We start from the raw sequence: 57,671 nt of genomic DNA on the forward strand, positions 1-57,671 counted from the left end.
GATCGAAGAGCCGGTGCCGCAGGAAAATCTGTTGGGCCATGCCAAGGTGCGTGAAACGTCGCCGACGCCGATCCAGGCCGGCGAGAACTGGTGGTTCCCGCGCGGCTTTGCCGAGGCCATCGCAGCCGGTGCCAGCGACTTCATCATGCCCGACCTGATGAAATGCGGCGGCGTCACAGGCTGGCTTCAGGTCGCAGCCCAAGCGGAAGCCGCCAACATTCCGGTGTCGAGCCATCTGTTCGCCGAGGCCAGCGCCCACATGCTGGCGGTGACGCCCTCAGCGCATTGGCTCGAATTCCTCGATTTCGCCCGCGTCATTCTCGTCCATCCCGCCGAGATCATCGACGGCACGCTCACCGCGCGAGGTCCCGGCCTGGGCCTGGAATGGAACGAGGCGGCGGTGGCGAAATATCAGATGTGACGAAGTCGTAGGATGGGTGGAGCGAAGCGATACCCATCAATGCCTGCAACCGCGAAGACGATGGGTATCGCTTCGCTCCACCCATCCTACCAACTAATACTCAATACCGAACTCGTCATAGAGCCGCCGGAACACCGCGGGCAGCACTTCGGTCAAATCTTCCGCGATCAGGCCGGGTCCCGCCTCGCGGGCGCCCTCGCCGTGCATCCAGACGCCGATGCTGGCGGCCTCGAAGGCCGGCACGCCCTGGGCCAACAGCCCTGCGATGATCCCCGCCAGCACGTCGCCGGCGCCGGCGGTCGCGAGCCAGGGCGGCGCGTTGGCGGCGATACTGGCGCGACCATCGGGCGACGCCACCACCGTATCCGGCCCCTTCAGCAGCACCACCGCGCCGGAGCGTAAGGCGGCGTCCCGCACCCGTTCGAGTTTGGAGCGGCCCGGATGCTTGTTGCTGATGTCGCTGAACAGCCGCGGAAACTCGCCCTCGTGCGGGGTCAGCACGACCTGCGGATCATTGGACGCCTTGATCGATTCAAACAGACGCTCCGGTTCTTGCGCAAAGCTCGTCAGCGCGTCGGCATCGAGCACGAGGTGACGTTTTGCAGACAAGGCGGTGTGGACGAGATCGCGCGTGCGCGCGCTGATTCCGGCGCCCGGCCCGATCACGCAGGCATTGAGCCGCTTGTCGTTTAGCATATCAGCGAATTCGACCGCGCTATCGACCGCGCGGATCATCACCGCGGTCAGGGCCGAAGCATTGACCGCCAGCGCCTCGCGCGGTGAGGCCAGCGTGACCAGGCCGGCGCCGGCCCGCAGCGCGGCGCGCGCCGCCAGCCGCGCCGCACCCGTCGAGGCCATGTCGCCCGACACGACGACGGCGTGACCGCGCGCATATTTGTGGCCATCGATACGCGGCACCGGAAAGCATCCCTGCCAGGCCTGCGGGACGTTTTCCGTTGTCTGCGGCTGGATTTCGCCCAGCACATGCGCATCGATGCCGATGTCGGCGACGCGGACGCGGCCGCAATGCATCCGCCCGGGCAGCAACAGATGCGCCGGCTTCTTGCGGAAGAAGGTCACGGTCTCGACGGCGTTGATCGCAACGTCCATCACGGCGCCGGTGGTGCCGTTGATACCGCTCGGCAGATCGACGGCGAGGACGGGCGCGCTGTTGGCGTTGATCGCCTCGATCATCTCAAGCGGATCGCCTTTCACGGGACGGTTGAGACCGGCGCCGAGCAGCGCATCGATGATCAGCGCAGGCTTCCCGATCGCCTGCGGATTGAACGGAAGCACCGGGTATTTCCACCCCTTCGCCGCGAGTGCCGCGTCGCCCGTCAGACTGTCCCGCTCGCAGAGCAGGATCACCGAAACCTCGCGGCCGCGCGCGGCAAGTTCGGCCGCAGCAACAAACCCGTCGCCGCCATTGTTGCCGCGGCCGGCAACCACCACGATTGGACCCTCCTCGACCAGTTCCATGGCGGCTTCGGCAACGGCCTGGCCCGCGCTCATCATCAGCGCGAAGCCGGGCGTGCCGGAGGCAATGGTCATTCGGTCGGCACGCTCCATCTCAGTGGTGGTCAGAACTTCCATGCCGAATCCTCGATCTATCAGCCTTTTCCGGAGGCATTTCCGATACCGGCCGCAGCCAATTTTCCAATAGCTGCATACCAATTGATCGGTTTGCCTATTTGGTAGGCTTGGGTATCATGCAGTGTCCGGTTCGACCTCTGCCGATTGCCCGTTAAAAGTCTGATAACATTCCAAAATCAGGCGCATTAACAACTTGGCATAGACCCTGCTTTTGGGGAAGCCGGTTCAGGGCCGTCGTCGTTCGCGGCAATTGCGAGCGTTTCGGGCCCTGATCAGGGGATCGACGACCAGACAGCGCCACGCGCGACATCGAAACTATCTGCTGCAATTTGTAATGCCCGGGAGGCGCTCAGTGAAAAAAATCGAAGCCATCATCAAGCCGTTCAAGCTCGACGAGGTGAAAGAGGCGCTTCAGGAGGTCGGACTGCAGGGCATCACCGTGACCGAGGCCAAGGGTTTCGGCCGGCAAAAAGGTCACGCCGAACTGTATCGCGGTGCGGAATACATCGTGGACTTCCTGCCCAAGGTCAAAATCGAGATCGTGATATCAGACGAACTGGTCGAGAAAGCCATCGACGCGATCCGCCGCGCCGCCCAGACCGGCCGCATCGGCGATGGCAAAATCTTCGTCTCCAACATCGAAGAAGCGATCCGGATCAGAACCGGAGAATCCGGGCTGGACGCTATCTAAGCCGGGTGCTATCCCGCATTTTGCGACTGAAAAACAAGAAAAGGGCTGCTTCGGCGGCCTGATTTCGTTTGCGATATCTCACCACTTTTGTGTGCGTGCGTGTTGTTGGCGAAAATGTCGTTGTCGCAGAGTCCTGGAAACCAAAAGGGGTATTCATGAAGACCGCCAAAGACGTCCTGAAATCGATCAAGGACAACGACGTGAAATACGTCGACCTGCGCTTCACCGACCCGCGCGGCAAGTGGCAGCACGTGACTTTCGACATCGGCATGATCGACGAGGAAATCTTTGCCGAAGGCACCATGTTCGACGGCTCGTCGATTGCCGGCTGGAAGGCGATCAACGAATCCGACATGTGCCTGATGCCCGATCCGGTCACCGCGACGATCGATCCGTTCTTCGCCGAAACCACCATGGTCATCACCTGCGACGTGCTCGAGCCGACCACCGGCGAGCCTTACAACCGCGACCCGCGCGGCATGGCCAAGAAGGCCGAGGCGATGGTCAAGTCGATGGGCGTCGGCGACACCGTGTTCGTCGGACCGGAAGCCGAGTTCTTCGTATTCGACGACGTGCGCTTTTCGTCCACGCCCTACAACACCGGCTTCAAGCTCGACTCCTCCGAACTGCCGACCAATTCGGACACCGAATATGAAGGCGGCAATCTCGGTCACCGCATCCGCACCAAGGGCGGCTACTTCCCGGTCCCGCCGCAGGATTCGGTGCAGGACATGCGCTCGGAAATGCTCGGCGCGATGGCCAAGATGGGCGTCAAGGTCGAGAAGCATCACCACGAAGTCGCTTCCGCCCAGCACGAGCTCGGCATGAAGTTCGACACGCTGACGCTGATGGCCGACCAGATGCAGATCTACAAATATTGCATCCATCAGGTCGCGCACATCTACGGCAAGACCGCTACCTTCATGCCGAAGCCGATCTATGGCGACAACGGTTCGGGCATGCATGTCCACCAGTCGATCTGGAAGGGCGGCAAGCCGGTGTTCGCCGGCAACAAATACGCCGACCTCTCGGAGACCTGCCTCCACTACATCGGCGGCATCATCAAGCACGCCAAGGCGATCAACGCCTTCACCAACCCGTCGACCAACTCCTACAAGCGTCTGGTCCCCGGTTATGAAGCGCCCGTGCTGCTCGCCTACTCCGCGCGCAACCGTTCGGCCTCCTGCCGTATCCCCTACACCGCCAACCCGAAGGCCAAGCGCGTCGAGGTGCGTTTCCCCGACCCGATGGCCAATCCGTATCTCGGCTTCGCCGCGATGCTGATGGCCGGCCTCGACGGCATCAAGAACAAGCTCGATCCGGGTCCGGCGATGGACAAGGACCTCTACGACCTGCCGAAGGAAGAGCTGAAGCAGATCCCGACGGTGTGCGGTTCGCTCCGCGAGGCGCTGGAAAACCTCGACAAGGACCGCGCGTTCCTCAAGAACGGCGGCGTGTTCGACGACGACTTCATCGACAGCTACATCGAGCTGAAGATGACCGAAGTCGAGCGCTTCGAGATGACCCCGCATCCGGTCGAATTCGACATGTATTATTCGCTGTGATTTTTCGCGGCGTTCGCGCCGCTGATATCACGGTCCACAAATGCGAAAGGCGCCCCCAACGGGGCGCCTTTTGTTTTTGAACACATATGAACACCAGTGCACAGAACGCAGGATCATCCCTCCCTCGTCACGGCGGTGAGATTCATCGTCAGCAACGCGCCGGGCTTGGGAAGTTCCTGCACTGCAATCACTGTGCGCGCGGGTCTGAGGTCCCCCATGATCTCGACATAGGCCCCGTTCATCGCCTCGAAGTCGGACATCTGCTGCAGGAAGATATTGATGTGCGTGACATGGCTGAGGTCGGACCCGACAGCTTCAAGCATAACCACGAACGACTTCAGGATTTGCCGTGTCTGGGCGCCGACATCGGCACCGGCCAATTGTCCTGTCGCCGGATCGACACCGGCCGTACCCCCAATCGAGATGTGTTGGCCGACCTTGGCGATATGATTGTAAGGGCCGATCGGCTTCGGCGTGTTCGGTGGCGTGAGCGTCTCGACGCGGGATTTCATGTGGCTACCTGCTGCAGCTGGCTCGGGACAGGCCGGAAAAGGCGTTTCACCCCAGGTGCGGATGGGGTAGCCGGCGCGCTCCACGATCATGGCGATCTGATCGACCGTCTCGGTGTGCCATTGCTTGCCGTCCAGCAGCTTCTGGATCGCGAGCAGAATTTCTTTGTCGTTCATCGACATGATCTCCGACAGGACCGACAGAGCGGACGACGAGACCGCCGCCTCGCCCCACCCTATCCCTCCTTCGGCGGATACTTGCGCAGGAAACGCTCGAGCTCCGGCTGCACGGAATAAGGCGTCGGTATCGGATCGCCGGCCGGATCGACCGCAATATCAAGACAACGGCGCAACGTTCGCGCCAGCTCCGCGCGCCGATAAGGCTTGGTCAAAAGCGGAATCCCGTGGCCTGCGCGGTTTTTCAGCGGCAGCGCGCCGTCGCTGTAGCCGGAGGTGAAGAGCACCCGGAGCGACGGCCGGCGGGCCATCAGCGTTTCGGCCAGTTGCCTGCCGTTCATGCTGCCGGGCATCACGACGTCGGTGAAGAGCAGATCGAACGCCGCGCCCCGATTGACGATGGCGAGGGCCTCGTCGGCATTCGAGGCCACGATCACCTTGTAGCCGAGGCTCTCGAGTTGCATCGTCACATAGTCGCGGATCTTGCGGTCGTCCTCGACGCACAGGAGCGTTTCGCTGCCGCCCTGCACAGGCGAATCCTCGTCCTGTGCCGATGGCTGGAGCGCACTGGTGTCGGCTTTCGGGAGATAGATCGTGAACGTCGTGCCGCTTCCCTCCTCGCTGCGCACGTCGACGCTTCCGCCCGACTGCTTGGCGAAGCCGAACACCATGCTGAGGCCGAGCCCGGTTCCCTGGCCAACCTCCTTGGTGGAAAAGAACGGTTCAAATATCTTGTCGAGAATACGCTGCGGAATCCCGGTGCCGGTGTCGCTTACTTCGACGGCGACATAATCGCCGGCGCGTTCGACGCCGCGGACCACGGCCTCGGGCACGCCCAACCTGATATTGCCGGTCGCAATGGTCAGCTTTCCACCGTTTGGCATTGCGTCCCGGGCGTTGATGGCGAGGTTGACGACCGCGGAGGAAAGCTGGCTGCGGTCGACGAATGCCGGCCACGCTTCGTCGCTCAAGGCGGCCTCGATTTCGATATCCTTGCCGAGGGTTGGCGCGAGCAATCGAACGGCTTCGCGAACGAGATCATTGACGTCGATCTCGGCCGGCTGCAGCGGCTGCTTGCGGGCGAACGCCAGCAGGCTGGCGGTGAGGTTTGCACCGCGGTCGGCGGCGTCGCTGATCAGCTTGGTAATCGATGCCAGGTGCGGAACGTCCTTGACGCCATCGGCCAGAATTTCGATCGTGCCCGTGATCACCGTGAGCATGTTGTTGAAGTCATGGGCAATGCCTCCGGTCAGTTGCCCGACCGTCTCCATCTTTTGCGCCCGGATCAGTTGCTCCTCGGCGAGGCGCCGCTGGGTGACGTCCCTGACAAAAGAGTTGATGATGTAACCGTCGCCGCGACGCAGCGCCGTGAGCGACACTTCAACAAAAAACTCGTGCCCGTCCCGATGCAGCGCCGGCGCCTCATAGCGCATGCCCATGGCGCCACCGGCGGTCTCACGCAGGAATTGGGCGATCCGCTGCCGGTGCGCCGCGCGAAGGTGTTCGGGAAACACCAGTTCGACCAGCTTCACACCAACCGTCTCCGCCCGCGTCCACCCGGTCAAGGCTTCGGCCTGCGGACTCCATTCGAGAACGAAGCCGTTTTCGTCGGTCTGGACGAAGGCGTCGAGCGCGGTGCTCACGATGGTCTGCGCCATCTGTTCGCTGTCGACCAGGGCCTGCAGGGCGCGCTTTTGTTCGGTGACGTCGCGGAGCACGGTCACCGCCCCGCAAAGCCTGCCGCGTTCGTCGCGCAACGGCCGGGCGTTGGCGACGATGTACGCTTTTGCGCGGGACCCTTCGGGCTGCACCATGAGTTCGAAATCATCGACATGTTCGCCGCGCAGCGCCCGCGCCAGCGGCGAATCCGGGATCGGCAGTGGCGTGGTGCCGTCCGAAAGGAAACAGGCGAATTTTCTTACCCCCGCCAGGCTGTCGAAGCCGCGGTCCACACCCAGCAGCTGGCGGGCTGCGCCGTTGGCAACGACGACCACCGCATTCTCGTCGGCCACGACAACGCAATCGCGGATGCTTTCGACCGTGTTTTCCAGCAGGTTTGGCCTGGCGCCGAGCTGGCCCGACAATTCGGCGAACGCCGCTGATAGCGGGGCCATCTCCCGGCTACCTTCGGCAGGCATCGCAACCGGCTTGCCGCGCGACAGCCCTTCGACCGCCCGGGTCATTTGGGTCAGCTGCCGGGACAGCGAGCCCGCGATGGCGGCCGCAAGCACCAGCGCGAGCAAAATCGCGATCGCCCCGACGACCAGCGTCGCGCGGCCGAAACCATCACCGAACACAGCAAGTGCGCAAATGGTGCCCACGACCAGGAACACCATCGCGAACGCAAGGCGGCTCCTCAAAGTCATGACGACCAACTGCCCAATAAAATCGCTAAGAAAACCGCCAGAGAAACCGCCCAGGAAATGATAACGACAATGGTGTGAGTATGAATGCGGGTCCGGCGCCTTGCGCCGATTGTTCGGCGCCCTCAGCTACCCCAATGCATAGCCGAGTTCTGGGCCGCGCTCCCGCGTTTTCGGTTCCGTAGAATTACGGAGAGCACCCCGGAGAAATGGATATTTCGAATCAAATTATACCCCGAATATCCTGGCGTAGCGCGCCTTGATCTCCTCGCTTTGCGCTTGCACGGCGGCGGGATCGGCCTTTAGCAATTTCAGATTCGCCAGCGGGATGTGCTCGCCCTTCTCCTTCACCTGCGCGTGAAACGAGCGGTGGGCGAACACGTCGACCAGCATCTGCTGGGTCTCGGCGCTGAAAAAGAAGTTCTGAAATAATCTTGCCGCGTTCGGATTGGGGGCGCCGCGGAAGATTCCGGAGGGAACGATGATCGCCCCCTCGGTCGGGTAGACCACCTCGACCGGTTTGCCCTGGTCCTTGGCGAGCACCAGATTGTAGTCGTTGCCGTCGGCCATGATGGCACGCTCGCCGAGCAGGATCTTCTTCGGTGGATCGGCGGCCGACTGCACCTGCATGACCTTCTGCTGCGCGAGTTTCTCCAGATAGACCCAACCGAGATCGCGCGTCAGCACGAAGGTCGCGGTCAGAATCGCGCCGCTGTAGCCGGGATGGCCCTTGACGATCTTGCCTTGCCATTTCGGGTCGAGCAAATCGGCATAGCTCTTTGGCGCTTCCTCGCGCTTGACGAGATTGGTGTTGTAGCCGATCGCCTCTAGCCAGGCGCAGGACGTCGCGTGCATGCCATCAGGGTCGATCTGATCGGCGGGGAAATGTTTGGCGACCTCCGCCGGCAGGTAGGCCGCGAGCCAGTTGTTCTTTTTCCAGTCGAGATAATGCGCCGGGTCGGTCGAGTTGGCGACGTCGACGGCGTTGATGCCGCTGCCCTGCTCCTGCGCGATGCGCTGGAAGATCCGCTCCGCGCCGGAGCGCTCCACCCGGACGCTAATGCCCGGATATTTGGCCTCGAACGTCCGCGCCACCCGCTCGGCGGTGTTGAGCTCAAGCGCCGTATAGAACGACACCTTGCCCTCTTTCCTGGCAGCCTCGATCAAGGCGGGCGTCACTTCGGATGGCGGCGGCGCCGCGGCGCGCAACGGTTCGGCGAATAAAAGGCCGGCAACGGAAGCCGTCGACGCCTTCAACAGGTCGCGTCTCGACCATCGGCGGTCCCGCATCGCACCCTCCCCCTTTGTAGCCCGACCGTTGTTCGGCCGCCTGTTCGTTCGAAACCGCCTTCTAGCTCGCCCGCTGATGCGCCTTGAGCGCCTCGCCGAACGCCTCAAACAGCGCACGGTTGATCGGATTGCGCTGCGGGTCGTACTCCGCATGCCACTGCACGCCGAGCGCAAAGCTAGGTGCATCGGCAATGCGAATTGCCTCGATGGTGCCGTCTTCCGCCACGCCCTCGATGACGACGCGCTCGCCGGGATCGAGAATGCCTTGCCCATGCAGCGAGTTCACGCGAATGGTTTCGCAGCCGAGCAGCTTTGCAAAAGCGCCGTCCGGGGTGAGATGGACGTCGTGCCGGTCGGCAAAGATCACCAACGGATCGGGGTGGATTTCGCCGTTCTCCAGCCGCGGCATGCGGTGATTCATGCGGCCGGGGATTTCGCGAATCTCCGGGTGCAGCGAGCCGCCAAAGGCGACGTTCATTTCCTGCAAGCCGCGGCAGATGCCGAAGATCGGTACGCCGCGGGCGACGCAGGCTTCCGCCAGCGCAAGGGCGACGTCGTCACGATGAATATCGTAGGGCTCGTGCCTCTCATGCGGCTCGGTCTTGAAGCGGGTCGGATGGACATTGGCTCGGGCGCCTGTCAGCACCACCCCGTCGACCGCTTCGAGCAAGGCGCCGATATCGGTAATCTCCGGCGATCCCGCAAACATCAGCGGCAGTGCGCCCGACACGTCGGCTACAGCGCGGAGATTGCGCTCTCCGACCATCTGGGTTGTGAAACGATTTTCGATGCGATGGGCGTTCCCGATCACACCGACCACGGGCCGTCTCATCGCCAAATTTCTGCTTTCATCGTCCTGCGCAAGGATCTTCTAGGTTGAGCCATGATTGTGGCCGATCATGCCTGCGAGATCGTGCCGGATCAACATGATATGCTGCCCAGTTCTGCTTTACAGCTCCGCGCAAATCCCAGGCCGTGCCGGCACGATTGGCGTCAGAATGGCCGCAAGGCACACGTTTTGGCGCGCGGAACGGCCTGACGCGCGGCAAAGGCAAGCTACTTCCGCGTAAAGGCTTCCCTGGCATCAACAGCCTCGACGCCGGGCAAACCGGCCGCCCGAAGCGCCGTCGCGGCGGAATTGTCGGCGCTGTTCAGCCAGGGCAATTTTGTCTGGACGGCGCGGGTCACCGGCTCGCCCAGCACGCCGCCGAAATCGAGCGGCCAGAATCCGTTCGGCACCGCCTCGGCCGATATCCCGTGGAGGCGATATCCCTTCCCCAGTACAGCCTCCGCTTGGTCAGGCTGTACGTTGCGCGCGGTCCCGGGATTGGCCGGATCGGCAAACGTCACGAGCACAGGGGTCAGCGCGCCCGTTATCGGCACGATGCCGGTCTGGCGGTTCATTTCGTTGAACGACACGCGCTTGCCGTCGCCGGCGGCGGCCGTATAGGCGCGCAGGGCTACGTAATTGATGCCCTCGAGTTCGAGTTTCTTGTCGATATGCGCCAGGAGCGCGACCAGATTTTTGCCGGCGCCGAGGTCGACGTAAACGGCATCACCCACGGTGCGGGTTGGGCCGATACCGCTGTAGCCGCGATACGGGTGGACCGCCACGACTCCGCTCGCCGATTTGCGTCCATCGGGGGTCTCGACTTCGACGGTCAAGCGATATTTGTGGCCGGGACGATTGATCCTGATCTGGTCGCCGATATAGATCGCCGCCAGCAGCGCAACCGGCCCCAACCATTTGAAATTCATCTCATCCTCGCCGAAGCGCCCGTCGCTGGAGCCCTTTCCGTTCCGATGGAATCGGAACGGAGCTCCAGATTCTTGATTTGACGCGTTTTCTTGACGCGAACCGGCGTCCACTTCGCTGGAAAACGCTTTAGTTACCCTGCACCGCTTGGCACACCGGGCATGGCAGCGTCAAACCGGCGCGTGCCTCGCCGCTTGATCCCGGGCGAATTTTCGCGAAAGACTGGTGCGGGATATTCTGCAGGAAGGAATCAACGTGACAGGTCCGGCTGACGGTCGTCTTTTGGCCCGCAACGATCTGGCGTGGGCGATCTCTGTCGGAGGCATCGGCGTCGTGCTGTTCACGGCACTCTTGCTGTTCACCTGGTTTTTTGCTGCGACCCTGTTCCTGATCTTTGCCGGCGTGCTGCTCGGCGTCGCGCTCACCGCGATGGCCAATATGCTCGGCCGCGTGGTCAAACTCCCGCATTCGCTGCGGCTCACCGTCGTGGGCCTGGTGTTGGCCGGGCTCCTGTCGGGTATTCTTTTTCTCGGCGGCGCCACTATCGCGCAACAGACCAAGGTGTTGAGCGACACGATCAAGTCGCAGTTGGTCGACCTCAAAGCCTTCCTGGACAGGAATGGAGTCGACACCAGCTTTTTCGACTTCGGCAGCCTCAATGCGGCTTCGGATGCGTCTGCGCCGGCGGCGCCAACAACGCCGCATAGCCTTCCCAGCGCCAGCACCATCGCATCCAGCGGCGGCGCCATTTTCAGCCAGAGCCTGAAGCTGATCCTGGGCACCGTGAGCGCGGTCGGAAACTTCTTTATCGTGCTGTTTCTGGGCCTCGCCTTTGCCGTGCAACCGAGCGTTTACCGCAACGGGCTGTTGTTCATGGCCCCGGCCAGGCACCGCGCCCGTGCCACCATCATTATCGACCGCATCGGCTGGACGCTGGAGCGCTGGCTGATCGCGCAGATCATCACCATGGCCGCGGTGTTCTTTGTCACCTGGGTCGGACTTGCCATCATCGGCATTCCCAGCTCGTTCATCCTGGGCATCCAGGCCGGGCTGCTCGCCTTCATTCCGACGGTGGGCGCGATCCTCGGCGGGCTGATCGTGGTGCTGGCGAGCCTCGCCTCCGGATGGGTCGCGGCGCTCAGCGCGTTCATCCTGTTCCTCGGCGTGCACGCGCTGGAAAGCTACGTGCTGACGCCGATCATCCAGCGCCAGGCGCTGGATATTCCGCCCGCCACGTTGTTCGCGTTCCAGATCCTGCTCGGCGTCGTGTTCGGCATCTGGGGGCTGGCGCTGGCGCTCCCCCTGATGGCGATCGCCAAGGTCATGATCGACCATTTCAAGGCCGAAAAGACGCTGGCCTAAACCTAGCCCGCCGACGTCAGCACCGTCTCGGTGTGCTCGACCTCGGGCGGCGCCGCAAAATACTGCCCGACCAGGCCGCGCCACGCCGTGAAATCTTCGGAGCCGCGGAAATCGACGGTGTGATTTTCCAGCGTTTCCCATTGCGCCATCAGGCGATAGCGCTGCGGCTTCTCAATCGACTTGTGGAGCTCAAACCCCTTGCCGCCCTTGGCGCGCAGGAACAGCGGACGCGCCTTGGCTACCGCGGCCTCAAAATCCTTCTCGGTGCCGGGCTTGACGTCGATCTGTGCGATTTCGGTGATCATTGATGAAGGCCTTCTGCTGGGAATAACCGTCTCTAGAGCCTTTTCCGTTCCGATGGAATCGGAACGGGGCTCTAGATTCTTGTTTTGACGCGTTTTCTTGCCGCGAACCGGTATCCACTTCGCTGGAAAACGCTCTAACCCAGCCGGGCACAAAGAAAAAGGCGCCTCGCGGCGCCCTTACATCAGCATCTCGAAAGCTCGGCTCAATTGAACAGCAGCACTGCGCCCACGACCATCATTGCGCAACCGGTGAACAGGATGGCAGGCCAGCGCGTTCTGCGCTGATCGTAGCGGCCCTGCGCCCGGCGCTCGGTGATGAGCGCCGTCTCGAATTCTTCCGAGCTGGAGAACATGCAGGCGAAGCCGCCACGGGCGGAGACGGCGGCCGCTTCGAGCGACATCAGCGCAGCCTGGGGGTTTCGCGAGCGTATCGATTCCATAAGTAAATAATATGGACCGAATGGTAAACGCGAAGTTACCGCCACGTTTTCCTTCAGCGCGTTTTCAAGCAAAAACCTGTCCCGCACATGATGCGGGATGGCTACCGGTTCACGTCAGGAAAACGCGTCAAAACAAGAGTCTCCGGTTCTGATCAAATCAGAACCGATCAGCTCTAGGTCGCGGCGGCCTGTGCACGGACCGGCGCCGGAAGGCCCGCGGTCTTGCGCCGCCAGTGTTCCAGCGACAGCGGCAGCTCTTCGGCGGCCTCGACGCGATTGCGGCCGCTGCGTTTGGCCTGATAGAGCGCGGTGTCGGCCGCCGCCAGAAGCACCTCGAGCTCGGTGCCCGCCGGCCCGCCGGCCACGCCGATGCTGACGGTGGTATCGACCGGCCCTTCCTCGCACACGATTCCGGACGCCTCGAACGCTTCACGCACGCGCTCGGCCACCAGCACGCCCTCGTCCAGCGCACACGGCAACAGCGCGGCGAACTCTTCGCCGCCGATGCGGCCCGACAGATCGCTGATGCGCAGATTGTTGACCACGACGGTGGCAAACAGTTTGAGGATTTCATCGCCCGCCGGATGGCCGAAACGGTCGTTGATGCCCTTGAAATGGTCGATGTCGAAGATCATCACCGTCACCGGCCGGCCGGCCGTGGCCTCGCGTTCAATCACCCGCGCACAGGCCTCGGCAAATCCACGACGGTTGAACATGCCGCTCAAGGGATCGATCGACGCTGCCGTCTTGTGCACGGTCACGGCACGATCCGACACCAGCATGAAGATCACGAACACGGTGCCGATCGCATAGAGCACGAGTTCGATCGAAAACGCCGTCACCCAGACGCTGCTGTAGAAGGTTTCGTCATGCGGACGCAGGAGATCGCCGAGCAGGATCGGCAGCATCAGCACGCAGCCATGCATCACAGGCACCGCAACGGTCGGCCAGCGCTTCTGCATGCTGCGCCGCCGCTCGCTCCACAATTCCGAGGCGGTCAGCGCTGCATAGATCGCAACGATCAGCGCACCAACGGTCAGGCGCATCGCAGGATCCAGCCACGGCAAGGCCACGGACACCCCAATCCAGGCGATCGCGCCGAACACCAGCCCCGGCAGATTGGGCTTGCGGCCGAGGAAGACGCGCGCGGCATTCCAGACCATGCCGCAGGCGATGAAGCCGACCGCGTTCAACGCCAGCGTCAGCGGTCCGCCAAGTGCGGCGCCGCCGACGGTCCAGATCGCGACCGAGGCCGCACCGAGCAGATAGGCCGTGCCCCACCACTTCAACGCCGGGACATTTTCCTGCTTGCCGAAGAAAATGAGCATGGCCCCGAGCATGCCCGCAACCATGGTTGCGAACAGATATAGCGTGGACGTATCGAACGACATGAGCCCCACCGTAAAGTGTGATGCAATGCTGGGAGCGTATTTGGAAATGTGATGCTGCGCCCCCGCAGAACTGGCACGCTAGGCCGCTCGGGTTCCAATTTCGTGTGTACGCGCACGAAAGTTTTCGTGAAAATCTGCGTTAATTCATCTCTAAACTAAATACAAAAAGGGCGCTGAAAAGCGCCCTTTTTCCTCGTTGATGAATGCAGCAATCGCTGCAAATTTTAGCGAAGCAATTAGCGCTTCGAGAACTGGAACGACTTGCGCGCCTTGGCGCGGCCGTACTTCTTGCGCTCCACGGTGCGGGAGTCGCGGGTCAGGAAGCCGCCCTTCTTCAACACGCCGCGCAGATCCGGCTCGAAGCAGGTCAGCGCCTTGGAGATGCCGTGACGCACGGCACCCGCCTGGCCCGACAGACCGCCGCCGGCAACCGTGCAGATGACATCGTATTGGCCGGCACGTGCAGCTGCGACCAGCGGCTGCTGGATCAGCATGCGCAGAACGGGACGCGCGAAATAGACTTCGACTTCGCGGGTGTTGACCAGGATCTTGCCGGCGCCCGGCTTGATCCAGACGCGGGCGACCGCGTCCTTGCGCTTGCCGGTGGCGTAAGCGCGGCCGTATTTGTCGACCTTCTTGACGTATTTCGGGGCATCCGGCGTTGCCGGCTTCAGCTGCGACAACTGGTCGAGCGACTGCATGGTATCGGACATCTTATGCGGCCCTCATGTTCTTGCGGTTCATCGAAGCGATATCAACCGTCTCGGGCTGCTGGGCTTCATGCGGATGTTCGGCACCGGGGTAAACGCGCAGATTGCCCATCTGCACGCGGCCGAGCGGACCGCGCGGGATCATGCGCTCGATGGCCTTCTCGACCACGCGCTCGGGGAAACGACCCTCGAGGATCGACTTCGCGGTGCGTTCCTTGATGCCGCCGATGAAGCCGGTGTGCTTGTAGTAGACCTTCTGGTCGCGCTTGCGACCGGTCAGAACGACGTGCGCCGCATTGATGATGACGACGTGGTCGCCGCAATCGACGTGGGGCGTGTAGGTGGGCAGGTGTTTGCCGCGCAGACGCATGGCGACCAGGGTAGCGAGCCGTCCGACCACCAGACCTTTGGCGTCGATCAGCACCCACTTCTTCGTCACCTCGGCGGGCTTAGCCGAAAAGGTTTTCATGTGAGGAAATCCGTGAAAGGGGACTGCGGCGCAGGCTGCGCCGAACTGCGCGGTTTCTAGAGAACCGCACGCGGCGCGTCAATGCCAAATGACGATAATTATAGCAGCAAAAACAACGGCTTATAAATATGGTGTTATATTACCGTATAAAAGCCTATTTGTTTGGAATGGAATAGGTCGACGTCACGTGCGCGATCGGATCGGGCGACGTGCCCGACAGCAGATTGACTTCCCCCACCGCCAGCCGCTTGCCGAGCTTCAACAGCCGCGCTGCGGCCAGCACGTCCTGTCCAGGCTGGCCCTTGCGCAGGAAATTGATGTTGAGACTGGTGGTCACGGCAAGCCCAACCGGTCCGATCGCCGACAGCAGCACCACATACATTGCGAAATCGGCCATCGCCATCAGCGTCGGGCCCGATACCGTGCCGCCCGGGCGGAGCATGTTATCGTTGTAACGCTGCCGCAGCAAACAGGTCTCGCCATCGGCGCTTTCGATGGTGATATCGCCGCCTTTGAAGGCTTGCGGGAATTCGTCGTGGAGGAACTTCTCCAGTTCAGCCACGCTCATTTTCGCTGCCGCCATGCTGACCCCTGCCCTCGCTTCAGATCGCCTGTTACATTAAGTTGTCATCAAAGCCCAAACAAAACCCAAGAAAACCACTGAGTGGAAATTTTTGAGATGTCGCCCCAGACCGCCCGCGCGCCCGCCCCTCAATCGCCGATCCTGCTGCGCGAGCGGGTTGGCAGCGTCGCCGTGCTTACCTTGAACCGATCAGCGGCGCGCAACAGCCTGTCGGAGGGCTTGATCGCCGAACTACATGCGGCGCTGAAGGACATTCACGACGACAAGAATGTACGCGCGCTCGTCATCGCCGCCAACGGCCCGGCGTTCTCGGCCGGTCACGACATGAAGGAACTGACCGCGCGCCGCAGCGATGCCGATCGCGGCCGCGCCTATTTCGCAGAGATCATGAACGCCTGCAGCGCGATGATGCAGGCGATCGTGCAGTTGCCGAAGCCCGTGGTTGCCGCCGTTCAGGGCGTCGCCACCGCCGCCGGCTGCCAGCTGGTGGCAAGCTGCGATCTGGCGGTCGCCTCCGAGGCCGCGAGTTTTGCTACGCCCGGCGTCGATATCGGGCTGTTCTGTTCGACACCGATGGTGGCTTTGTCGCGCAACGTGCCGCGCAAGCAGGCGATGGAAATGCTGCTCACCGGCGAGCCGGTGGACGCGACGACGGCGCAAAGCCTCGGCCTCGTCAACCGCGTGGTTCCATCCGGCACCGAACGCGATGCGGCGATCGCACTCGCGCAGAAGGTCGCGCTCAAATCCGCCTACACCATCAAGCTCGGCAAGGAAGCTTTCTATCGCCAGGTCGAAATGAACCTTGCCGACGCCTATCGCTATGCCGCAGAGGTGATGACGGAAAACATGATGGCGCGCGACGCCGAGGAAGGCATCGGCGCCTTCATCGAGAAGCGCGAGCCGAAGTGGCAGGATAGATAGTTTCCGTCATTGCGAGCGCAGCGAAGCAATCCATCGACACCAAGCAAGGAAAGCTGATTTGCTTCGTCGCTTCGCTCCTCGCAATGACGCAGGGAATCATAAATGAACCACGACGCCTACGACGACAATTACATCCGCGCGATCCTCAACAGCGTGAAATCGATCGCGATGGTCGGCGCCTCGCCGGTCAACGTGCGACCGAGCTACTTTGCGTTCAAATACCTGGCACAACGCGGCTACGACATGATCCCGGTCAATCCCGGCCATGTCGGCAAGAGCCTGCTCGGCAAACCCTTCGTTGCTTCGCTCGGGGATATCGACCGCCCGATCGACATGATCGACATTTTCCGCAATTCCAGCCACATCATGCCTGTGGTCGATGAAGCCCTGAAATTGTCGCCGCTGCCGAAGGTGATCTGGATGCAGCTCGGCGCGCGCGACGACGCCGCTGCGGAAAAAGCCGAAGCCGCCGGCATGAAGGTCGTGATGAACCGCTGCCCGAAGATCGAATATGGACGGCTGTCATCGGAGATTTCCTGGATGGGCGTCAACTCGCGAACGCTCAGCTCCAAGCGCGCGCCAATCCCGACGCAGGGTATGCGGCTGTCGCTGAACCGGATGAGCGTCGGGGGCGGTGAAACCGCTGCATCCGACCGCGCCGCGAAAAACAAGAGCGAGCCATAGCGTTTTCAAGCGAAGTGGGTACCGGTTCGCGCCAGGAAAACGCGTCAAAACAAAAAACAGAGCCGACCAGGCTCTGTCGTAACGCAGATGCGAAACGATTGTTTCCCAAACGTGGCCAACGGCGCGGAGCGCCGCCCGTCTACAGGCTCCCTGAAGCACGTCCGTTCCTAATCCACGATATGTGAAACGGTCGCCTTGACGGCGGACGCGGCTTGCGATCAGCATGCCGCGCATTTTCGACGAACCAAAAACAGGATGCATAGAATGACCGATCGCCACCCGGGATTTTCCACCCTTGCCGTGCATGCGGGCGCGCAGCCTGATCCGACCACCGGCGCGCGGGCGACGCCGATCTATCAAACAACGTCTTTCGTGTTCAACGACGCTGATCACGCGGCGTCCCTGTTCGGCCTGCAGGCCTTCGGCAACATCTATACCCGCATCGGCAATCCGACCAACGCGGTGCTGGAAGAACGCGTTGCCGCACTCGAAGGCGGCACCGCCGCGCTTGCGGTCGCGTCCGGACACGCCGCCCAGGTGGTGGTGTTCCAGCAATTGCTGATGCCGGGCGACGAGATCATTGCCGCGCGCAAACTCTATGGCGGATCGATCAACCAGTTCACCCATGCCTTCAAGAGTTTTGGCTGGAACGTCGCATGGGCGGATTCAGATGATATCGCAAGTTTCGAACGCGCGGTGACGCCGCACACCAAGGCGATCTTCATCGAGTCGATAGCCAATCCCTCCGGCAGCATCACCGATATCGAGGCGATCGCCGCCGTCGCCCGCAAGGCCGGCGTGCCATTGATCGTCGACAACACGCTTGCCACCCCCTACCTGATCCGCCCGATCGATCACGGCGCCGACATCGTCGTGCATTCGCTGACGAAATTTCTGGGCGGTCACGGCAACTCACTCGGCGGCATCATCGTCGATGCCGGTACCTTCGACTGGTCGAAGGACAACAAGTATCCGATGCTGAGCGATCCGCGCCCCGAATATCACGGCATCAAGCTGCAGGAGACGTTTGGCAATTTCGCCTTCGCGATCGCCTGCCGCGTGCTCGGCCTGCGCGACCTCGGCCCGGCGCTGTCGCCGTTCAACGCCTTCATGATCCTGACCGGCATCGAGACGCTGCCGCTGCGGATGCAGAAGCATTGCGAGAACGCCAAGGCGGTCGCGGAATTTCTCGCCGGCCACCCCAAGGTGGCCGCGGTGAACTACGCAGGTCTCGCCGGCGACAAGTACAACAACCTCGCGCGAAAATATGCACCGAAGGGTGCCGGCGCGGTGTTCACCTTCAGCCTCAAGGACGGTTATGACGCCGGCGTCAATCTGGTGTCGAACCTGAAACTGTTCTCGCATCTGGCCAATGTCGGCGACACCCGCTCGCTGGTGATCCACCCGGCCTCGACCACCCACAGCCAGCTCGACGACGCCGCCAAGGTGAAATCGGGCGCCGCCCCCGACGTGGTCCGGCTGTCGATCGGCATCGAGGACAAGGAAGATCTGATCGCGGATCTGGAGCAGGCGCTGACGGCCTGAGGGCCATCGCACGTCGTATCGCCACGACTCGTCGTACCCCGCGAAAGCGGGGTACCCAGCGCCGCGGCCTATCGGTTTATCAACTGCGGGTCACCCGCCCCCGTCAGCCATTGCGCACTCTGGCGGGGTGACGACAGCTGGTCGCCGCCGCCTCCCAGCCGGCCATTTGGCCCGAAATCACAAGCCTCTCATTAACGGTCATTCCGGCATAAAGTGGCGGTGAGCTGCCCTTGATGATTCGGAGCAAACGATGCTGCGCTGGATGACGCCATTTCTGGTCGCTATTTTCGCGATCGGAACTGCTGCCGCGGACGAGAGCCCCGGCACCGCCAAGGCCACCGATGGCCCCGCAGCAGCAAAGCCTGCCGACAGCCCGGCCGCTACCACATCCCCCAAAAGCCCAACCGTAGCGAAGCGCGCCGATAATCCGACCGCCGCCAGGCGCGCCGCGGTTCGCGCTGCCAGGCAGTTGCCGCCAGGCCTGCCCCGCGCGCACTACAATTACCGGACCACGGTCGCTCCTGCTGCAGCGCCGCTCTACGTGCGGCGCGGCCGGCAATTGGTGGTGGTCGAGGAAGCCGATCCCGACGTGCTGTTCACGCCGGTCGGCGTCGTCCCCTATGCGCCGCTCGTAAACGGCGTGCCGTTACTGCCGGGCTCCAACACCCTGCCGGGCTATTATGGGACCAGCCATTCCTACAGCTATGATGGCCCCTATTACGGCGGCCCCTACACGCCCTACTGGAGCCGCCTGCCTTATGCTGGCGGCGTCTACGGCTATCGCTAGCCACGATTGCAACAGAAACGGACTTTTGGACGTGGCAGGGCCACCGCGAAAAACTAAGACACCGGATTCCAGGCGCGCGATCACCGCCGACCTGGTCGCCGTGCTGGTCGCGGTGACCGACGGCCAACCCAAGATCATGACGATCGCCAATGCGGGTGCGCTACCGAGCGGGCCGTTCGAATTCAAGCACCGCTCGCTGCAATCAGGTTTGCGGGCCTGGGTCGAAGCGCAAACCGGCCATCCGCTCGGCTACGTCGAGCAGCTCTATACGTTTGCCGATCGCGGGCGGACCGGCGATGGCCCATCGCCCCACTCCGTCTCAATCAGCTATCTCGGGTTGACCCGCGAGGATCAGGTCGCCGACGGGGCGTCGGCGCATTGGTCCGGCTGGTATGATTATTTCCCATGGGAAGATCATCGGGAAGGGCCGCCTTCTCTGCTGGCGAAGCTGCTGACGCCGCGACTGCGCGCATGGGCGAAATCCGCGCCCTCGGCGGCGTTGCAGCGCGAACGATGGCAGCGTGCCGCGATCACCTTCGGGTTCGAAGACCGCGAGTGGAATGAAGAACTCGTGCTGCAACGTTACGAGCTGCTATTTGAGGCCGCGCTCATTCCCGAAGCGGTTCGCGAAAGCGGCAACGCGGCCACGCTGGTGCCCGGCCGGCCGATGACGGCCGATCATCGCCGCATTCTCGCGACCGGAATCGCAAGACTTCGGGCCAAGATCAAATATCGCCCCGTGGTGTTCGAGCTGATGCCGGCGGAATTCACCCTGCTGCAACTGCAACGCAGTGTTGAAGCGCTTGCAGGACGGCTGGTCCACAAGCAGAACTTCCGCCGCCTGATGGAACAACAGCAACTCGTTGAGGACACTGGCGCAATCGCCGCCGACACCGTCGGGCGACCCGCCAAGCTGTTCCGCTTCCGCCACGCCGTCCTGGCCGAACGGGCCGTCGCCGGAACCAAGCTGCCGCTTTCGCGCACTTGACTTAGGTTATGCTCAGGATAAGTATAAGCCAGATATGCTCATGGAGAGTATAAATGGCCAGTCTCAGTTCCGACGCCCTCGCCCGCACCGCGCCGCTTTATGAGAGGGTGAAACGCGTAATCCCGCCGCCCGAATGGGCAACCTTCGCAGACGACGTCGACGCCATCCTCGAGCTGAAGCGAACGCGCAACGCGGTCATCCTGGCGCACAATTACCAGACGCCGGAAATCTTCCATGGCGTCGCCGACATCGTCGGCGACAGCCTGCTGCTCGCGCGCGAAGCCACCAAGGTCGACGCCGATATCATCGTGCTCGCCGGCGTGCACTTCATGGCCGAGACGGCCAAGCTGCTCAATCCGCAAAAGATCGTCCTGATCCCCGATCTTGCGGCCGGCTGTTCGCTCGCGGACTCGATCACCCCGGCGGACGTGCGGCTGATGCGCCAGCGATTTCCCGGCGCGCCCGTCGTCACCTATGTCAACACATCCGCCGCGGTGAAAGCGGAATCCGACATCTGCTGCACCTCGGGCAATGCGCTCAAGGTGGTGGAGTCGCTCGGCGTCGACCGCGTCATCATGCTGCCGGACGAATATCTGGCGCAGAACATCGCCAGGCAGACCGACGTGAAGATCATCGCGTGGAAGGGCCACTGCGAAGTGCATGAGCTCTTTACGCCCGACGACATCAGGCAGATCCGCGAGAACCACCCCGGCGTCACTGTTCTGGCGCACCCGGAATGCCCGCCCGAAGTGGTGGCGGAGGCTGACTTCTCCGGCTCGACGGCGGCGATGTCCGGCTACGTCGAACAGCAGCGCCCGCCCCGCGTCGTGCTGCTGACCGAATGTTCGATGAGCGACAACGTCGCGGTGCTGCATCCCGATGTCGAGTTCATCCGGCCCTGCAATCTGTGCCCGCACATGAAGCGGATCACGCTGAAAAATATCCGCCATGCGCTGGAGACCAATCAGCACCAGGTGACGATCGATCCCGCGATCGCCGCCCCCGCGCGGCGCGCCGTCGAGAGGATGCTGGCGATATGAGCACGGATATTTCAGCGCTGGCCAACCGGCCGGTGATCATCGGCGGCGGCGCCGCAGGATTGATGACGGCGCTGCACCTGGCGCCGGAGCCGGTGCTGGTGGTGTCGAAGGCCCCCTTGGGTGCGGAAGCCTCCAGCCTGTGGGCGCAAGGCGGACTGGCGGCGGCGATGGGCGCGGACGACGACCCTGCCCTGCATCTCGCCGACACCATCGCTGCCGGCGCCGGGCTTTGCGACGAAACCACTGCAAGCCGGATCGTCCACGCGGCGCCCGCGGCGGTCGAGCATCTCACGCAACTCGGCGTCGCCTTCGACCGGCGGCCGGATGGACGCTGGAGGCTCGGCCTCGAAGCCGCCCACAGCCGCAACCGGATCGTTCATGCCACCGGCGACGGCACCGGCCGGGAGATCATGCGGGCATTGATTGCGGCGGTACGCCGCTGCCCAACCATCACGCTGCTGGAGGGTGTCGAGGCGCGCCGGCTGATCGTCGAGGACAACGCGGTCAAGGGCGTGCTCGCCGTCAACGCGCAAGGTCCGCAGGTGATCGATACCGGCCGCGTCGTGATCGCGACCGGCGGGATCGGAGGACTGTTTCTCGACAGCACCAATCCGGCCGGCTGCTTCGGCCAAGGACTGGCACTGGCGGCGCACGCGGGCGCCAAGCTTTCGGATATCGAGTTCATCCAGTTTCATCCAACCGCGTTCGATGGCCCGTCGCGGCCGATGCCGCTGCTCACCGAGGCTATCAGAGGCGACGGCGCAACCCTGATCGACGAGACCGGAGAGCGCTTCATGGCGGATGAACCCGGCGCCGAACTCGCAGCCCGCGACATTGTCGCGCGCGCCGTGTGGCGCCGCCGCGCCGAGGGACATCGGGTGTTCCTCGATGCACGGAAGCATCCGGGCAAGGATTTTGCCGGGCGTTATCCCGTCATATCAGCGTTCTGCAAGATGGCCGGGATCGATCCTGCGACCGATCCGATTCCGGTGCGGCCCGCGGTGCACTACCACATGGGCGGCATTGCCGTGGATCTCGAAGGCCGCAGCACGGTCAGCGGCCTCTGGGCCTGCGGCGAAGTCGCCCGCACCGGCCTGCACGGCGCCAACCGCCTTGCCAGCAATTCGCTGATGGAAGCCATTGTCTGCGCCGAGTGGGTTGCGGGGAGCGTCAGCAGGGCGAGCCGCGGGCCATTGAAGGCGCGTGCGCCCCTTATGGCCCTGCCCGCCTCCGATCCATCGACCCTGCGGCCGATGATGTCGCAAGGCCTCGGCGTGCTCCGCGACCGCAACGCGATCGGTCGGCTGGTTCGGGGCCTCTTGCCGCTCGCGAACCGAGACGGCGCGGCATCCGATCCGGCGCTGGTGGGTCTCATGATCGCCGTCGCCGCATACCAGCGCGAGGAGAGCCGCGGCGGACACTTTCGTACCGATTATCCGGACACGCTGCCGTCGGCCTCGCCGTCATCAATCTCGCTTTCCGAGGCGCTGGAAGCCGCTCGCGAGATCGCCGAATCTGACACCTTGTCTCTTGGGAGTGCCCAATCATGACGCTGAATCCCCTGCTGCCCATCATGTACGAACCGATCGTGCGGACCGCCCTTCTGGAGGACCTCGGCCGGGCCGGTGACATCACGGCCGATGCGATCGTTCCCGCCGACCAGCAGGCTGCGCTGGTGCTGCGCGCGCGGCAGGCCGGCGTCGTGGCGGGTCTCGACATCGCGCGCTGCGCCTTTCAGCTCGCGTCGCCGGCCATCACGCTCCGCGCGGAGCGGCCCGACGGCAGTGTTGTCGCACCCGGCGAAATCATCGCGACCATCGAAGGCCCGGCACGCGGTTTGCTCACCGGCGAGCGGACGGCGCTGAACTTCCTGTGTCATCTCAGCGGCGTTGCAACGGCCACCGCCTCGCTGGTGTCGGCCGCGAAGGGGACGAAGGCGCAGATCGTCTGCACGCGCAAGACGACGCCGGGGCTGCGGGCGCTGGAAAAATATGCCGTGCGCGCCGGCGGCGGCGGCAATCATCGTTTTGGCCTCGACGACGCCATCCTGATCAAGGACAACCACATCGCGCTGGCCGGCGATGTCAGCACCGCGGTTCAGCGCGCCAAGGCGCATGCCGGCCACCTCGTCAAGATCGAGGTCGAGGTCGACACCCTGGCGCAGCTCGAACAGGTGCTGGCGATCGGCGTCGACGCGGTACTGCTCGACAACATGTCGAACGAGGAGCTCAGGCAGGCCGTGACCATGACCGATGGCCGAGCCATTACCGAGGCTTCCGGCCGCATCACCGCCGCCACCGCGAAGGCAATCGCGGCGACCGGCGTCGACCTGATTTCGGCCGGCTGGATTACGCACAGCTCGGCCGCGCTCGACATCGGACTCGACTATCTCGACCTCAAGCGGCAGGCCGCTTGAGGATTACATTAGGATTATTCGGCCGGACGCGCGGCGGCCTTGTCCTCACGCATCAAGCGAGCATTGCGCTGGAACACCGAATAGGTCGCGAGCGCAAACAGAATGACCAAGAGCTGGATCGACAGCGCTTCCATGCTCGGATTGAGGCCGATCGCGGTGAAGAACGCGCTGCCCTTGACCTCGGTCACCGTGATGATCGCCTGCTCCTGGAATTCCTGCACGGCTTCGCCGATGAACTTGATGGCCATCGCGAACAGGAAGGCGGACGTGATAACGAACAGCGGCCGCAGCGGAAGCTTTTGCGCGATCATGTTGATGAAATAGAACAGCACGGCAAGCCCAACCGCCGCCGCCGCAAGGCCGCCGAACAGCCCGGCGCTCCAGCCGCCTTCGGTCTTCGCCAGCGCGTTGATGAACAGCACGGTTTCGGCGCCCTCGCGGAACACCGCGAGGAAGGCCAGCGCGCCGACCGCCCACACCGTGTCCTGCGCCAGCGCGCTGTCGGCCTTGTGCGCCAGATAATCCTGCCAGCCGCGCGGATCCTGCTTCACCATCAGCCAGCCGCTGACGTAGAGCATCAGGGCGGCGGCGAACAGGATGATGACGCCTTCGAGGACGTCGCTGTGGTCGCCGGAATTGAACACCGCGAACACCCAGGCGGCGATGAAGCTGGCGCCGACTGCCACCAGTGCGCCGCTATACAGCGCGCCGACACGGTGCGCGGAGCCGACCTTTCTCAGATAGCCCGCAAGCGCCGCGATCACCAGCATGGCTTCAAGCCCCTCGCGGAGCAGAATGACGGCGGCCTGGATAAATGCTGAGGACATGATGGAAACCCTGATTTCCGGTTCGTTTTATCGTCCGGATATTTCAAGTAAAGCGCGACGCCCGACACAAGCGCGTCAAGCCATCGCAATAGATTAGAATAGTTTTAGAGTTCTCCCTTTCAGCCGGGCTGCCCCACCGGCTGAACCAATCCTTCCCGGCCCGGTTCCGTGCGGCGCGCGACCAGCCGCTCGGTCTGAAAAATCGCCAGCGTCAGGACGACCATCGCAACCGCCTGATGGGCCAGGGCCAGATCAATCGGCACCTGGTGCAGCAGCGTCAGGATGCCGAGGACCGCCTGCACGACGATCGCGGCGACCAGCCACCAGGCGCCGCGGACCACGGCCGTCCCGGCGCGCGAGGCAACCGCGTCGATCGCGTGCAGCACCGCCAGCGCCAGCAGCGCATAGGCGGTCATGCGATGCTCGAACTGCACCGTGAGCGTGTTGTCGAACAGGTTGCGCCACCACGGATCTTCGAAGAACAGCCTTGCTGCGGATGGAATGAAGGCGCCGTCGATCTGCGGCCAGGTGTTGTACACCCTGCCCGCGCGCAGGCCCGCGACCAGCGCGCCGAAATAGATCTGCACGAACGTCAGTGCCAGCAACGCCACGCCGGTGATTTTGAGCCTCGACGACGCGTCAGGCCGTGGCCGGTCCGTCAGCCGCAGCAGCGTCCACACGATCGCCGCAAAAATCACCAGCGCCAGCACCAGGTGCGCCGCCAGCCGGTATTGCGAGACTTCGACCCGCTGCGTCAGGCCCGAGGCGACCATCCACCAGCCGACCGCGCCCTGTAGCGCGCCGAGGCCGAAGATCCCCCACAACCGCCGCTTCAGCTCGGTGCCGAGCATGCCGCGCCAGAGGAAGAACAGGAACGGCAGCAGATAGACCGCGCCGATCACGCGCCCGAGCAGCCGGTGGCTCCATTCCCACCAGAAGATGGTCCTGAACTCGCCAAGACTCATGCCGGCGTTGAGCTCGCGGTATTGTGGAATCGTCTTGTAGCCCTCGAACGCCTGCGCCCATTGCACATCGGTCAGCGGCGGCAAGGTTCCGGTGACGGGTTTCCACTCGACGATCGATAATCCGGACTCCGTCAGCCGCGTGGCGCCGCCGACCAGCACCATGATCGCGATCAGGGCCGCAACCGCAAACAGCCACCATCTGACAGCGCGGTTTGGCAGCCCCTCGCTCCTGGAAATACCGGTCATTGAACCCGTTCGACGCCCATGCTTGATTGAATTGCTGCGCCCCTTATAGTCCGCCCCTTCCCGCGCGCAACAGGCTCCAAGCTCAGTAAAGGCTTCACATATCCGCCATGACAATCCGTACCCGCAAATTCGTCGGAACCATCTTTTTGCTGGTGCTCGTCGTGGTCTGGTCTCTGCTCGGCATGACCATCGCGCAGACGCCCTGGCTGGCCAATTCGGGGCTGTTGCAATCGATTTTCTACGTCGTCGCGGGCCTTGGATGGGTGCTGCCGGCGATGCCGATCATCAGCTGGATGTCGCGGCCCGACGCCTGAATTGCACTCACTCCTAATTGGTCCGTTTCGGAAGAAACGCCCCCGACAGCATCACCCGCATCATGCGCAGCGAACGCTGCCGTCCATCCCAGGCGACGCGCGGCAACGCATGCAGATTGGTATATCCTTTCGAAGCGACCACGCCCGGCAGCACGGTTGCCGCGCTGGCAAGACCCAGCTCCTGCGCCATCGCCACGTGCGCCCGGCGAAAGCCGTCGCGATCGCCGAACGGATAGGCGAAATGCTTGATGGTGCGGTGGAAGGCGGCTTCCGCTACCGCCTTGCCCATCGACATCTCGCGCTGGGCATCGGTGTCCTTCAGGTTCGACAGAACCGGGTAATTCACCGTGGCGCTGCCGATTGTCACATTGGGGTCGGCCGCGAGCGTCGTCAGGTCGTCCCAATCCATCGACGCGCCGCGCGAGAGGCCCGCAAGGTCGACCGAATAGCGCTTGCAGAGATCGTTGATGGCGAATGACAGATCCGGCGGCGACAGCGTCCGCATCCAGCTCGAGAGAAATTCGTAGATCACATATTTGTCCGGCGTGGTTGGGATGGTGAAGTGCCGCTCCCTGCGATCGATCACCAGGCTGATGCGGTTTTCCCGCGCGATCATTTCCTCCAGCGCCAGCCACCACGCTTCGCCGACCCCGTCCGGAAACGCGGTCGGAAGGTAGATGGCGAAGGGAACCGCGTGCTTCGCCAGCACCGGATAGGCCGTCGTCATCAAATCGTTGTAGCCGCCGTCAAACGTCAGCGCGACAAACCGATTGGCCGTCGGCAGCGTGACCGCACGTCGGCATACCTCGTCCATCGATACGATGTCATATTTCCAGCGCTTCAAGGCCCGGATCATCCGGTCGAGAAATTGCGGGGTGATCTCATCAGCTTTGAGCGGCTGGAACCGCCGCGGCTGCCGCGCGCGCACGCGTTCGAACCGCAGCACGACACCGGCGCCGCCGCTTCCGCGCTGCTTCAGCCGCGCGTAGCCGCTGAAATAAGCGAGCTCCATCTGGGCCCGCTTCAAAAACCCGACGTCCTGACCCAACGTCCCGCCCCCAAATACGGCCGCGCGGTGCCCCGCCGCGCCTGCATTGTTATTACTCTTTGTTGACATTTCCCTGCGAATGTCGGCCAAAGCCGAAAATTGTAAACAATTTCCTATACAGGTTTTGCGATGACCATGGCTGCCGCGATTGAAAACGGAACGGCGGATACGCAAACCTGGTCGAAACCGGGGCGCATCGCCGGCATCGACATCATCCGCGATCTGGCCGGCGCCGAAGCGATCTGGCGCGCTCTGGAAAACGCGCAGCAGCAATCCTCGACGCCCTTTCAGCGTTTCGACTTCGTCAGCGCCTGGCAGCGCAATGTCGGCGCGCGCGAAGGCCTCGTCCCCTTCATCGTGATCGCGTACGACGCGGAGCGCCGGCCGTTGATGCTGCTGCCGCTCGCGGTCAGACATGTCTACGGCGCGCGCTGCGCCAGCTTCATGGGCGGCAAACACTCGACCTTCAACATGGCGCTGTGGGACAAGGATTTTGCCGCGACCGCAACGCGGGCCGATATCCAAGGGCTGATCGCGGCCATCTCGCAACGCGCCGAGGCCGACGTGCTGGCGCTGCATCAACAGCCCCTGCGCTGGCGCGGTCTGCCGAACCCGATCGCGCTGCTGCCGCATCAACCCTCCGCCAACGACTGCCCGCTCCTGAAGATGGAGCCCGGTGCTGAGCCTACGACGCTGATCAGCAAGTCGTTCCGGCAGCGACTGAAGGGCAAGGCGCGCAAGCTGCAGGCCCTGCCCGGCTATCGCTACCACGTCGCCAGCACCGACGCCGACATCACGCGGCTCCTCGACTGGTTCTTCCGCATCAAGCCGCTGCGGATGGCCGAGCAGAAACTGCCTGACGTATTCGCCGAGCCCGGCATCGAGGATTTCATCCGCAGCGCTTGCGCGGCACAATTGGCCGGCGGCAACCGCGTCATCGATATCCACGCGCTCGAATGCGACGAGGAAGTGATCGCGATCTTCACCGGCGTCGACGACGGCCATCGTTTCTCGATGATGTTCAACACCTACACGATGTCGGCCAATGCGAAATACAGCCCCGGCCTGATCCTGATGCGCGACATCATCGATCACTTCGCTGCCAAAGATTATCGCGCCTTCGATCTCGGCATCGGATCGGACGATTACAAGCGGCTGTTCTGCAAGGACGACGAACCGATCTTCGACAGCTTTATCCCGCTGAGCCAGCGCGGCAAGCTCGCCGCGGGCGTGATGTCGGGGCTGAACCGCACCAAGCGCATGGTGAAGCATAATCCGGCCCTGCTCGATATGGCGCAGAAGCTGCGCAATGCGTTTAGTTAGCGCCTGAAGCACCGCTTTGTCATTGCCGGGCTTGACCCGGCAATCCATCACTTCAAATGAAGCTTCTCGCGAAGTCGGATGGATGCCCGGGTCAAGCCCGGGCATGACAAGTTGAGTTTGCGCTCGCATCACGATTCTACACATACATTCGCATTCTCGCGACGCATTGCGCCCGAGCTTTGCCAGAAATCTCCTTGCCCTCTCCAAACAGAGGGCGCAGGGAAGACCGGGTGCGCGCTGCACCCGCGGTCTCGTGTGCGGTTTGCACTAAGTAGGCTGCACTAGCATACAGGGCAGCGGTGAACACCCGGCCTTCCCTGCGCAATGGCTTTACGGCTTATGCCGTGATCTCCCCGGAGACGAGTTCTTGGTTGACTCCGTCGCCGCCGTTCCCGCTTGCGCTTCTCCGACAGCTTGACGCCGGCAACGGGCGCCAGGACCACACGGTTTTGCCGTACGCTAAACCCACGCCGTCGTCAGACGTGAACCAGCGTCCACCGCATCCCGCCGCGCGTTCGTGACGTGCGCACGCCCCTCTTGTCGGGCGGGACGCGACAATTCAAACCGCTGATTTGCCCGACGAGGAAAGCGGAATTTTGCCCGTCGGGTTAATTTGTCGCAGCGCGGGCAATCCATCCGCCGTCATTCCCCGATGCGCAGCATCGGGCTCGGAATCCATCGGGCGACAGTCCATGCGGACAAATGGATTCCGGGCCCGCGCCAAGTGGCGCGTCCCGGAATGACGAAAGTGGCAGACTTACAGCTTCATCCCCAAGGGCCGCGCGAGGCTGAGGGGCGGCCCCACGGACCGCGGCGTGGCGTGTTGCGACCAGCACCAGCGGAAGCCGTGCCGCCCGCGCCCAACTCCGCCGCGAGCTGCTGCAACGCGGCGATGCGGTTCTCGGTCGAGGGGTGCGTCGTGAACAAATTGTCGACGCCGTGTCCTGACAGCGGGTTGATGATGAACATGTGCGCGGTTGCCGGATTACGCTCGGCCTCCATGTTCGGCACCTGGTGCGCCGCGCCGGCAATCTTGGACAGCGCAGACGCAAGCCACATCGGCTGGCCGCAGATGCGCGCGCCGAGATCGTCGGCGGCGTATTCGCGGGTCCGGCTGATCGCCATCTGCACCAGCATCGCGCCGAGTGGCGCCAGGATCATCATCGCGATCGAGCCGATGATGCCGGGGCCGTGGTTGTTGTCGCGGTTGCCGCCGAAGAACGCGCCGAACTGCGCTACCATCGAGATCGCGCCCGCAATGGTCGCGGTGATCGTCATCAACAACGTGTCGTGGTTCTTGATGTGCGCGAGTTCGTGCGCGATCACGCCGGCCAGCTCCTCGCGGCTGAGCGAGTGCATCAGTCCGGTGGTCACGGCAACCGCCGCGTTCTGCGGATTGCGGCCGGTGGCGAACGCGTTGGGCTGCGCCTCGTCCATCACGAAGACGCGCGGCATCGGCAGGCCGGCGCGCCCGGCAAGCTCGGCCACGAGGTTGTAAAGGTCGGGCGCGGTTTGCCGGTCGACCTCATGGGCGCCGTACATCGACAGCACCATGCGGTCCGAGTTCCAGTAGGCAAACAGATTGGTCGCGGCGGCGATCACAAGCGCGATCATGGCGCCGGTGGCCCCGCCGAAGAGATAGCCGACACCCATGAAGAGGCCGGTAAGACCGGCCAGGAGAATGGCAGTCTTGAAATAGCTCATTGTCGTCTCCCTGCCGCCGCGGCCGCATGCCGTGGCAGACATGACAGGATGTATGGAGCCTACTGGCCTCCCTTCAAGAAGCCATGGTGCGTCGAGGCGCCGCGGATTACCCGGATGCAATCTGGCGGGTGGCGCACGGATTGGTTGGTTAAGCCCTGCGCCGTCCACCCAAAATTCTGGCGAATTAGTGATCCCCCCGAGGTTCCCTTGGTGGCCGGAACGTGAGAAAATGCACGGGTGAAAATATGGTTCCATCTCGGCCGGCTGCTGGCGATCTTCGTGATCGCAGGGCTCGTGTTCGCCCCGCTTTCCCGGCCGGCGAATGCGGGCATGGCCATGGCTGCGCCGGTCGCGGCGGCGGAGATGGCGGAAATGGCCGCGGACATGCCCTGCTGCCCGGACAAATCCGTGTCCATGGATTGCGACCAGTGCCCGCTGATGGCGCTCTGCATGGTCACCAATTTTCACGCGCCATCGCCGGCCGGGATGATTGAAATCCGGCCCGTCACGGTCCGTCTGCTAGCGCCCGGCAGCGACCCCGAGGCCGACAGCCTCGGCCAACATCCCCCGCCAAGACCTCCCCGCTCCCTGGTCCGTTCGGCTTAACGCCCGACGTCCCGGCGGCGCGTTCGCGCGCCCGCCATGCATGCCGCCTTCGCGGCTGACCAAGTGAGCTTGAGGGAATTTCGACGATGAAAACGATGCAGCATTCGCGCGCCCTTTGGGGTGCGCTGATCGGCGTTGCCGTGATCGCAACAGCCGGCATTTCCGCGATCGGCGCGGCCGGCTTTGCCGCGGCTGACATGAAGGACCACAGCGCGCACGGCACGGCCGCGACATCGGCGGCGCCGGCCGAGCGCAAGATCAAATACTACCGCAACCCGATGGGACTGCCGGACACCTCCCCCACCCCCAAGCAGGATTCGATGGGGATGGATTACATCGCGGTCTATGAGGGCGAGGACAGCGATGACGGTTCGGTAAAACTGTCGCCGGGGAAAATCCAGCGCACCGGGGTCAGGTCGGAGCCTGCGGCGCCGCGCACCATCCGCAGCACGATCCACGCGCCGGGCACCATCCAGCTCGACGAACGCCGCGTCTCCGTGATCTCGATGAGGTCCGAAAGCTATATCCAGAAGGTTGCGAACGTCACCACCGGCAGCCACGTCGCCAAGGGCCAGCCCTTGATGGAAGTCTACAGCCCGGCGATCTCGTCGGCTGCGGCCGAATACATTTCAACCATCAACTCCAAAACCACCAGCGGGGACATTGCCTATGGCCGGGGTTCGCGGCAGCGGGTGATGAATCTCGACGTGCCCGAAGCGGCCATCGCTGCGATGGAGAAGAGCCGGACGGTTCCGATCGGGATCGAATGGACTTCGCCGCGTGACGGCATCGTGCTCGAACGCAACGCCATCGAGGGCGCGCGCGCGCAGCCCGGCGAAGTCCTGTTCCGGATCGCCGACCATACGCAGCTCTGGGCCATCATCGACGTCGCCGAGCGCGACATGGGGATGCTGGCGGTGGAGCAATCGACGACCGTAAAGGCGCGCGGTTTTCCCGGCCGCACATTCACTGGCAAAATCAATGTTATCTATCCGCAGATCAACAAGGAGACGCGCACCGGGCGCTTGCGCATCGAGCTTGCCAATCCCGATCTGGTGTTGATCCACGACATGTATGTCGATGCCGAGATCGACATCGGCAGTTCCGCGCCAGTGCTGACAATCCCGGAGAGCGCCGTGATGGACACCGGCCGGCGCCAGGCGGTGTTCGTCGACAGAGGCGAAGGCCGCTTCGAGCCCCGCGAAGTCAAGCTCGGCCATCGCGGTGACGGCTATGTGGAGGTGCGGGAAGGCGTCAGCGAAGGCGAGCCGGTGGTGGTTTCCGCGAACTTCCTGATCGATGCGGAAAGCAATCTGAAGGCCGCGCTGAAGGGCTTTGCCGACGGAGCGCAGCCATGATCGCCCGCCTGATCGCGTGGTCGGCGCGCAATCTGCTGCTGGTGCTGTTCGGTGCCGGTTTTGCTACCGCTGCCGGCCTGTATGCGCTGGCGCATCTGCCGCTGGATGCCATTCCCGACCTCTCCGACACCCAGGTGATCGTCTATACCGAGTATCCCGGCCAGGCGCCGCAGGTGATCGAGGACCAAGTCACCTATCCCCTCACGACGGCGATGCTGACGGTGCCGCGTTCGAAGGTGGTGCGCGGGTTTTCGTTCTTCGGCGTGTCGTTCGTCTATGTGATCTTCGAAGACGGCACCGATATCTATTGGGCGCGGTCGCGCGTGCTGGAATTCCTTAACAGCGCTTCGGCGCGCCTGCCCACGGGCGTGACGCCGACGATGGGACCGGACGCCACCGGCGTCGGCTGGGTCTACCAATACGCCGTCATGTCGAAAGAGCTGAACCTCGCCGACACCCGCGCGATCCAGGACTGGAATTTGAAATTCGCACTGGCCAAGGCGGAAGGCGTCGCCGAGGTCGCCAGCGTCGGCGGCTTCGTCCGGCAATACAACGTGGTGCTCGACCCGCAGCGCATGCGCGACCTCGGCATCACCATGCCCAAGATGCGCGACGCGATCCGCGCCAGCAATGCCGACGTCGGCGGCCGCACCGTCGAATTGTCCGAGTTCGAATACGTCATTCGCGGCAAGGGCTACATCAAGGGCATCAACGACCTCGGCAATATCGTGCTCAAGTCCAGCGGCGGCACGCCGGTGCTGCTGAAAGACGTTGCCCGCGTCGAGCTCGGTCCCGACGAGCGGCGCGGCATCACCGAACTCAACGGCGAAGGCGAAGTCGCCAGCGGAATCGTGCTGCAGCGGTTTGGCGTCAATGCGCTGGACGTGATCCAGAACGTCAAAAAGCGGATTGCCGAGATCGCCAGCAGCCTGCCGAAATCGGTCGAGATCGTCGCGGTCTATGACCGTTCGGAGCTGATCCTCGCTGCGATCGATACGCTCAAGCGCACCCTGTTCGAAGAGAGCGTGATCGTCGCGCTGGTATGCATCGTGTTCCTGCTGCATGTCCGCAGCGCCCTGGTCGCGATCCTGATGCTGCCGGTCGGCGTGCTGATGGCGTTCGGCGCCATGAAGCTGCTCGGCCTCGGCTCCAACATCATGAGTCTCGGCGGCATCGCGATCGCGATCGGCGCCATGGTCGATGCGGCCATCGTGATGATCGAAAACGCGCACAAGCATCTGGAGCGCGCCGAGCCCGGACGATCGCGCATCGATGTGCTGAACGAAGCGGCGTCACAGGTGGGACCCGCGCTGTTCTTCAGCCTGATGATCATCACCGTGTCGTTCATGCCGATATTTACGCTGGAATCGCAGGAAGGCCGGCTGTTCAGCCCGCTCGCCTTCACCAAGACCTTTGCGATGGCGGCGGCGGCCTTGCTGTCGGTGACGCTGGTGCCGGCGTTGATGGTGATCTTCGTGCGCGGCAGGATCATTCCCGAGCACAGGAACCCGATCAACCGCTTCCTGATCTGGATCTATCGCCCCGTCATCAAGGCCGTGATGCGCGCCAAGGTGCTGGTGATCCTTCTGGCGGTGGCAGTGCTCGCCGTGACGATCTGGCCGGCGCGGCAGCTCGGCACCGAGTTCATGCCCAACCTCAACGAAGGCACTTTGCTCTACATGCCGACGACACTGCCCGGCATATCCGTCACCAAGGCCGGTGAACTGCTGCAGACCCAGGACCGGATCATCCGCAGCTTTCCGGAGGTGGCTTCCGTGTACGGCAAGGCCGGACGCGCCCTGACGGCGACCGATCCCGCCCCCTCCGAAATGTTCGAGACCGTGATCAATCTCAAACCAAAGGCGGCATGGCGGGCCGGCGTCACCGTGGAGAGCCTGACCGCCGAGATGGACCGGGCGCTGCAGTTTCCCGGCGTTTCCAACGCCTGGACCCAGCCGATCAAGGCGCGCATCGACATGCTGTCGACCGGCATCCGGACGCCTATTGGCGTCAAGGTGATCGGCACTGATCTCAACGAGATCGACCGGCTTGCAAAACAGATCGAGCAGGTGCTCAAGGCGGTGCCCGGCACGTCGTCGGCCTATGCCGAACGCGGCATCGGCGGCTATTACCTCGACATTGTCCCCGACCGCGCGGCACTGGCGCGCTACGGCATCATGGTGCAGGACGTCAACGACGTGATCGCGACCGCGCTTGGCGGCCAGACCGTCACCACGACCGTCGAGGGACGCCAGCGCTTCGGCGTCAACATGCGCTATCCCCGCGATCTGCGCGGCGATACGCAATCGATCATCCGTGACGTGCTGGTGCCGATGCCGGGCGGCGGCGCGGTGCCGCTCGGCGAAGTCGCCAAGGTCGCACCATCGCGTGGGCCGACCTCGATCCGTACCGAGAACGGCCAGCTCGCCGTCTACATCTATGTCGATATCCGCGATCGCGACATCGGCGGCTACGTCGCCGACGCGCAGGCCGCGGTGAAGGCCAGCATCGCGTTCCCGCCGGGCGCTTACGTGATGTGGAGCGGGAGCTACGAATACCTCGAACGCGCCACCGCGCGGCTGAAGATCGTGGTGCCGGTGACGCTGATGATCATATTCCTGCTGCTCTACCTCAACTTCCGCTCGCTCACCGAAACCATGATCGTGATGCTGTCGCTGCCGTTCGCGCTGGTCGGCGGGCTCTGGCTGATGTGGTGGCTGGGGTTCAATTTGTCGGTCGCCGTCGTCGTCGGCTTCATCGCGCTCGCCGGCGTCGCCGCCGAGACCGGCGTCGTGATGCTGATCTATCTCAACCAGGCACTCGACGAGATCAGGGCGCGCCGGGTGGCCGAGGGCCGCGCGCTGACGAAGCAGGACCTTTACGATGCGATCATGGAGGGCGCGGTGGAGCGGGTGCGGCCGAAGATGATGACGGTCGTCGCCATCATGGCAGGGCTATTGCCGATCATGTGGAGCACGGGCACGGGTTCTGAAATCATGCAGCGCATCGCGGTGCCGATGATCGGCGGCATGATTTCATCGACGCTGCTGACCTTGATCGTGATTCCCGCGATCTATGCGCTGGTCAAAGGCGCGCGGCTGCAGCGGCTTCTCCACCCGGCGATGAATCTTAATGGCAAGCCGGGCGAGGCCGGAATATGATGTTGGCACTCGCAGCGCGGAGGAGGATGCGATGGAAAGCGAAAGCCGCCAGGCGCACTGGGAGAAAGTCTACACCAGCAAAGGCGAGAACGAGGTCAGCTGGTTTCAGGAAAGCCCTGCCCCGTCGCTGGCGCTGATCGCCGAGATCGGGGCTGCGCCCCGTCAGGCGATCATCGACGTCGGCGGCGGCGCGTCACGGCTGGTCGATCACCTCATCGATCTCGGATTTTGTGATGTGACCGTGCTCGATCTATCCGCAGCGGCATTGGAGGCCGCCCAAGCCCGTCTCGGCGAACGCGCATCACGCGCGCATTGGCTTGTGGCCGACGCCACCACATGGCAGCCGACGCGGGCGTACGACATCTGGCACGACCGGGCGGCGTTTCACTTCCTGACCGAGGAGCGTGACCGCGCGGGCTACATCGCGCGGTTCAAGCAGGGCTTGAAGATCGGCGGCCACGCCATCATCGCGACCTTCGCGCTGGACGGACCCGAGAAATGCAGCGGCCTGCCGGTGATGCGTTACGATGCGGCGCGGCTCGGGCAGACGCTGGGACCGGGGTTCAAGCTGCTGCAAAGCCAGCGCAACGACCATGCCACGCCCTGGGGATCGCAACAGCACTTTCAGTTCAGCGTCTTTCAGCGCGTCGAGTGAGCCCCTTCCATCATTGCGAGCCATCGGTCGTGCGCATGGACGGCGCAGAAGCAACGGATTCAAACAGTGTTTGAAACAATGAAAGCGGAAGCGACACCGATCGGCGGAACTGCGCAACGCGCATCTGAAATATCACCTCGAAACGGCGCAAATCCTGCTCCCCGACCAGATGAAGCAATATGCCCAATTGCGGGGATACGCATCCGATTCCCCGGCGCGGCATCACCGCATGCATTAGCGGCAGGGCGCTGCGCGCGGAGCCTCACCCGCTTGTGCAGGGACCGCGCAGGCGTCTAGATTGCGGCCCAACAGGCGCGTTCCAAAGATTATCCGCAGAATGGAAAACGCCGCATGGGAGGACCCTGATGAAACACGCCTACATCCCGCGAACGACGACCTACAACCTCAATCCGGGCGAAGAGCTCAATGATCTCCGGATGTCGGACGAGGTCCGTCCGCTCTACGAGCACGTCAAGAAGTTCATCCGCGAAACCGTCGACCCGATGTCGGTCGAATTCGCAAAGCTTGGCGAGAAAAAGACCGACCGCTGGAGCTTTACGCCGGAACAGCTTGCGTGCCTGCAGAAGGCCAAGGACAAGGCCAAGGAAGTAGGCTTGTGGAACTTCTTCCTGCCCGACGACGAGACCGGCCAGGGCCTCAAAAACCTCGACTACGCCTATATCGCGGTTGAGCTGGCGAAAAACCCGATGGCGTCGGAGACCATGAACTGTTCGGCGCCGGACACCGGCAACATGGAAGTGCTGGAGCGCGTCGGCACCAAGGCGCAGAAGGAGAAGTGGCTGAAGCCGCTGCTGGCCGGTGAAATCCGCTCGGCCTATGCGATGACCGAGCCGAATGTCGCCTCCTCGGACGCCAAGAACATCTCGACCTCGGCAAAGCTCGTCGGCGACGAATGGGTGATCAACGGCGAGAAGTACTACATCTCCGGCGCCGGCGATCCGCGCTGCAAGATCATGATCGTGATGGTGAAGACCAATCCGGACGCGCCGCCGAGCAAGCAGCAGTCGCAGATCCTGGTGCCGATCGACACCCCCGGCGTGGAAATCCTGGGCCCGATGCACGTGTTCGGCCACGACCACGCGCCGCGCGGCCACATGCATCTGCGCTTCAACAATTGCCGGGTGCCGAAGGAAAACATGCTGCTCGGCGAAGGCCGCGGCTTTGAAATCTCGCAGGTCCGCCTCGGGCCGGGCCGCATCCATCACTGCATGCGCACCATCGGCAAGGCGGAAAAGGCGCTCGACCTGATGGTGTCGCGCGGCCTCACCCGCGAGGCCTTCGGCAAGAAGATCGCCCATCTCGGCGGCAATCTGCAGATCATCGCGCAGGCGCGCTGCGAGATCGAGGCGATGCGGCTGATGGTGCTCAAGGCCGCCAAGGCGATGGACGTGCTCGGCAACAAGGAAGCGCGGATCTGGGTCAGCATGGTGAAAGCCATGGTGCCCGAGCGCACCTGCAAGATCATCGACCAGGCGATCCAGATGCACGGTGCGACAGGCATCTCGCAATGGAGCCAGCTCGGCGAGATGTACCAGGACGTCCGGCATCTGCGCTTCGCCGACGGTCCGGATGAGGTGCACTGGATGGTGGTTGGACGGCATGAACTGAGCATGCCGTAGGAGGCTTTCCTCGTAGGGTGGGCAAAGGCGCACTTGCGCCGTGCCCACCATCCTCATCTTGACGCGAGATGGTGGGCACGCTTCGCTTTGCCCACCCTACGGGAGCGCCCGCCATGGAATACGCGCCTGAAAACCTGCAACCGCGCGAGCGCTACAAGCTGCTCGCCGGATTCGTGCTGCCGCGGCCGATCGCATGGGTGACGTCGGTGGGCCCGACCGGCGTGGTCAACGCCGCGCCGTTCAGCTTCTTCAACGTGTTCTGCGAGGACCCGCCGCTGTGCATGTTCGCGGTCAATCTGCGGCCTGACGGACGCGTCAAGGACACCCTGGTCAACATCCAGCGCACCGGCGAGTTCGTCGTCAACCTCACCGATGAACCGCTGGCGCGGGCGATGCACGATTCCAGCGGCGACTTTCCGCCCGATGTCGGCGAGCCCGGCTATCTCGGCCTGAAACTCGCGCCCTCGACCCGGGTCGCGGCACCGCGGCTGGCCGATGCGCCCTGGGCGATGGAATGCAAGATCTGGAAGACCATCGACGTCAATGGCGACCGCACGCTGATCATGGGTGAGGGCATCAACTTCTATATCCGCGACGAATTGTGGGATACGCAGACCATGCGCGTGCACATGGAGCGCTATCACCCGATCGGCCGCATGTTCGCCGACCGCTATTGCCGCACCGACGACCGCGTCGTGTTCCCGCCGGCGCCGGAACTTCCGGCAAAGTAGCCAGTTGGTGGCATCGGAACAGGAGCGCACATGGCCAACCATTTCCGCGACAACGAAACCGGCAGCCGCTTTGAACTGGACGTCGACGGCGCCATCGCCTTCGTTACCTACCGCAAATCGCCCGGCACGATCACGCTCGAGCACACCGTGGTGCCGCCGGAGCTCGGCGGCAAGGGCATCGGCTCAAAACTGGCGCGCGCGACCCTCGAAGCAGTGCGCGCGCAGGGACGCAAGCTCACGGTGGAATGCGAGTTTATTCAGGGCTATATGAAGAAGCATCCAGAAGACAATGATTTGCTGGGTGCTTCGTAGCAGTGGCGCGCTATCTTTTCACGCCGTTCGCTCTAGTCGGGATACTTCCGTAGTTCGGAACTCCATTTCCTGACGCTCACGCTATCGCCGATCGTGAAGCGCATGAGGTCGTCTCCGATCTCCAGCGGCCCCTGATAGGTGCTTCGCGCGCGCGACGCGATTTCGTCAGCATTCACCCCGAGCGCTACGATGTGGGAGAACGCCGCGAGCTTCGGCTTGACGCGGGAAAAAACCGTGCCGGCCTGCTCCGGCGAGGTGTGATGATCCGCGATCGGCTTCAGCTGCGGCAGCTTTGCGAGTTGTGCGGACATCGCGAAGACTTCGTGGATCAATAGATCGGTTCCGCTCGCGTGCCTGATCAGGTTTTCGTCAAGCTTGGTGTCCCCCGAAATCGTGACCGACCGTGGACCGTGGTCGATCCGGTACCCTACCGACGGCTTGATCAGATCGCCATGATTGACCGCGAATGCGGTGACCCTGACGCCGGCCTCGTCGAACACCACGCCGTCGCCGTGGAAATCGCGCGCCTCGATCCGGGTTGCGGCGGCGTCGATCTTTTCGTCGGCCTGACGGATACGCGTGTCTTCGGCAAATGCCTCGGTCAAACCCTTGGCGATCTTCGTGACACCGCCCGGCGCGGTCGTGCCGTCCGATGGGCCGAACAACCGCATCGGTTTGGCGCGGCCTCCAAACGGTCCGAACATGTATCCGGTCATCCAGAGATCGGGCAGTCCTGCGACATGGTCGGAGTGGTAATGGGTGAGGAAAACCGCATCGATGCCCTTGCCCGATGAAATCCCCAACTGATACAGGCGCACCGTCGCGCCGCGGCCGGCATCGAACAGCAGGCTTAGACCGCCGGCCTGAACCAATGTTGCCGGCCCGAAACGCGCGAGACCGGGTTCAGGTCCTCCCGTGCCGAGCAGCGTCACGACGATGTCTCCGGTCGCTACAGGTTTCTCTTCGGCCGCTACGCTGCCGCAGATCACAAGCGCCACGGCTGCCGGAATACCAGCCAGAAAGCGCCGCCGCGTTGCTCGTCCACTGTCTGCCCCCATGGGTCTGCTCCTGGTCGATTGCGCCCGAATGCCGGAATGGCCGAAATGCGCGATGCACCGGCTCCCTCGTACTGCCGACAGCAAACCGCCTCCAGCGGCGGCCGCGCTTGTATATTTCAGCCATCCGGGGAGAAAATGTTGTCCCAGTCACCGATAAACTGATTGGGCCCAACGCCGACCAATGCGTGGCATTCGCGAATGAAATGTGCCTGATCGAAATAGCCGGCTTCGTGGACGATCCTGGTCCACGGCTTCGCCGGTTCGCTGCGATGGGCCATCAGGGCCGCGTCGAACCTGATCGTTCGCGCATAAAGCTTGGGAGAAAGCCCCACTTGCGAGGTGAAACGTCGCTGAAACTGACGCGCGCTCAGACCGGATCGCTGCACCAGACGATCGATGCGGACGCGGCCGCGCGCCGCCAGCATGAGGCGCGACGTCTGATCGATCCCGTCCTGCGGGGCACCGTCATCCAGCATCATGCCGAACCAACGTTCCGCGGCGGCGACGCGCGAGTCGAAATCCGTGGCCGAACGCACCGCGTCATTCAGCAACACGGCGCGCTTGCCGATGACATCCCGTGCCGTGATGCCCTCATTGACGAGGGAGGTCATGTCGATGCCGATGAGACGATTCAGGCCGGCCGGCTGCAGCAGGATGTTGAAGACATGGATTTCACCGGACATCGAGAGCTGGATTCGACGCGATCCCTGCGGCCCGACCACGACCGTCTCGGGAGCCGTTTGCAGGCGCCCTCCATCGATCCGAAGCTGGAATGGATCCCCCAGATAAATATCAATGATCTGATGCGGCCGCGCCGTCAGCGGCCACGTCAGTACTTCGGCGCCCAGGGTTGCGCGGCGCTCCTCGAACGAGCGGAGGACGCTGCGGAGCGCGGGATGCGGCCTCTTTCGTCTGACGTCCACCGGCGGCCTCCTGTCGCGGCTTGAAGCCGCCAACGGCCGATTTCCGCCGAGCCTATCATCGCGCGGGCGTAGGCGCGACCCGCATGGATCGCTTCCTACGCCGCCCCCGGCCGGTGCGCGCGCAGGAACGAGCGGATCTGGCGCACCGCCAGCGGAATCCGCTCCTTGGGCTCCTTCCACGGAAACATGCTGACCTCGGCGTTCGGCGCCAGCATCGCCGACTCCATCGCGACCGCATAAGGGTGCGCCGGGATATCGTCGGGCAGGATCAGCACCGGTGTCCGGCACTGGCGCACGAAATCGCGCGTCACCGTGAAAACGAAGTCGGGATTGGTGCGGTACATTTTGGTCAGGAATTTATCTGTTGTCTCCGGCGTGATGTCGGGCCGCTGCTTGAGGAGCTCCGGCGCCCAGCCTTTGGTATTGTTGTCGTAGAACAAATCGCGCATCTCGGGGCGCGAACCTGACGGTTGCGCCAGCACGGCGGCGACGATGCGGTCGGGCGCGCGCTTCAGGAGATTCCAGATCAGGGGGCCGCCGATGCAGAAGCCGAGCACCATGAACTTGTCGATGCGAAGATGATCCATCAGGCCGAGATGGTCGTCGGTGTGGGAATCCCAGGGCCGGTCGATTTCGAGCGGGCCGGAAGACTGCCCGGTATTGGCGTTGCGCAAATCGGCCGCGATGCAGCGGTACTCGCCCTTGAACTCCTCGAACGAATCGAACGGCGGGTAGCTGCCTGACAGCCCTGCGATCGTCGAGTTCAATCCGCCGCCGGCGATCATCAATAGCGGATAGCCGGAGCCGGCCTCCTCATAATGGATACGAACGGCGCCTTTTTCGAAAGTCGGCATGCGGTTTCCTCGGTTCGGATTTTTTTGATTGTAGGGTGGGCAAAGCGAAGCGTGCCCACCACTCCAACAATTTGCACGGATAAGAGTTGGTGGGCACGGCGCAAGTGCGCCTTTGCCCACCCTACGGATTACGTCGGCGCCTTGGCCGGCTCGCCGATCTTGTCCTGCGTCTGGGTATCGAAATCGCTGGCCTCATGCCGCTCGTGCAGTTGGCTGGCCGGATCGCCGGATATCCGGTTGACCATGCGGCCGCGTTTCACCGCCGGGCGTTTTGCGATCTGATCGGTCCAGCGCTGCACGTTCTTGTATTCGTGCACCGACAGGAATTCGCCGGCGCCGTAGACGAGACCCTTCGCCAGCGCGCCGTACCACGGCCAGGTGGCCATGTCGGCGATCGTATATTCGCTGCCGGCGAGATACTCATTGTCGGCCAGCCGCCGGTCGAGCACGTCGAGCTGGCGCTTCACTTCCATGGCATAGCGGTCGATGGCGTATTCGATCTTGGTCGGCGCGTAGGCATAGAAATGGCCGAAGCCGCCGCCGAGAAACGGCGCGCTGCCCATCTGCCAGAACAGCCATGACAGGCATTCCGCCCGCGCCTCGCCGCCGGCCGGCAGAAAGGCCCCGAACTTTTCGGCCAGATGCATCAGGATCGCGCCGGACTCGAACAGCCGGATCGGCGTCTTTCCGCTGCGGTCCATCAGCGCCGGGATCTTGGAGTTCGGATTGACCGCGACAAAGCCGCTGCCGAACTGGTTGCCGTCGATCTTGATCAACCACGCGTCATACTCGGCGCCGCTGTGCCCGGCGGCCAGCAGCTCCTCGAACATGACGGTGACCTTCACGCCGTTCGGCGTCGCCAGCGAATAGAGCTGGAACGGATGACGGCCGACCGGCAGCTCCTTGTCATGCGTGGGGCCTGCGATCGGCCGGTTGATGCTGGCGAAGCGGCCGCCGCTTTCTTTATTCCAGGTCCAGACTTTGGGCGGCACATAGGCGGTGGGGTCGGTAGCAACGTCGTTCATTCGTGTTGGCTCCAGGCTTCTTTCGGCCGTGTGATAGAGGCGATCTGCCGCGCGGCGGAATTACGATGCGTGCGTTTGGTATACCTTGGGGCTGTCGCCGCCAACCGCAAGATGCTGCATGGCAGCCCAACAATTCCCGTGGCGGTCCGCGTCAGGTTCATGTCGCGATTCAGACGAGCCGACCGGGGGGCTCGCCCCAAAGCTGGTCGAACAGGTCGGCACCCTGCTCGGCGAAATCGCACGCCGCGGCACCGCGATTCTTCTGGTGGAGCAGAAGCTCACCATCGCGCTGAAGATTTCTCGCCGCCTCTATGTGATGGGCCATGGCCGCATCGTGTTCGAGGGAACCCCGGCGGAGCTTGCCGCCAATGCCGGCGTGCGCAAGGAGTGGCTGGAGGTTTAGGGAGCCGCTTCCCGGCGGCCAGATTATCCGAACAGCCAGGACTTCGGATTAGCGATCGGTCTATGCTCGATGCTCAACAGGCCGCCCTTGACGATGCGGATGAGCGACCAGATGAACCACCAGGCAACAATCGGCAGGCCGATCAGCACCAGGCTCAGCGGAAGGCCGATCGCAAGGTACAGCAGTCCGATCCAGAAGGTCCTGATATGAAACCGGAAATGCGACTGCATCACGGGGTCGGTATCGTCGACCTTCACATACGCGATGATGAGGCCCATCAGCGCTGAAATCCCGGTGAAATATCCTACGCCGTAAAGTACGTAGACGCCTCCGGCGACGATATTGTCCGAGGCGATGGGTCGTTGGGTTTCGTAAGAAAGTGACATGGCCGCCTCTGTTGCCACTGATATCGTGAAGCTCTGCGAACGCCCGTTGGTCGCGCCTGCCCTGGCCCAGGTTCAGCAAATAAAGTCATGAGGCGCGGCAGAGTTGTACTCGGAGCAATGCCTTTATGGCTGGGCCGGCCGGGATCGGCCATAATGGACGGGTCACCACAAGAGAGATGATCCGAAATGCTTGCCTCGCAGCGCGCTTTGTTCGAGATACCGCGCCAGATTTGCTACCTCAATGCCGCCTCCTACAGCCCCTTGCCGATCCGGACTTTGGAAGCCGGCCGCGCCGCGGTCGGGCGCAAGGGCGCGCCGTGGACGCTGCCGGCTTCCTTTGCCAACCAGCAGAACGAACGCGCGCGCGCCGCCGCCGCCCGGCTGATCAACGCCGAGGCGTCCGATATCGCGCTGACCCCCTCGATCAGCTACGGCGTCGCGACGGCCGCCAAGATTTTGACGATACCCCGCGGAACGCGCGTGATCGTGCTGGAAAGCGATCACTCCTCCCCGGTGCTGGAATGGCACGCGCGGGCGGAGGCGCAGGGGTTCACGGTCGATACGGTCGGGCAGCCCGATGACGGCGACTGGACATCGGCGGTGCTGGCCGCGATCGAACGATCGGGTGCTGCGCCGGTCAGCCTCGCCTCGATCTCCTCGGTGCACTGGTCGGATGGCGGGCTGATCGACGTCGACAAGGTTGGCGCGGCCCTCAAGGCGCGCGGCGCGATGTTCCTGATCGACGCCACGCAAGGCGTCGGTGTGCTGGCGATGGACGTGAAGCGTCTCGATCCGGATTTCGTGCTGTTCCCGACCTACAAATGGGTGCTCGGGCCCTACGGCCGCGCCTTTCTCTATGTTGCAAAACGCCATCAGAACGGCGTTCCGCTGGAGCAGACCTCAGCCGGCCGCCGCGACGTGCGCGCCGAGAATTCGGTCTATTTCACCGATCTCAATTACGTGCCCGATGCGCGCCGCTTCGACATGGGCGAGCGCGACTATTTCATCTCGATGGAGATGGCGTCCATTGGCATGGAAATGCTGGCCGAATGGGGCGCCGCGGCCGTGGTGCAGCGTATCGCGATGCTGACGGTGCGGATTGCGGAAGGCGTGCGCGACATCGGCGTCAGCGTGCCGGACGCGCGGCGGCGCGCGCCGCATATTTTGAGCCTTGCGTTCAAGGGCGGGATGCCGGCGGGACTCGTCGGGGGGCTGGCGAGCGACGGCATCTACGTCGCGCCGCGTCTGGGGCGGCTGCGGGTGTCGCCACATGTTTATAACGACGAGGCCGATGTCGATCGGTTCGTCGAGGTGTTGGCGCGGCGGTTGAAGGGATAGCCTATCCACCACAACCCGTTTCACCGTCATGGCCGGGCTTGTCCCGGCCATCCACGTCTTTGTAGCAGCATCAAAGAAAGACGTGGATGCCCGGGACAAGCCCGGGCATGACGGATAGAACTCAGGATGACGCGGCACGTTTCTGAACTGGCTCGGCACCCGTCATCGCAAACCCCTCATACCCCTTCGCCGCGACGTCGTCGCAGATCTGCCGGTAAGGCCCGACGCCGCCGATGTAGGGCATGAAGATGCGCGGCTTGCCGGGGACGTTGGCGCCCATGTACCAGGAGTTGGCCTGCGGATAGAGCGTGGTGTAGGCGACCTCGTTGACGTGGGCGACCCAATTATCCTCGGCGTCCTTTTTGGCTTCCATGGCCTCAAAGCCGCTGTCGCGCATGTAAGTCACGCAATCGGTGATCCAGTCGACATGCTGCTCGATCGAGACGATCATGTTCGACAACACCGACGGGCTGCCGGGACCGGTGATGACGAAGAGATTGGGGAAGCCGGCGCTCATCAGTCCGAGATAGGTGCGTGGACCCTCGGCCCATTTCTGGTTCAGCGTCTGGCCGTTGCGGCCGCGAATGTCGATCTTGGCAACCGAGCCTGTCATCGCGTCGAAGCCGGTCGCCAGCACCAGCGCGTCGACTTCGTAGTCCTTGTCGCCGGTGCGGACGGCATTGGCCGTGATCTCCTCGATCGGATTGGACTTGATGTCGACCAGTGTCACGTTCGGACGGTTGAAGGTCGAAAAATATTCGGTGTCGATGCAGATGCGTTTTGAGCCGATCGGATGATTGTTCGGCTGCAGCAGTTTTGCTTTCTCGGGATCCTTGACGATTTCGGCGATCTTCTCGCGGACGAAATCGGCGGCGGTGTCGTTGGCGGCCTGGTCGAGCGCGAGGTTGTTGTAAACAGACATGAAGGTGAGCCCGCCGCGAGTCCAGCGCGCCTCGTATTTGGAGCGGCGCTCGTTGTCGCCGTCGTCGAGCGCGCCGCGATCGGGCATCTCGGTATAGATGCCGTTGCGCGATTCCGTGCGCGCGAATTGCCTGACTTCCGGATATTTGGCGCGGAACGCCTGCCGCTCTTCCTCGGTCAGCATGGCGTTGCGGGCGGGAATCGAGAAATTCGCGGTGCGCTGAAACACCGTGAGGTGGCTGGCCTGCTCGGCGATCACAGGCACCGACTGGATACCCGACGATCCCGTGCCGATCACGCCGACGCGCTGGCCGGTAAAATCGACCGATTCATGCGGCCAGTGACCGGTGTGATAGACCTTGCCCTCAAAACGATCGAGACCCTTGATCTCGGGCATCCGCGCGTTCGACAGGCAGCCGGTGGCGAGCACCACGAATTTTGCGGTCACGGTCTTGCCGTCGGACAGCGCGACCGACCACAGATTGGTGCGCTCATCGAACTCCGCGCGTTCGACGACGGTGTTGAACTGGATGTCGGGACGGAGACCAAAACGGTCGGCGACGTGGTTGGCGTACTTCAAAATCTCCGGCTGCGGCGCGTAGCGCTCGCTCCAGTCCCATTCCTGCTGCAGCTCTTCGGAGAACGAATAGGAATATTGCATGCTCTCGACATCGCAGCGCGCGCCGGGATAACGGTTCCAGTACCAGGTGCCGCCGACGCCGTCGCCTTGCTCATAGACCCGCGCTGAAAAGCCCTGCTCGCGCAGTTTAAGCAGCATGTACATGCCGGCAAAGCCTGCGCCGACCACGACGACGTCGTAGCTCTCGGAAGCTTTTCCGGAAACGGATGGCGATGCGGACATGAAAACTCCCTTGAGAATTCTTGATTTGCCGGACAGCATTCTCTCGATAGCGCCAAAGCGCAAGACACAAATCGGCGGCCTTGCTTTGCATATTTTGCGGCGTGGAATGTTTACCTCCTCATGGTGAGGAGCGCGTCTTCGCGCGTCTCGAACCATGAGGCCCCAGACGGGCCTGCATCCTTCGAGACGCGGCTAAGAAGCCGCTCCTCAGGATGAGGTCGAAGGCTTGGCACACCAGAGCCGATGGGCTAGCGTTTGCCCGACAAACGCAAACAAAAACCAACAACGAGCGGCACGAAAGCCGCCCCAGGGAACGGACACGACCATGAAATCCCCGATCTGCGACATGCTGGGAATCGAGTTTCCGCTGCTGGCCTTCAGCCATTGCCGCGACGTGGTGGCGGCCGTCAGCCGCGCCGGCGGCTTTGGCGTGCTGGGCGCGACCCGTTTCTTGCCGGAGACGCTGGAACAGGAACTGAAATGGATCGACGATCACGTCGACGGCAAGCCCTACGGTATCGATGTGCTGATCCCCGAAAACATTTCGACCGCTGGCGAGAAGAACCTCACCTGGAAGAGCCTGGAGAAGCGGGTTTCGCAGGAGCACCGTGATTTCACCCGCAATCTCCTGAAGAAATACAACATCGAACTCACGACCGAGAGTGTCGCCGACAACCAGCCGCAGCCGTTTGACGCCGAGATCGCGCTGGAGTTGCTCGACGTATCCTTCCGTCATCCGATCAGGCTGATCGCCAACGCGCTCGGCGTACCGCCGAAGGCGATGATCGAGATGGGCCGCAAGCACGACGTGCCGGTCGCCGCCCTCATCGGCTCCAAGGAGCACGCGCTTCGGCAGGTCGCCGCTGGCGTCGATATTTTGGTCGCGCAGGGCACGGAAGCGGGCGGCCATTGCGGCGAAGTTTCGACCATGGTGCTGGTGCCGGAGGTGATCAAGGCGATCAAGCCGATCCGCAACGTGCCGGTGCTGGCGGCGGGCGGCATCATGACCGGGCATCAGATGGCGGCCTGCATGGCGATGGGTGCGGCCGGTGTCTGGACCGGCTCGGTGTGGCTCGCGACAGTGGAGTCCGAGACCTCCGAAATTTTTCGCGAGAAGATGATCGCGGCGTCCTCGCGCGACGCGATCCGCTCCAGGGGCCGTACCGGCAAGCCCGCCCGGCAGTTGCGCTCGGTATGGACGGATGCGTGGGACCGCGGGCCGGACAGCCCCGGCGCGCTGCCGATGCCGCTGCAAAGCATCATCAGCCGCGACGCCTTCAACTCGATCGACCGCGCCGCGGCTGCCGGCAACGTGCAGGCGCGCGACCTCGTCAGTTATTTCGTCGGCCAGGGCGTCGGCCTGATCGACAGCGTCAAATCCGCCGGCGCGGTGGTGCAGGAATTCAAGGAAGATTTTGTCGATGCGGTCGAGCATATGAACGCGTTGATGGAGGAGTGACGACCTCTCCACGTCATTGCGAGCGCAGCGAAGCAATCCATGGCGCGGCATAACGGATAGATGGATTGCTTCGTCGCAAGCGCTCCTCGCAATGACGGGATTGAGCTACGAACTGATCACCAGAAAGCAAAGCAAGAAGAAATGACATCCCTCCCCGAAGACCGCATTCCCGTCATCGTCGGCGTCGGCGAAATCGTCGACCGGCCAAAGGACATCGCTGCCGGACTCGAACCGCTGGCGCTGCTGGAACAGGCGCTGAAGCGCGCGGAGGCGGACAGCGGTGCAAAACTGCTCGGCGAACTCGGCTCGCTCGATGTGGTCAATTTCCTGAGTTGGCGCTACCGCGATCCCGAAAAGCTACTCGCGATGCGGCTCGGCGCCACGCCGGCGCATTGCTATTACGGCCCGGTCGGCGGCGAGAGCCCGATCCGCTATCTGCATGAAGCGGCAAAACGCATCGCGCGCGGCGAATGCAGCGTGGCCGCGGTGTGCGGCGCCGAGGCGCAATCGACCGCAACAAAAGCGCAGCGGGCCGGCATCGACCTGCCTTGGACGCCGTTCGCCCATGACGTCGAGGAACCGAAGCGCGGCGCGGCGTTCCAGAAGCCGATGGCGGTGACGCTCGGCGTGTTCCGCCCCATCACGGTCTATCCGCTGTATGAGTCCGCCACATCGGCGCATTGGGGCCAGACCCCGCGCGAGGCGCTGGCCGAATCCGGACAGCTGTGGTCGACCTATGCGCGCGTGGCGTCGGAGAATCCCAGTTCATGGCTGAAGAAGAACTTCACGCCGGACGAGATCACGACGCCGACGCCGGAAAACCGGCTGATCGCCTGGCCCTACACCAAGCTGATGGTGGCCAACCCGACCGTCAACATGGGCGGCGCGATCCTGATGACGTCGCTGGCAAAGGCGCGCGCCGCCGGCGTGCCCGAGGATCGGTTGATCTATCCTCTCGGCGGCGCATCTGCTGAAGAACCGCGCGATTATCTGCTGCGCGACCAGTTCTTCGAGAGCCATCCGCAGAATGCCGTGCTCAACGCCGTGATGGACCTCGTCGAGGGCGACGGCAGGAAATTCGATGCGATCGAATTGTACAGCTGCTTTCCCTGCGTGCCGAAGATGGCGCGGCGGACGCTGGGCCTCGGCCCCGACGTCAGGCCCACCGTCACCGGCGGCCTCACATTCTTCGGCGCGCCGCTCAACACCTATATGACGCACGCGGCCTGCGCGATGGTGAGGAAGCTGCGCGAGGGCGGCACGCTTGGCCTGCTCTATGGTCAGGGCGGCTTTGTCACCAAGCATCATGGCCTGGTGCTGTCGCGGCAGGCGCCAAAGGAGGCGCTGGCGCAGGACACCAGCGTTCAGGCCGAAGCCGACCGCAGCAAGGGCGCCGTGCCCGAATTCGTCACCGAAGCCACCGGCAAGGGCAAGGTCGAGAGCTTTACCGTGATCTATGGCGGCAAGGGCGACGTCGAGCACGGCGTGGTGATGATGCGCACGGCCGACAATGCGCGCGCCCTGACGCGGGTGCCGGCGAGCGACAGCGCCACGCTGGCGCATCTGCGCAACATGGACCGCACGCCGGTGGGGTCGATCGGCGAGATCGTCACGGCCGGGGATGGCGTGCTGGAGTGGCGGGTGGGGTGACCCTACTCCCTCGCCCCGCTCTTCGCGGGGAGAGGGCTGGGGTGAGGGGCTCTCTCCGCGAGTGCAGCTTGAAGTGAGACCTGTACCCCCTCACCCGGCGCTACGCGCCGACCTCTCCCCGCAAGCGGGGCGAGGTTAAGAAGGCGACCGCCCTACCCCTTCACGTCCTGCTTTTCCGACGCCGTCGTAGGCTTGCCCTTGGCGGCAGCGCCGACGACGCGGACCGGATCGCCGTCGGCGATACCATCGGGCGGCGCGGTGATGATGCGGTCGTCGGGGGTGACGCCGGAGGCGAGTTCAATCTCCTTGCCGAGATCGCGAGCGATGGTGACGGTCTTGAACAGCACCTTGTCGTCGGGGCCGACGGTCGCGACCCGCAAACCGTCCTTGTTGAAAATGAGGGCGCTGGAGGGAATATGCAGCGGCACGGCGTCGCGTTCCAGCGGCAGGCGTACATTGGCATAGGCGCCGGGCATCAGTTCGCCGCCGGCATTGTCGAGCGCCAGCTGCATGCGCGTCGTCCCCGAGGAGACATCGACCGACTGCGAGGATGCTTCCACCGTCGCGGCAAACGTCCGGTTCGGATATTCCGGCATCGTCAGCACGGCTTTCGCGCCGATCCTGACGGCGGGAACGTAGCTCTGGGGCACGTTGACATAGACGCGCAGCTTGGTGATGTCTGACACCACGAACATCGCAGGCCCCGAACCGCCGCCGGCATTGATCAGCGCCCCGACATCGGTCTCGCGCGCGGTGACCACGCCATCGAAGGGCACGGTGATCTTCTTGTAGCCCGCCAGCGCCTCCAGCCGTTCGACATTGGCGGTGCCGGAATTGACGGCCGCTTTCTTGTTGGCGAGGTCGGCGGTGCGCTCGTCGATTTCCTGCATCGAGACGAAGTTCGAGGCGAGCAGCGTCCTGCGCCGGTTCAGGGTAGCCTCCGACAGCCGCGCGCTCGACTGCTGGCTCACGAGGTCGGCACGCGCCTGCAGCAATTGCTGGTCGAGGTCGGGCGCCTCGATCTCCGCGATCACCTGGCCTGCCTTGACCTTGGCGCCGATATCGGCGCTCCAGCTTTTCAGATAGCCGCTGACGCGCGCGAAGATCGGCGCGCGCGAATAGGCTTCGAGCCGGCCCGGCAGGTCGATGGTGGGGTTGAGGGCGCGGGCATTGGGGAACGCGACGGCGACGGAGGGAACCGCCTGGTTGTCGGTCCATTCGCGCAGCTTCGCGCCGGATTCCTCGCGCGCCCGGATGCCGGTGGCGACGATCAGCCCCGCCCCGATCAGCGCCACGACCCCGAATAGGCCCAATTTCCGGCGCGATACCGGCGGGCGTTGTTCAGTGGTCATGCGGGCTCTCCGATGCGGCGTCGGCAATGACGCCCTGTTTCTTGTGTACCATACTGAACACCACGGGAACAAACATCAGGGTGGCGATGGTGGCAAAGATCAGGCCGCCGATCACCGCCCGCCCGAGCGGCGCGTTCTGTTCGCCGCCCTCGCCGAGCCCGAGCGCCATCGGGGTCATGCCGATGATCATCGCGAGCGCCGTCATCAGGACCGGGCGGAAGCGGACGAAGCCGGCTTCCAGCGCCGCCGCGATGGGATCGCCGAGCTCCTCATAACGCTCGCGCGCAAAGCTGATCACCAGCACGCTGTTGGCGGTAGCCACGCCCATGCACATGATGGCGCCGGTCAGCGCCGGCACCGACAGCGTGGTCTGCGTCGTGAACAGCATCCAGACGATGCCGGCCAGGGCCGCGGGCAGCGCCGTGATGATCACGAACGGATCGGACCAGGACTGGAAGTTCACCACGATCAGGAAATAGATCAGCACCACGGCGGCGAGCAGCCCGAACAGCAAGCCCGAGAACGCGCTGTTCATGGTCTGCACCTGGCCGAGCAGCACCACCGAACTTCCTTTTGGCACATCCTTCGCCGTCTCCGCCATCGCGGTCCGGACGTCGGCGGCGACCGCGCCGAGGTCGCGGCCCTGCGGCGTCGCGTAGATCTGCACCATCGACTGGATGTCGTATTGCGAGACGACGGCACTCGACGTCGAGCGCTTCACGTCCGCGATGCCGCCCAGGATCGGCGCCTGGGTATTGCCTGTCGCGGTGATCGGCAGCCCCTGCAGGGCGCTGAGCGAATCCATCTTGTATTGCGGCGTCTGCATCACGATCGAATAGGACACGCCATTGTCGGGGTTGAGGTAGAAGGTCGGCGCGACCTGCGAACTGCCGGCCAGATTGACCACGAGGCTGTTGGTGACGTCGCGCTCGGTCAGGCCGACATATTGCGCCCGGGTGCGGTCGACATCGATGTTGAAGGTCGGCGCGTTGGGCGATTGCTGGATGCGCGCATCCGCGATGCCGGGAATGCGGCGGATCTTGCTCAGCAGCTTGTTGGCATAGTCGAAGTTCGCTTTCATGTCCGCGCCGCGGATCTGCAGGTCGATCGGCGCCGGCGCGCCGAAGTTCAGGATCTGGCTGACGATGTCGGCCGGCAGGAACGAGAAGTTCATGCCGGGGAACAGCCGCGGCAATTGCTCGCGCAAGATCTGGACGTACTCATCCGTCGGCCGGTGGCCTTCCCTGAGCTTGATCTGGATGTCGCCGTCGGCCGGTCCGATCACGCCGGTATTGTTGTAGGTCATGTTGATGCCGGAGATCGGCATGCCGATATTGTCGGTGAGCGTTTCGATCTCGCCGGGCGGAATGATCTTGCGGATCGCCTTCTGTACGTCGGCGAGCTGGTTGGCGGTCTCCTCGACGCGGGTGCCGACCTGGGTGCGGACATGCATCAGGATGTTGCCGGCATCGACCGCCGGAAAGAAGTTGCGGCCGAGATACGGCACCAGCAGGAACGACAGCGCGACCACGGCAAGAAAGCCGGTGACGAACAGCGGCCGCCGTCCCAGCGCCATCGACAACAGATCGTGATAGCCAGCGCGAATCCGCTCGAACCGCGCCTCGAAGGCGCGCTGGAAGCGCACCAGCGGATTACGCGTCGGCGGCGGCCCGCCCTCATGATGGACATGCGGCTGGAGCAGGTATTTCGCCATCGTCGGCACCAGCGTGCGCGACAGCAGGAACGACCAGATCATCGCGAACATCACGGCTTCGGCCATCGGCACGAACAGAAAGCGCGCGACGCCCTGCAGGAAGAACATCGGCACGAACACGATGCAGATGCACAACAGCGACACGAAGGCCGGCGTCACAATCTGGTTGGCGCCATCCAGGATCGATTGCTCGACCGGCTTGCCCTGCTCCAGATGGTAGTTGATGTTCTCGATGGTCACGGTGGCATCGTCGACGAGGATGCCGACCGCCAGCGCCAGCCCTCCAAGCGTCATGATGTTGAGCGTCTCCCCGATCGCCGACAAACAGATGATGGCGCCCAGCACCGACAGCGGGATCGAGACGGCGATGATGACGGTCGAGCGCCAGCTGCCGAGAAACAACAGGATCATGACGCTGGTCAGCAGCGCGGCGATGACGCCTTCAACGGCAACGCCCTCGATGGCGCCGCGCACGAACACCGACTGGTCGCCGATGAAGCCGATCTTCAGCGTGTCGGGCAGCGAATCCTTGACCTCGATCACCTTCTGCTTGATGCCAGCGATGATATCGAGCGTCGAGGTCGCACCCGCCTTCAGCACCATCATCAGGACCGAGCGGTTGCCGTCGACGTGCACGATGTTGGTCTGCGGCGGATTGCCGTCGCGCACGGATGCGACGTCGCGGACATAGACCATCGCGCCGTTCACCGCCTTGATCGGCAGGTCGCCGAGCTCTTCCATTCGAAGCGGCGAGTTGTTGAGCTGGATGGTGTATTCGAACTGGCCGATCTTCTGGGTGCCGACCGGCGTGATCAGGTTCTGCGCAGCGAGCGCGTTGGCGACGTCCTGCCCGGACAGGCCGCGGGCCTGCAGCGCGGCCGGATTGAGGTCGATCTGCACCTGACGCTGCTTGCCGCCGAACGGATAGGGAATCGCCGCGCCGGGCACGGTGACGAGCGGGGTACGCAACTGGTTGATGCCGATATCGGCGAGGTTTTGTTCGGTCAGCCCTTCGCCGGACAGCGCCACCTGGATGATCGGAACGGTGGAGGCGCTGTAATTGAGGATCAGCGGCGGGGTCGCGCCGGGCGGCAATTGCCTGATCATCGTCTGCGAGATCGCCGTTACCTGGGCGTTGGCGGTGCGGATGTCGACGCCCGGCTGGAAGAAGATCTTGACGATCCCGATGCCAGTGTAGGAATTGGCAACGATGTGCTCGATGTCGTTGACGGTCGTGGTCAGCGCGCGCTGAAACGGCGTGATGATACGTCCCGACATCTGGTCCGGCGGCAGGCCGGTATAGTTCCAGACCACGCCGATGACGGGGATGCGGATGTCCGGGAAGATGTCGGTCGGCGTGCGCAGCGCGGCCAATGGTCCGATGATCAGCAGCAGCAGCGCGAGCACGACGAAAGTATAGGGCCGGCTCAACGCAATACGGACCAGTGCAATCATCTAGGAGGCAATCCCGAGGCTGAATGGCTGAGAACCGGCATCCAAAAAAGGCCAGTTCAACCGCGCTGATTTAGCCGAACCGGGGCCAAATAGCCAACGCGGGCAGCGCAGCCGTCCTTCACTTCCTTGGCATAGCTGCTGGCCCCGGCTCGGGCCGGGCAGCACGGCGACCCGCCGCATGGCGGGGGAGGCAGGGTAGAAGTACGGAGCCCACCGTTCCGCAAACGCGGGCGACCAAATGCAAAAAGCCCGGCCCCTTCAGGAGGCCGGGCTTTCATATTGTCATCCCGTTATGGATCAGGCCGCGCGCACCGAGTCGAGGAACTTGCCGACCTCTTGCTTGAGGCGGTTGCTGTCGCCCGACAGCGATTGCGCGGCGGAGAGAACCTGCGTGGAGGCGGAGCCGGTCTCGGAGGCGCCGCGCTGCACGTCGGTGATGTTGGAGGACACCTGCTGGGTGCCGTGGGCGGCCTGCTGCACGTTGCGGGAGATTTCCTGCGTCGCAGCACCCTGCTCTTCCACGGCCGCGGCAATGGTCGAGGAGATCTCCGACAGCTTTTCGATGGTGCCGCTGATTTCCTTGATCGCGTTCACGGAGTCCTGGGTCGCCGCCTGGATGCCGGTGATCTGCTGGCCGATCTCGCCGGTGGCCTTGGAGGTCTGCTCGGCCAGCGCCTTCACTTCCGACGCCACGACCGCGAAGCCACGGCCGGCATCGCCGGCGCGCGCCGCTTCGATGGTGGCGTTGAGCGCCAGGAGATTGGTCTGCTCGGCGATGGTGTTGATCAGTTCGACGACGTCGCCGATCCGGCTCGCCGCTTTCGACAATTGGCTGACGCGGTCGTTGGTGGTGCGGGCCTGGTCGACGGCCGCGGTGGCCATCCGCGCCGATTCCTGGACCTGACGGCTGATCTCGTTGACCGAGGAGGACAACTCTTCGGTCGCTGATGCCACCGACTGCACGTTGGTGGAGGCTTCCTCGGAAGCCGCGGCCACCATCGTGGTCAGTTCCTGGGCGCGCTCGGCGTTCGACGTCAGCGTGCCGGCGGAGGCTTCCAGTTCGCTCGAGGCCGACGACACGGTCTCGACGATCTCGCCGACCGCCGTCTCGAATGTATCGGCGAGCTTGATCATGTCGTCCTTGCGCTGCCGGGCGGCGATCTGGTCCTGCTTGATCTTGGCCTCGGCTTCGTCGCGGGCCTTCTGCTCGGCATTCTCTCTGATGATTGTGACCGTCTTGGCGAGGTCGCCGATTTCGTCGCCGCGCCTGGCGCCGGGAATCACGACGTCGAGGTTGCCGCCGGCCATCTCACCCAGCGCACCGTTCAGGCGCATCATCGGACGGGAGATCCCAAGGAAGGAAAACACCATCGATGCGAACAGCGCGATGATCACCACGATGCCCATCGCGAGGCTGACCTTGCTGGCCTGATCGGTCTCCGCGGCAGCTTCTTCCTTCGATGTGGCGTAGTTCTTTCTCGATGCATCGACCAGGCTATCCATCAGCGTGCCCGCCTCCTGGGCAAATTTGACGGTGCGGTTGGCGACAATGTCCGCCTTCAATTCCTCGAGCTTGACCGCTTCGTCATTGGCGGCCAGGAAGCGCTTGACGATCGAATCCAGCGAGCTGACCACCACCAGCAAATCGCGGTCGTCGGCCTCGCCCCGCAACAGGTTGAAATTGTTCTTGAGCGCGGCCTGGGTCTTCGCGATCTGGGCGATCAGGCTGACATCGCCGGTGGCACCCAGCCGCCACACCATGGCCCGCAGCGAGTTGACCTTGGCGTCGGCCATATGCAGCAGCTTTTCGATTTCGAGCTTGTTGTCGAGTTTGGCCATTGCGGGTGACGCCAATTGGGTCTCGATCGCCTTGGTCCATTCAGCCGAAATCGCCGAGCGCTTGTCGATCACCGCGAGGAGATTGAGCTGCGTCTTCGCCAGTTCATCGACGCCGGTCGTGTAGGAAGTCATCAGCGACTTGATTTTCTCCAGGCGCTGCTTGATGTCCGGTATCGTCGCAATCGCCTGCGCATCATCCAAAGCCTTGGATTCGGCGGCCTTGAATCGATTGAGGTCCGCTGCGTTCCTTTCGACGTCGGCGGCCTTTGTCGCCAGGCGGATGTTGCGCGCGGCAAGTTCGATCTGCCGTCCGTTCAGGTTAGCTGATATCGCGGCGTCGATGACCCGCTGCGAGCGATCGGCGCGGCTGTTTGCCGCCTCAATCGCCTGTTCCGACATCATCTGGTTGGCCACCATGCCACCCGCCAGCAATATGCCGACCGCGCCAGCCAGGCCCAGCTTATATCCGATGCGATTGAGCTTGATCATTGTCAGCGAACCCAAATTTCCCCAAAACGCGCAGTCGGCGATGGCAAAGCGGGAACCACCGAACAGTGCGCGCGCCGTAAAGATGGTGCTCTTGTAAACAAGACTGGTTAATTTTAGCTCAGTAGAGGCTACCGAGTAGCCCAACCGGATTTCGCTGCAGGGTTGCAGAACGCAAAAGCCCGGCCCCCTTGGGAGCCGGGCGCTTCGCCGGTGATCGGCCGGGTGTCAGGCTGCCCGGACCGAATCCAGGAACTTGCCGACTTCGAGCTTCAGGCGGTTGCTGTCGCCGGACAGCGACTGCGCCGCCGACAGCACCTGCGAGGAGGCCGAGCCGGTCTCGCTCGCGCCGCGCTGGACGTCGGTGATGTTGGCCGAGACCTGCTGGGTGCCTTGCGCCGCCTGCTGCACGTTGCGGGAGATTTCCTGCGTCGCGGCACCCTGCTCTTCCACCGCGGCGGCGATGGTCGACGAAATCTCCGACAGCCGCTCGATGGTGCCGCTGATTTCCTGGATTGCGGTGACCGACTCCTGGGTCGCGGCCTGGATGCCCGATATCTGCTGGCCGATCTCGCCGGTGGCTTTCGCGGTCTGCTCGGCCAGCGCCTTCACTTCCGACGCCACGAGGGCGAAGCCCCGGCCGGCTTCGCCGGCGCGCGCCGCTTCGATGGTGGCATTGAGCGCCAGCAAGTTGGTCTGGCCCGCGATGGTGCTGATGAGTTCGACGACGTCGCCGATCCGGCTCGCCGCCTTCGACAATTCGCTGACCCGGTCGTTGGTGACGCGGGCCTGGCCGACGGCGTCGGTCGCCATGCGCGCCGACTCCTGCACCTGACGGCTGATCTCGTTGACCGACGACGACAGTTCTTCGGTCGCCGACGCCACCGACTGCACGTTGGTGGAAGCTTCCTCGGAAGCCGCCGCCACCGCTGTCGTCAACGACTGCGAACGTTCGGCGGTCGCCGACAGCGTGCCGGCTGAGGCTTCGAGCTGCGTCGAAGCTGACGACACCGTCTGGACGATCTCGCCGATGACAGATTCGAAATTGCG

General features: G+C 63.5%; 50 protein-coding genes and 1 pseudogene (2 of these 51 cut by a window edge). 25 read left to right on the forward strand and 26 right to left on the reverse strand.

The window, feature by feature from the left end; all coding sequences use genetic code 11:
* On the forward strand, nt 1-421 hold the 3' end of the coding sequence (locus JQ575_RS05765) for an enolase C-terminal domain-like protein (protein ID WP_212032281.1). 662 nt of this gene lie to the left of the window's left edge; the window shows 421 of its 1,083 coding nt (coding positions 663-1,083); its start codon lies beyond the left edge, outside the window; the stop codon is at nt 419-421.
* Nucleotides 422-514: 93 nt separating this feature from the next.
* Here the strand turns inward: JQ575_RS05765 and JQ575_RS05770 are convergent, their stop codons facing one another.
* Entirely contained in the window at nt 515-2,014 is a 1,500-nt protein-coding gene (locus JQ575_RS05770) for an NAD(P)H-hydrate dehydratase (RefSeq protein ID WP_212032282.1), read from the reverse strand.
* A gap of 352 nt (nt 2,015-2,366) precedes the next feature.
* On the opposite strand from JQ575_RS05770, the gene JQ575_RS05775 reads away from it, so the two are divergent.
* Both JQ575_RS05775 and glnA read left to right on the forward strand, forming a co-directional pair.
* Nucleotides 2,367-2,705 (forward strand): P-II family nitrogen regulator, encoded by a 339-nt coding sequence (locus tag JQ575_RS05775; RefSeq protein ID WP_027537227.1) that lies wholly within the window; start codon nt 2,367-2,369, stop codon nt 2,703-2,705.
* 155 nt (nt 2,706-2,860) lie between these two features.
* Nucleotides 2,861-4,270 carry a type I glutamate--ammonia ligase gene (gene glnA, locus JQ575_RS05780; RefSeq protein ID WP_212032283.1) on the forward strand — a complete coding sequence of 470 codons (1,410 nt, stop codon included), beginning with the start codon at nt 2,861-2,863 and terminating at the stop codon, nt 4,268-4,270.
* A 113-nt stretch (nt 4,271-4,383) separates the two neighbouring features.
* Here glnA and JQ575_RS05785 read toward each other — a convergent pair whose 3' ends face one another.
* The 5 genes from JQ575_RS05785 to JQ575_RS05805 all read right to left on the reverse strand — a co-directional run bounded on the left by JQ575_RS05785 (nt 4,384) and on the right by JQ575_RS05805 (nt 10,367).
* Nucleotides 4,384-4,962, reverse strand: coding sequence for a RidA family protein (locus JQ575_RS05785; RefSeq protein WP_249166456.1), 579 nt, complete (start codon nt 4,960-4,962; stop codon nt 4,384-4,386).
* Between the two features lie 53 nt (nt 4,963-5,015).
* Nucleotides 5,016-7,322, reverse strand: a complete 2,307-nt coding sequence (locus JQ575_RS05790) for a PAS domain-containing sensor histidine kinase (protein WP_249166457.1) — start codon at nt 7,320-7,322, stop codon at nt 5,016-5,018.
* Between the two features lie 225 nt (nt 7,323-7,547).
* Nucleotides 7,548-8,609, reverse strand: a complete 1,062-nt coding sequence (locus JQ575_RS05795; RefSeq protein WP_212032284.1) for an extracellular solute-binding protein — start codon at nt 8,607-8,609, stop codon at nt 7,548-7,550.
* Nucleotides 8,610-8,670: 61 nt separating this feature from the next.
* Nucleotides 8,671-9,441: a gamma-glutamyl-gamma-aminobutyrate hydrolase family protein gene (locus JQ575_RS05800; RefSeq protein ID WP_192733475.1), complete on the reverse strand. Its 771-nt coding sequence runs from the start codon at nt 9,439-9,441 to the stop codon at nt 8,671-8,673.
* 224 nt (nt 9,442-9,665) lie between these two features.
* Entirely contained in the window at nt 9,666-10,367 is a 702-nt protein-coding gene (locus JQ575_RS05805; RefSeq protein WP_212032285.1) for a hypothetical protein, read from the reverse strand.
* A gap of 253 nt (nt 10,368-10,620) precedes the next feature.
* On the opposite strand from JQ575_RS05805, the gene JQ575_RS05810 reads away from it, so the two are divergent.
* The gene (locus tag JQ575_RS05810) at nt 10,621-11,727 is read left to right on the forward strand and encodes an AI-2E family transporter (protein ID WP_212032397.1); all 1,107 of its coding nucleotides are present in this window, start codon (nt 10,621-10,623) and stop codon (nt 11,725-11,727) included.
* A 2-nt stretch (nt 11,728-11,729) separates the two neighbouring features.
* Here JQ575_RS05810 and JQ575_RS05815 read toward each other — a convergent pair whose 3' ends face one another.
* The 6 genes from JQ575_RS05815 to JQ575_RS05840 all read right to left on the reverse strand — a co-directional run bounded on the left by JQ575_RS05815 (nt 11,730) and on the right by JQ575_RS05840 (nt 15,625).
* The gene (locus JQ575_RS05815; protein ID WP_192733478.1) at nt 11,730-12,032 is read right to left on the reverse strand and encodes an antibiotic biosynthesis monooxygenase; all 303 of its coding nucleotides are present in this window, start codon (nt 12,030-12,032) and stop codon (nt 11,730-11,732) included.
* A gap of 203 nt (nt 12,033-12,235) precedes the next feature.
* The gene (locus JQ575_RS05820; protein WP_212032398.1) at nt 12,236-12,472 is read right to left on the reverse strand and encodes a hypothetical protein; all 237 of its coding nucleotides are present in this window, start codon (nt 12,470-12,472) and stop codon (nt 12,236-12,238) included.
* A 173-nt stretch (nt 12,473-12,645) separates the two neighbouring features.
* Nucleotides 12,646-13,863: a GGDEF domain-containing protein gene (locus JQ575_RS05825; RefSeq protein WP_212032286.1), complete on the reverse strand. Its 1,218-nt coding sequence runs from the start codon at nt 13,861-13,863 to the stop codon at nt 12,646-12,648.
* Nucleotides 13,864-14,099: 236 nt separating this feature from the next.
* A complete protein-coding gene (gene rpsI / locus JQ575_RS05830; protein ID WP_212032287.1) occupies nt 14,100-14,576 on the reverse strand; it encodes a 30S ribosomal protein S9 in 477 nt (158 codons plus the stop codon).
* 1 nt (nt 14,577) lies between these two features.
* Nucleotides 14,578-15,042: a 50S ribosomal protein L13 gene (rplM, locus tag JQ575_RS05835; RefSeq protein WP_212032288.1), complete on the reverse strand. Its 465-nt coding sequence runs from the start codon at nt 15,040-15,042 to the stop codon at nt 14,578-14,580.
* 154 nt (nt 15,043-15,196) lie between these two features.
* The gene (locus tag JQ575_RS05840) at nt 15,197-15,625 is read right to left on the reverse strand and encodes a PaaI family thioesterase (RefSeq protein ID WP_212032289.1); all 429 of its coding nucleotides are present in this window, start codon (nt 15,623-15,625) and stop codon (nt 15,197-15,199) included.
* Between the two features lie 96 nt (nt 15,626-15,721).
* Between JQ575_RS05840 and JQ575_RS05845 the strand changes: the two genes are divergently transcribed.
* The 8 genes from JQ575_RS05845 (at nt 15,722) to nadC (ending at nt 24,006) form a co-directional block, all read left to right on the forward strand.
* Entirely contained in the window at nt 15,722-16,546 is an 825-nt protein-coding gene (locus JQ575_RS05845) for an enoyl-CoA hydratase (protein ID WP_212032290.1), read from the forward strand.
* Nucleotides 16,547-16,648: 102 nt separating this feature from the next.
* Nucleotides 16,649-17,230 carry a CoA-binding protein gene (locus tag JQ575_RS05850; RefSeq protein WP_212032291.1) on the forward strand — a complete coding sequence of 194 codons (582 nt, stop codon included), beginning with the start codon at nt 16,649-16,651 and terminating at the stop codon, nt 17,228-17,230.
* Nucleotides 17,231-17,494: 264 nt separating this feature from the next.
* Nucleotides 17,495-18,775 carry an O-acetylhomoserine aminocarboxypropyltransferase gene (locus JQ575_RS05855; protein WP_212032292.1) on the forward strand — a complete coding sequence of 427 codons (1,281 nt, stop codon included), beginning with the start codon at nt 17,495-17,497 and terminating at the stop codon, nt 18,773-18,775.
* Nucleotides 18,776-19,025: 250 nt separating this feature from the next.
* The gene (locus tag JQ575_RS05860; protein WP_212032293.1) at nt 19,026-19,562 is read left to right on the forward strand and encodes a hypothetical protein; all 537 of its coding nucleotides are present in this window, start codon (nt 19,026-19,028) and stop codon (nt 19,560-19,562) included.
* A gap of 31 nt (nt 19,563-19,593) precedes the next feature.
* On the forward strand, nt 19,594-20,550 hold the full coding sequence (locus tag JQ575_RS05865; RefSeq protein ID WP_212032294.1) for an NrtR DNA-binding winged helix domain-containing protein: 957 nt from the start codon (nt 19,594-19,596) through the stop codon (nt 20,548-20,550).
* 53 nt (nt 20,551-20,603) lie between these two features.
* A complete protein-coding gene (gene nadA / locus JQ575_RS05870; protein WP_212032295.1) occupies nt 20,604-21,590 on the forward strand; it encodes a quinolinate synthase NadA in 987 nt (328 codons plus the stop codon).
* A complete protein-coding gene (locus JQ575_RS05875) occupies nt 21,587-23,140 on the forward strand; it encodes an L-aspartate oxidase (RefSeq protein WP_212032296.1) in 1,554 nt (517 codons plus the stop codon). The genes nadA and JQ575_RS05875 overlap by 4 nt, the downstream gene beginning before the upstream one ends.
* A complete protein-coding gene (nadC, locus tag JQ575_RS05880) occupies nt 23,137-24,006 on the forward strand; it encodes a carboxylating nicotinate-nucleotide diphosphorylase (RefSeq protein WP_212032297.1) in 870 nt (289 codons plus the stop codon). Before JQ575_RS05875 ends, nadC begins: the two co-directional genes overlap by 4 nt.
* A gap of 14 nt (nt 24,007-24,020) precedes the next feature.
* On the opposite strand, the gene JQ575_RS05885 is transcribed toward nadC, so the two are convergent.
* The gene (locus JQ575_RS05885; RefSeq protein WP_212032298.1) at nt 24,021-24,833 is read right to left on the reverse strand and encodes an FTR1 family protein; all 813 of its coding nucleotides are present in this window, start codon (nt 24,831-24,833) and stop codon (nt 24,021-24,023) included.
* A gap of 119 nt (nt 24,834-24,952) precedes the next feature.
* Nucleotides 24,953-26,044, reverse strand: coding sequence for a COX15/CtaA family protein (locus JQ575_RS05890; RefSeq protein WP_212032299.1), 1,092 nt, complete (start codon nt 26,042-26,044; stop codon nt 24,953-24,955).
* A gap of 107 nt (nt 26,045-26,151) precedes the next feature.
* On the opposite strand from JQ575_RS05890, the gene JQ575_RS05895 reads away from it, so the two are divergent.
* Nucleotides 26,152-26,358, forward strand: a complete 207-nt coding sequence (locus tag JQ575_RS05895) for a DUF2842 domain-containing protein (protein ID WP_192733494.1) — start codon at nt 26,152-26,154, stop codon at nt 26,356-26,358.
* Between the two features lie 13 nt (nt 26,359-26,371).
* On the opposite strand, the gene JQ575_RS05900 is transcribed toward JQ575_RS05895, so the two are convergent.
* The gene (locus JQ575_RS05900; protein WP_409364763.1) at nt 26,372-27,406 is read right to left on the reverse strand and encodes a polysaccharide deacetylase family protein; all 1,035 of its coding nucleotides are present in this window, start codon (nt 27,404-27,406) and stop codon (nt 26,372-26,374) included.
* Between the two features lie 129 nt (nt 27,407-27,535).
* On the opposite strand from JQ575_RS05900, the gene JQ575_RS05905 reads away from it, so the two are divergent.
* On the forward strand, nt 27,536-28,729 hold the full coding sequence (locus tag JQ575_RS05905; RefSeq protein WP_212032300.1) for a GNAT family N-acetyltransferase: 1,194 nt from the start codon (nt 27,536-27,538) through the stop codon (nt 28,727-28,729).
* Nucleotides 28,730-29,494: 765 nt separating this feature from the next.
* Here the strand turns inward: JQ575_RS05905 and htpX are convergent.
* Entirely contained in the window at nt 29,495-30,433 is a 939-nt protein-coding gene (gene htpX, locus JQ575_RS05910) for a zinc metalloprotease HtpX (protein WP_212032301.1), read from the reverse strand.
* A gap of 237 nt (nt 30,434-30,670) precedes the next feature.
* Here htpX and JQ575_RS05915 point away from each other — a divergent pair, with 237 nt between their 5' ends.
* The 7 genes from JQ575_RS05915 (at nt 30,671) to JQ575_RS05945 (ending at nt 38,896) form a co-directional block, all read left to right on the forward strand.
* Entirely contained in the window at nt 30,671-31,039 is a 369-nt protein-coding gene (locus tag JQ575_RS05915) for a hypothetical protein (RefSeq protein ID WP_212032302.1), read from the forward strand.
* A gap of 86 nt (nt 31,040-31,125) precedes the next feature.
* Nucleotides 31,126-32,397, forward strand: coding sequence for an efflux RND transporter periplasmic adaptor subunit (locus JQ575_RS05920; RefSeq protein ID WP_212032303.1), 1,272 nt, complete (start codon nt 31,126-31,128; stop codon nt 32,395-32,397).
* Complete coding sequence (locus tag JQ575_RS05925; RefSeq protein ID WP_212032304.1) at nt 32,394-35,558, forward strand: efflux RND transporter permease subunit; 3,165 nt, start codon at nt 32,394-32,396, stop codon at nt 35,556-35,558. Before JQ575_RS05920 ends, JQ575_RS05925 begins: the two co-directional genes overlap by 4 nt.
* Nucleotides 35,559-35,589: 31 nt before the next feature.
* Entirely contained in the window at nt 35,590-36,213 is a 624-nt protein-coding gene (locus JQ575_RS05930) for a trans-aconitate 2-methyltransferase (RefSeq protein ID WP_212032305.1), read from the forward strand.
* A gap of 362 nt (nt 36,214-36,575) precedes the next feature.
* Complete coding sequence (locus JQ575_RS05935; protein WP_192737444.1) at nt 36,576-37,853, forward strand: acyl-CoA dehydrogenase family protein; 1,278 nt, start codon at nt 36,576-36,578, stop codon at nt 37,851-37,853.
* A 113-nt stretch (nt 37,854-37,966) separates the two neighbouring features.
* Nucleotides 37,967-38,584: a flavin reductase family protein gene (locus JQ575_RS05940; protein ID WP_212032306.1), complete on the forward strand. Its 618-nt coding sequence runs from the start codon at nt 37,967-37,969 to the stop codon at nt 38,582-38,584.
* A 30-nt stretch (nt 38,585-38,614) separates the two neighbouring features.
* Nucleotides 38,615-38,896 carry a GNAT family N-acetyltransferase gene (locus JQ575_RS05945; RefSeq protein ID WP_212032307.1) on the forward strand — a complete coding sequence of 94 codons (282 nt, stop codon included), beginning with the start codon at nt 38,615-38,617 and terminating at the stop codon, nt 38,894-38,896.
* Nucleotides 38,897-38,928: 32 nt separating this feature from the next.
* Here the strand turns inward: JQ575_RS05945 and JQ575_RS05950 are convergent, their stop codons facing one another.
* The 4 genes from JQ575_RS05950 to yghU form a co-directional block, all read right to left on the reverse strand.
* On the reverse strand, nt 38,929-39,954 hold the full coding sequence (locus JQ575_RS05950; protein ID WP_249166459.1) for an MBL fold metallo-hydrolase: 1,026 nt from the start codon (nt 39,952-39,954) through the stop codon (nt 38,929-38,931).
* Nucleotides 39,955-40,070: 116 nt separating this feature from the next.
* Entirely contained in the window at nt 40,071-40,910 is an 840-nt protein-coding gene (locus JQ575_RS05955) for an AraC family transcriptional regulator (protein ID WP_212032308.1), read from the reverse strand.
* A 62-nt stretch (nt 40,911-40,972) separates the two neighbouring features.
* Nucleotides 40,973-41,731 (reverse strand): alpha/beta fold hydrolase, encoded by a 759-nt coding sequence (locus JQ575_RS05960; protein WP_212032309.1) that lies wholly within the window; start codon nt 41,729-41,731, stop codon nt 40,973-40,975.
* 128 nt (nt 41,732-41,859) lie between these two features.
* A complete protein-coding gene (gene yghU / locus JQ575_RS05965; protein ID WP_212032310.1) occupies nt 41,860-42,756 on the reverse strand; it encodes a glutathione-dependent disulfide-bond oxidoreductase in 897 nt (298 codons plus the stop codon).
* Nucleotides 42,757-42,928: 172 nt separating this feature from the next.
* On the opposite strand from yghU, the pseudogene JQ575_RS05970 reads away from it, so the two are divergent.
* Nucleotides 42,929-43,159, forward strand: a pseudogene (locus JQ575_RS05970) (ABC transporter ATP-binding protein); the annotation flags it as partial.
* Between the two features lie 23 nt (nt 43,160-43,182).
* Here the strand turns inward: JQ575_RS05970 and JQ575_RS05975 are convergent.
* Nucleotides 43,183-43,545 carry a hypothetical protein gene (locus JQ575_RS05975; RefSeq protein WP_212032311.1) on the reverse strand — a complete coding sequence of 121 codons (363 nt, stop codon included), beginning with the start codon at nt 43,543-43,545 and terminating at the stop codon, nt 43,183-43,185.
* 186 nt (nt 43,546-43,731) lie between these two features.
* On the opposite strand from JQ575_RS05975, the gene JQ575_RS05980 reads away from it, so the two are divergent.
* A complete protein-coding gene (locus JQ575_RS05980; protein WP_212032312.1) occupies nt 43,732-44,883 on the forward strand; it encodes an aminotransferase class V-fold PLP-dependent enzyme in 1,152 nt (383 codons plus the stop codon).
* A 121-nt stretch (nt 44,884-45,004) separates the two neighbouring features.
* Here the strand turns inward: JQ575_RS05980 and JQ575_RS05985 are convergent, their stop codons facing one another.
* Nucleotides 45,005-46,666 carry an NAD(P)/FAD-dependent oxidoreductase gene (locus tag JQ575_RS05985; RefSeq protein ID WP_212032313.1) on the reverse strand — a complete coding sequence of 554 codons (1,662 nt, stop codon included), beginning with the start codon at nt 46,664-46,666 and terminating at the stop codon, nt 45,005-45,007.
* Nucleotides 46,667-46,991: 325 nt separating this feature from the next.
* Between JQ575_RS05985 and JQ575_RS05990 the strand changes: the two genes are divergently transcribed.
* Nucleotides 46,992-48,125 carry a nitronate monooxygenase gene (locus JQ575_RS05990; protein WP_212032314.1) on the forward strand — a complete coding sequence of 378 codons (1,134 nt, stop codon included), beginning with the start codon at nt 46,992-46,994 and terminating at the stop codon, nt 48,123-48,125.
* Nucleotides 48,126-48,266: 141 nt separating this feature from the next.
* Nucleotides 48,267-49,775 carry an acetyl-CoA acetyltransferase gene (locus JQ575_RS05995; RefSeq protein WP_212032315.1) on the forward strand — a complete coding sequence of 503 codons (1,509 nt, stop codon included), beginning with the start codon at nt 48,267-48,269 and terminating at the stop codon, nt 49,773-49,775.
* Nucleotides 49,776-49,927: 152 nt separating this feature from the next.
* Here JQ575_RS05995 and JQ575_RS06000 read toward each other — a convergent pair whose 3' ends face one another.
* From JQ575_RS06000 to JQ575_RS06015, 4 genes are all read right to left on the reverse strand, one after another.
* Entirely contained in the window at nt 49,928-51,127 is a 1,200-nt protein-coding gene (locus tag JQ575_RS06000; RefSeq protein ID WP_212032316.1) for an efflux RND transporter periplasmic adaptor subunit, read from the reverse strand.
* Nucleotides 51,117-54,296, reverse strand: coding sequence for an efflux RND transporter permease subunit (locus tag JQ575_RS06005; protein WP_212032317.1), 3,180 nt, complete (start codon nt 54,294-54,296; stop codon nt 51,117-51,119). Before JQ575_RS06005 ends, JQ575_RS06000 begins: the two co-directional genes overlap by 11 nt.
* Nucleotides 54,297-54,593: 297 nt before the next feature.
* On the reverse strand, nt 54,594-56,621 hold the full coding sequence (locus tag JQ575_RS06010; RefSeq protein WP_212032401.1) for a methyl-accepting chemotaxis protein: 2,028 nt from the start codon (nt 56,619-56,621) through the stop codon (nt 54,594-54,596).
* A gap of 228 nt (nt 56,622-56,849) precedes the next feature.
* Nucleotides 56,850-57,671 carry the end of a methyl-accepting chemotaxis protein gene (locus JQ575_RS06015; protein WP_212032318.1) on the reverse strand. The gene runs 858 nt beyond the window's last position, so only the last 822 of its 1,680 coding nucleotides appear in the window; the start codon falls outside the window, past its right edge; the stop codon is at nt 56,850-56,852.

Source organism: Bradyrhizobium sp. JYMT SZCCT0428 (assembly GCF_018131075.1).
Lineage (GTDB): Bacteria > Pseudomonadota > Alphaproteobacteria > Rhizobiales > Xanthobacteraceae > Bradyrhizobium.

Excerpts from the sequence above, each read along its gene's own strand:
- JQ575_RS05770 (WP_212032282.1), bottom strand. The coding sequence starts at position 2,014 with ATGGAAGTTCTGACCACCACTGAGATGGAGCGTGCCGACCGAATGACC.
- glnA (WP_212032283.1), top strand. The coding sequence starts at position 2,861 with ATGAAGACCGCCAAAGACGTCCTGAAATCGATCAAGGACAACGACGTG.
- JQ575_RS05785 (WP_249166456.1), bottom strand. The coding sequence starts at position 4,962 with ATGTCGATGAACGACAAAGAAATTCTGCTCGCGATCCAGAAGCTGCTG.
- JQ575_RS05790 (WP_249166457.1), bottom strand. The coding sequence starts at position 7,322 with ATGACTTTGAGGAGCCGCCTTGCGTTCGCGATGGTGTTCCTGGTCGTG.
- JQ575_RS05795 (WP_212032284.1), bottom strand. The coding sequence starts at position 8,609 with ATGCGGGACCGCCGATGGTCGAGACGCGACCTGTTGAAGGCGTCGACG.
- JQ575_RS05800 (WP_192733475.1), bottom strand. The coding sequence starts at position 9,441 with ATGAGACGGCCCGTGGTCGGTGTGATCGGGAACGCCCATCGCATCGAA.
- JQ575_RS05805 (WP_212032285.1), bottom strand. The coding sequence starts at position 10,367 with ATGAATTTCAAATGGTTGGGGCCGGTTGCGCTGCTGGCGGCGATCTAT.
- JQ575_RS05815 (WP_192733478.1), bottom strand. The coding sequence starts at position 12,032 with ATGATCACCGAAATCGCACAGATCGACGTCAAGCCCGGCACCGAGAAG.
- JQ575_RS05820 (WP_212032398.1), bottom strand. The coding sequence starts at position 12,472 with ATGGAATCGATACGCTCGCGAAACCCCCAGGCTGCGCTGATGTCGCTC.
- JQ575_RS05825 (WP_212032286.1), bottom strand. The coding sequence starts at position 13,863 with ATGTCGTTCGATACGTCCACGCTATATCTGTTCGCAACCATGGTTGCG.
- rpsI (WP_212032287.1), bottom strand. The coding sequence starts at position 14,576 with ATGTCCGATACCATGCAGTCGCTCGACCAGTTGTCGCAGCTGAAGCCG.
- rplM (WP_212032288.1), bottom strand. The coding sequence starts at position 15,042 with ATGAAAACCTTTTCGGCTAAGCCCGCCGAGGTGACGAAGAAGTGGGTG.
- JQ575_RS05840 (WP_212032289.1), bottom strand. The coding sequence starts at position 15,625 with ATGGCGGCAGCGAAAATGAGCGTGGCTGAACTGGAGAAGTTCCTCCAC.
- JQ575_RS05845 (WP_212032290.1), top strand. The coding sequence starts at position 15,722 with ATGTCGCCCCAGACCGCCCGCGCGCCCGCCCCTCAATCGCCGATCCTG.
- JQ575_RS05850 (WP_212032291.1), top strand. The coding sequence starts at position 16,649 with ATGAACCACGACGCCTACGACGACAATTACATCCGCGCGATCCTCAAC.
- JQ575_RS05855 (WP_212032292.1), top strand. The coding sequence starts at position 17,495 with ATGACCGATCGCCACCCGGGATTTTCCACCCTTGCCGTGCATGCGGGC.
- JQ575_RS05860 (WP_212032293.1), top strand. The coding sequence starts at position 19,026 with ATGCTGCGCTGGATGACGCCATTTCTGGTCGCTATTTTCGCGATCGGA.
- nadA (WP_212032295.1), top strand. The coding sequence starts at position 20,604 with ATGGCCAGTCTCAGTTCCGACGCCCTCGCCCGCACCGCGCCGCTTTAT.
- JQ575_RS05875 (WP_212032296.1), top strand. The coding sequence starts at position 21,587 with ATGAGCACGGATATTTCAGCGCTGGCCAACCGGCCGGTGATCATCGGC.
- nadC (WP_212032297.1), top strand. The coding sequence starts at position 23,137 with ATGACGCTGAATCCCCTGCTGCCCATCATGTACGAACCGATCGTGCGG.
- JQ575_RS05885 (WP_212032298.1), bottom strand. The coding sequence starts at position 24,833 with ATGTCCTCAGCATTTATCCAGGCCGCCGTCATTCTGCTCCGCGAGGGG.
- JQ575_RS05890 (WP_212032299.1), bottom strand. The coding sequence starts at position 26,044 with ATGACCGGTATTTCCAGGAGCGAGGGGCTGCCAAACCGCGCTGTCAGA.
- JQ575_RS05895 (WP_192733494.1), top strand. The coding sequence starts at position 26,152 with ATGACAATCCGTACCCGCAAATTCGTCGGAACCATCTTTTTGCTGGTG.
- JQ575_RS05905 (WP_212032300.1), top strand. The coding sequence starts at position 27,536 with ATGACCATGGCTGCCGCGATTGAAAACGGAACGGCGGATACGCAAACC.
- htpX (WP_212032301.1), bottom strand. The coding sequence starts at position 30,433 with ATGAGCTATTTCAAGACTGCCATTCTCCTGGCCGGTCTTACCGGCCTC.
- JQ575_RS05920 (WP_212032303.1), top strand. The coding sequence starts at position 31,126 with ATGAAAACGATGCAGCATTCGCGCGCCCTTTGGGGTGCGCTGATCGGC.
- JQ575_RS05925 (WP_212032304.1), top strand. The coding sequence starts at position 32,394 with ATGATCGCCCGCCTGATCGCGTGGTCGGCGCGCAATCTGCTGCTGGTG.
- JQ575_RS05930 (WP_212032305.1), top strand. The coding sequence starts at position 35,590 with ATGGAAAGCGAAAGCCGCCAGGCGCACTGGGAGAAAGTCTACACCAGC.
- JQ575_RS05940 (WP_212032306.1), top strand. The coding sequence starts at position 37,967 with ATGGAATACGCGCCTGAAAACCTGCAACCGCGCGAGCGCTACAAGCTG.
- JQ575_RS05945 (WP_212032307.1), top strand. The coding sequence starts at position 38,615 with ATGGCCAACCATTTCCGCGACAACGAAACCGGCAGCCGCTTTGAACTG.
- JQ575_RS05950 (WP_249166459.1), bottom strand. The coding sequence starts at position 39,954 with ATGGGGGCAGACAGTGGACGAGCAACGCGGCGGCGCTTTCTGGCTGGT.
- JQ575_RS05960 (WP_212032309.1), bottom strand. The coding sequence starts at position 41,731 with ATGCCGACTTTCGAAAAAGGCGCCGTTCGTATCCATTATGAGGAGGCC.
- yghU (WP_212032310.1), bottom strand. The coding sequence starts at position 42,756 with ATGAACGACGTTGCTACCGACCCCACCGCCTATGTGCCGCCCAAAGTC.
- JQ575_RS05975 (WP_212032311.1), bottom strand. The coding sequence starts at position 43,545 with ATGTCACTTTCTTACGAAACCCAACGACCCATCGCCTCGGACAATATC.
- JQ575_RS05980 (WP_212032312.1), top strand. The coding sequence starts at position 43,732 with ATGCTTGCCTCGCAGCGCGCTTTGTTCGAGATACCGCGCCAGATTTGC.
- JQ575_RS05985 (WP_212032313.1), bottom strand. The coding sequence starts at position 46,666 with ATGTCCGCATCGCCATCCGTTTCCGGAAAAGCTTCCGAGAGCTACGAC.
- JQ575_RS05990 (WP_212032314.1), top strand. The coding sequence starts at position 46,992 with ATGAAATCCCCGATCTGCGACATGCTGGGAATCGAGTTTCCGCTGCTG.
- JQ575_RS05995 (WP_212032315.1), top strand. The coding sequence starts at position 48,267 with ATGACATCCCTCCCCGAAGACCGCATTCCCGTCATCGTCGGCGTCGGC.
- JQ575_RS06000 (WP_212032316.1), bottom strand. The coding sequence starts at position 51,127 with ATGACCACTGAACAACGCCCGCCGGTATCGCGCCGGAAATTGGGCCTA.
- JQ575_RS06005 (WP_212032317.1), bottom strand. The coding sequence starts at position 54,296 with ATGATTGCACTGGTCCGTATTGCGTTGAGCCGGCCCTATACTTTCGTC.